A 45,581-nucleotide genomic window follows, 5' to 3' on the forward strand; every position below is an offset into this window, starting at 1 on the left:
TCCTGTAGATTTTTTAATCAGAGTAGCAGCTTTTAGTATATCAAAAAAGTCAATATAATGCTAGTTCTGTGCAAGATATGCTCTTCTAAAATCGAAAAAGATCAGGTAGAATATCAACTATTATGAGAAAGATATGACATCAGAGCGATAAAATCAGGAAAGGATGAAATTTTTATGAAAAAAGCATTGATTACAGGCATTACCGGACAGGACGGCTCTTATCTGGCAGAGTTTCTGTTGGAAAAAGGCTATGAGGTGCACGGCATTACCAGACGCGCTTCCATTTCGAATACAGCAAGAATTGACCATCTGATCGCAAAGAATGCGATTACCTTACATGACGGGGATCTTTCCGATTCCTCTTCCCTGATCCGTATCATCAGCATTGTACAGCCGGATGAAATCTATAACCTGGCTGCACAGTCCCATGTACAGGTTTCTTTTGACGTACCGGAGTATTCCGGCGACGTGGACGCGATCGGCGTGCTGCGGATTCTGGAGGCAGTCCGCATTCTCGGGCTGACCAAAAAGACGAAGGTTTATCAGGCTTCCACTTCCGAGCTGTACGGCAAGGTAGAAGAGGTTCCCCAGAGAGAGACAACACCATTCCATCCCTACAGCCCCTATGCAGTTGCAAAGCAGTACGGCTTCTGGATCACCAAGGAATATAGAGAAGCTTACGACATGTTTGCAGTAAACGGTATCCTGTTTAACCATGAGTCTGAGCGTCGCGGCGAAAATTTCGTAACCCGTAAGATTACGCTGGCAGCGGGCAGAATCGCAGAGGGTCTGCAGGATCATTTGGAGCTGGGCAATCTGGATTCCAAGCGTGACTGGGGCTATGCAAAAGACTATGTAGAGTGCATGTGGATGATCTTACAGCACGATACACCCGAAGATTTTGTTATTGCAACCGGTGAGCAGCACACCGTCCGGGACTTTACCGAAAAAGCGTTTGCAGCAAACGGTATTGAACTGCGCTGGGAAGGTGAAGGTCTGAACGAAAAGGGATATGACAAGGCGACCGGCAAGATGCTTGTCTGCGTCAACCCTGCATGGTTCCGTCCGACCGATGTAGACAACCTCTGGGGCGACCCGACAAAGGCGAAGACTGTTCTTGGCTGGAACCCGCAGAAGACCAGCTATGCAGAGCTTGTCCGCATTATGGCAGAGCATGACAGAATGCTGGCAAAACGCGAAAAGGCAGTGAAAGAAGCAGGCACGCAGGCGTAAGCCTCGGGAAAAAGCACGCATAGGTGCAAAAAAAGGCGTGCATGCATGGCATATGTTATGTACGGCAGTTACATAAGGAAAGAAGGATAACATCATGATGGAAAAAGACGCCAAAATTTATGTGGCAGGACATCGCGGCATGGTTGGCTCCGCAATCGTGCGCGCACTGGAAAAAGCCGGATATCACAATATTGTAACAAGAACTCATAAGGAACTGAATCTTTGCAGACAGCAGGATGTGGAAGATTTTTTTGCAGCAGAGAAGCCGGATTATGTTTTTCTGGCAGCAGCAAAGGTCGGGGGCATCGTCGCAAACCAGGAAGCGCTGGCGGATTTTATGTATGACAACATGACGCTGGAAATGAATGTCATACATTCCGCATGGCAGAATCAGTGCAAGAAGCTGCTGTTTTTAGGCTCTTCCTGCATTTATCCGAGAATGGCTCCGCAGCCGATGCCGGAGAGCTGCCTGCTCACTTCCGAGCTGGAAAAGACGAACGAAGCCTATGCGCTTGCAAAAATTTCCGGTCTGAAATACTGCGAGTTCTTAAACCGCCAGTACGGAACGGATTATATTTCTGCAATGCCGACCAATCTTTACGGACCGAACGATAACTATCATCCGACCCACAGCCATGTGCTTCCGGCGCTGATCCGCCGTTTCCATGAGGCGAAGGTTTCCGGCGCGACAGAGGTAACCTGTTGGGGAACCGGCACGCCGCTGCGCGAGTTCTTATATGTGGATGATCTTGCGGATGCCTGCGTATTTCTGATGAACAATTATTCCGGAAATGAAACCGTTAATGTCGGAACCGGAAAAGAGCTGACCATCAAGGAGCTGACGGAGCTGACCGCGAAGGTGATCGGCTACACCGGCGAGATCAAGTGGGATTCCACAAAGCCCGACGGCACACCCAGAAAACTTCTGGATGTTTCCAAATTGAAGAATCTGGGCTGGACTTACCAAACCGAGCTGGAAGATGGAATCCGTCTTGCATATGAAGATTTCTTAAACAATCCGATGCGTGCAGAGCGGTAAAAAAATTCCTGTTGTATTTTCGGGATGAATTGGATATAATGAAAACAACCTGAAATGTACGAGAACTCCTGTTGTTTTGAACCTACATTTACTTTAAACGGGATTCCTATATTGCCGGGTAGATGTCAGGCCCTCATTGCGCAGGGGAAGGCAGAAGCGCCGGTTGCGGTTACCCACCTGGCCTTGGCTAGGAGTCAGAAGATGGGAGGCGGCATTTTGGGGGATACAAAAGATAAAGAGACGATCCGGAAGGGTTGTCTCTTTATCTTTTGTAAGAAAACTTTATGGGAGTGATAAAATCAAATGGAAAGACGGGAGTCGTTTCAGGAACGCAGGAAGAGACAACAGGCGCGCAGGCGTCTTTTGGGGAAACTGGCGGCGGTTCTGATCGGTGCCGTTTTTTTATTTGGGCTGTGCAAAAAGACGGCAGATCAGTTTTTGCTGACGGGTGAAAAAAAACAGGACAGCTATATCGGGATCGAGGACGCAGGCCATATGGTCTGGCTTCTTGCAGACTGTAGGCAGGAGCAGCCGACACAGGCGGTCGCAGAGACAACCGATGCTGCGCAGGAGTTTGACGGGGATAATACACAGGCGGCTGTAGTATCTGCGCATGCTGCCGGCAGTCGGTCAACCCCCGACCAGGTACTGGATTTGATGAAAAAATTTCAGGCGGAATCTGACGACGGCTATTTGACGTGGACCCAGGCAAAACAGTATTTTTCCTGCCTGCCGGGCAGCCGGGAGTTATTTTTAGGCGGTGCGTATACGGGGACTGAGCGGGTGGAGGAAGCGGACTGGTACGACTGGTTCGACCGGGCAAAAAGAAAGTATGATGCTGCCGGAAGGATTCGGGAGGAGACGGTCGTAGTGTTGGGCATTTTGAAGGGGGATGAAAATGGACCGGGAGATGCGCAAGAAAGCGCGCAAGCTGCTCTGATGCGCGAAATGGGGACTGCTTCCGGTGGCAAAAAGGATGCGCAGAGCCAGAAAACAGAGCTGCGCATCCTGACGCAGAACGGTGTCCGGATGGCTGCGTCGGCAACGTTTTTGACAGAATCCATGCAGTTTTGTCCAGTGCGTGCGATCGTAAGGGAGGATTGCCTGTATGCAGTTCGAAATAGATTAACGGAACCGGTCATATTAAAAAATGTCTGGATGATCGAGACGACCGGACAGAGCATACACGGGTTCTGGAAAGACTGTGAATTTTCCGGCGCGGCGGCAGTTGAAGTAAAAACAGATTCTGCGGAGGGACAGAGGACAGAAGAAAACAGAGAATCGGATTGGAAAAGGGACAGAAAAAGTACGACGGTGGTTTCAGATACAGCACAACTTTCCGAAGCAGTCTGTGATCTGACGTTTGAAACAGGAAAGCCTGTCATTGTGTGTCAAAAGCCAGACAAGATTTCCGGACGGCTGCTCGGCGTGTCGCGAAACGGCGCAGAAATCGAAGGTCACGGGACGATTCCTTTTTCGGAGGATCTGCAGTGTTATCGGTTGTATGGGCGGCTTTCACAGATGGACATCGGAGAATTGAAAATCGGCTATGGGTTTACGGATTTTGTAGTGGAGGACGGAACGATTGAGGCAGCGCTGGCGGTGCGGGAAGAAAAGATGGAAACCATTCGCGTGCTGATTAAGACGTCTGGCTATGCAAACAGCGTACATCAGGCCGTGGAGCTTTTCGCGGACTGTGATTGTAGGATTTGGAACGTCGAGAACGAGCTTACCACGCTCGAAAAAGGTCAGCGTCTTGTCATTACGCGGGATTCTCCGTTGCTTGATCAGACCGGGCGGATTACAATCGAACCGAAAATCCTGACCGGGCATCTGATGTTATCCGGCGTGGAGCGGGCACAGGGGCAGGCAAACTACCGCGGCAGGCTCGAACTGGTGCGCCGGGAGGATGGAATTGTTGTAATCAACGAGCTGCCGCTGGAAGAATACCTTTATGGGGTCGTGCCGGGCGAAATGCCGGCGTCTTATCCACTGGAAGCGTTAAAGAGCCAGGCGATCTGTGCCAGAACCTATGCATATGAAAGGCTGCAGCGCGCCGGATTACCGGAGTATGGGGCGCATGTGGATGACAGCACGGCGTTTCAGGTGTATCAGAATCTTGCAGAGCAGGGGCAGACGACACAGGCGGTCAAGGAGACGTCCGGACAGGTATTATTTTACGGGGAGGAGCCGGCGCAGACCTATTATTATTCCACGTCCTGCGGCTATGGCACGGATTTGTCGGTCTGGAGAGGGACCCGGGCAGAAGCATATCCGTATCTGTGTGCGCAGGCGATCGACGAAAGAAACATGGAGCTGACGAGACAGCTTGGCGGACAGGAAAGCGTTGCTGCGATGGCACCGATTTTGCAGCAGGCGCAGCTGCTGGAGCAGTCGGATGTAATGGAAGCGTTTTTGGGGCAGAGGGACGGCGATTTTTATGAGAAAGAAGAGCCGTGGTACCGTTGGAGCTATAGGGCAGAAACCGTTGATGAAAAGGCACTCTGGGAAAGGGTATGGATACGGGCACAAGCGGATGGACAGTGTGTGTTCGTGCCTGGGGAAGCTGGAGAATGGAATGCAGTAAAGGAGCGCACGAAACTGTCTGAAAACACAGGGAAAATCCGGGAAATCCGTGTTACAAAACGCAGCAGCGGCGGCGCGGCGCAGGAGCTTTTGATCGAAAGCGAAAACGGACAGGTACGGATACAGTCGGAATACAGCATCCGGTATGTGCTGTGCGACGGAAAAACACAGGCGGTCAGACAGGATGGGAGCGCGGCAGCGGTAACATCGCTTTTACCAAGCAGCTTTTTTCAAGTCAGCACTTTTAAAACGGACGGCTTTATGATAGGATATACTTTAATTGGCGGTGGTTACGGGCACGGAATCGGCATGTCCCAGAATGGGGCGAAGCATATGGCGGAGGCGTCTGTCAGCGCAGAAGAAATTTTGACGTTCTTTTATAAAGGATGTCAGTTAAAAATGATTTCCTGAAAAGTCCACGCAGCGACGCACCGCAAAATGAAAACCGGAAAGGAAAAGATCTGTTTATGAAAAAGAAAATCCGGCTGATTACAGGGTTTGGCAGGCATATGTCAAAATCAAATGTCAATGCATTTGCATCAAGCTCTGCATACTTTATGTTTTTGTCGATCATTCCGATTATTATTTTATTGTGTTCCCTGCTGCCCTTGACGACGCTGCAGAAATCCGACCTGTTAAAGGCGGTGTCAGAGGTCATGCCATCGCCGATTGTGCCGATGATGAGCAGCCTGATCGAGTCGCTCTATAACAGCACCGTTGGCGTTACGAGCGTCGCAGCGATCGTAACTGTATGGTCGGCAAGCAAAGGCATGCTGTCCATCATGCGCGGCTTAAATGCGATGAACGGCGTTGTGGAGGATCGTAACTATTTTGTGCAGCGGATTTTGGCATCTTTTTATACGATTCTGTTGTTGATCGTCCTTTTGCTCTCTCTCGTTTTCATGGTCTTTGGAACAACGCTGGTACGTCTTTTAAACGACAGGATCCCGATACTGGATCATCTGATGTCCATAGCGATGCATTTTAAACCGCTGTTTTCCTGGGGCATCCTGACGCTGGTGTTTATGGTGATCTATGCCTATGTGCCAAATGTGAAGCTGAAACTGACGAAGCAGTTTCCCGGTGCATTGTTTACGGCGATAAGCTGGAACCTGTTTTCCTGGGGCTTTTCGGCATACATAGAGCGGTTCAATGATTTCGGCGTATACGGAAGCCTTTCTACAATCATCGTCGTGATGATGTGGTTGTATTTTTGTATGTATCTGCTGTTAGTCGGGGCACACATCAACCGGTTTGCTGTTCCGTTTCGAAGAGAGATTCTCGAGAAATAGTATTGACTTTTCGGGATGGATTTTTTACAATAAGGCGTAAAGGCGATGAAGGTGTCAGTAGTATTTCCTGTACCGGCAGAGAGGAGAAGCCAGTGGCTGAGAGCTTTTCCAGCAGGATCGGATACGAATTTCCCACCGGAGCTGTTCGGCTGAAGAGAGCCTGCTGTCAGTGCTTTTGGGTAGGTCGGAACGCACAGGACACGTTACGTCTGCAATGAGTGCCTGCCGATGGCGGGAACAAGGGTGGTACCGCGGAATTTTTTCGTCCCTGGTTTAATAAACCAGGGGCTTTCTTTTTATTCAGCTAATAGAAAGGATTCTATTGGGCATGACAGTAAAAATTGCAGGGCAGTTTTGCTGTTTACAATAATCAAAGGAAGGTCCCGGGAAAGTAGAAGGCCGCACAGAAGAAAAACGGCTATCTGACAGAAAGGAGTTTGCTGTGAAAGAGAAACTGGCAAAAATCAGAGAAGAGATTTTGAAACAGATCGACGCCTCCGAGAACCTGGATAAGCTCAACGAGGTAAGAGTCAGCGCACTGGGTAAAAAGGGCGCCCTGACCGAGCTGTTAAAGAGCATGAAGGAGGTTGCGCCACAAGACCGTCCGAAGGTTGGACAGATGGTCAATGAAGTGCGCGCTGAAATTGAAACAGCGCTGGAAACTGAAAAAGCAAAGCTGGAAGACCGTGTAATGGAAGCTCGTTTAAAGAATGAGGTTATTGACGTTACCCTGCCTGCAAAGAAAAATTCCGTTGGACATCGTCATCCCAATACGATTGCTCTGGAAGAGGTAGAGAGAATTTTCGTTGGCATGGGCTACGAAGTGGTTCGCGGTCCCGAAGTCGAGAAGGATTACTACAACTTCGAAGCGCTGAATATCCCGAAGGACCATCCGGCAAGAGACGAGCAGGATACCTTCTATATCAATGAGGAAATCGTCCTGCGTACCCAGACCTCTCCGGTTCAGGTTCGTACCATGGAACAGGGAAAGCTGCCGATCCGTATGATCGCGCCCGGCAGAGTATTCCGTTCCGACGAAGTGGATGCAACCCATTCTCCGTCCTTCCATCAGATCGAAGGTCTGGTTATCGATAAGAATATTACATTTTCCGATTTAAAGGGCACGCTTGCAGAGTTTGCAAAAGAGCTGTTCGGTGAAGATACCAAAGTAAAATTCCGTCCCCATCATTTCCCGTTTACAGAGCCCAGTGCAGAAGTAGATGTCAGCTGCTTTAAGTGCGGCGGTAAGGGCTGCAGGTTCTGTAAGGGCTCCGGCTGGATTGAAATCCTGGGCTGCGGTATGGTACATCCCAAGGTACTCAAGATGTGCAATATCGATCCGGAAGAATACTCCGGCTTTGCATTCGGCGTAGGTCTGGAGCGTATCGCCCTTCTGAAATACGAAATCGACGATATGCGTCTGCTTTATGAAAATGACATCAGATTCTTAAAGCAGTTTTAACGGGAAGGAGAAAGAGGAAGATGAATACAGCATTATCATGGATTAAAGCATATGTGCCCGACCTTTCCTGCACCGATCAGGAGTATTTTGACGCCATGACGCTGACCGGCACCAAGGTAGAAGGCTATGAGCGCATGGATAAAAACCTGGAAAAGATCGTAATCGGACAGATTGAGAAGATCGAAAAGCATCCCGATGCAGACAAACTGATTATCTGCCAGGTTAACGTAGGCGACCGTACGATTCAGATCGTAACCGGCGCACCTAATGTAAAAGAAGGCGACAAGGTTCCGGTCGTTTTAGACGGCGGTAAGGTTGCAGGCGGTCATGACGGCAGTCCGTTGCCGGAGGATGGCATTAAGATTAAGGCCGGCAAGTTAAGAGGCATTGAGTCCGACGGTATGATGTGCTCCATCGAGGAGCTGGGCAGCAGCCGCGACATGTATCCGGAAGCACCGGAGAACGGTATTTACATTTTCGACGACGATGTAGAAGTCGGTACAGACGCAGTAGAGGCGCTCGGTCTGCATGACACCGTATTTGAATATGAAATCACCAGCAACCGTGTAGACTGCTACAGCATTTTAGGCATCGCAAGAGAGGCGGCTGCAACCTTCAGAAAGCCGTTCATTCCCCCGGTTGTGGAAGTACACGAAAACGGCGAAAATGTACACGATTATGTGGACGTAGAAGTACAGGATACCGATCTGTGCACCCGTTACTGCGCAAGGGTCTGCAAAAATATCAAAATCGCTCCGAGCCCGAAGTGGATGCAGAGACGTCTGGCTGCAGCAGGTATCCGGCCAATCAATAACCTGGTAGACATCACGAACTACGTTATGGCAGAGTACGGACAGCCGATGCATGCATATGATCTGGACACGATCGCAGGACATAAGATCATCGTCCGCCGTGCAAAGGACGGAGATGAGTTCGAGACGCTGGATGGTCAGATCCGCAAGCTGGACAATCAGGTTCTGATGATCTGCGACGCGGAAAAAGAAGTCGGCATCGCTGGTATCATGGGCGGCGAAAACAGCAAGATCACAGACGATGTGCACACCGTTTTATTCGAGGCTGCAACATTCAACGGTCCCAACATCCGGAAATCCGCAAAGAGAATCGGTATGCGTACCGAGGCTTCCGGTATTTTCGAAAAAGGTCTGGATCCGGTCAATGCAGAAGCAGCAATCGACAGAGCGTGCCAGCTGATCGAAGAGCTGGGCTGCGGCGAGGTAGTAGGCGGCATGGTAGATGTATGCGAGCCGATCAAGCCCCTGCGCAGAATCCCGTTTGAGCCCGAAAAGATCAACCGTTTCCTCGGAACAGATATCACAAAAGAGCAGATGCTGGAGTACTTCGGACGCATCGAGCTTGCATATGACGAAGCTGCCAACGAAATTGTTGTTCCCTCGTTCCGTCAGGATCTGGAAGGCTTTGCCGATATCGCAGAAGAAGTAGCACGTTTCTACGGCTATGACAAGATCCCGACCACCCTGCCCTCCGGCGAAGCGACAACCGGTAAGCTTTCCTTCGAAGAAAGAATTGAACAGAAGGCAAGGGATATCGCAGAATACTGCGGCTTCTCCCAGGGTATGTCTTATTCGTTCGAAAGCCCGAAAGTGTTCGATAAGCTGCTGATCCCGGCAGACAGTAAGCTGCGCAAGACTGTAACGATCTTAAACCCTCTGGGCGAGGATTATTCCATCATGCGTACCACTTCGTTAAACGGCATGCTGACAAGCCTTGCAACCAACTATAACCGCAGAAACAAGGACGTCCGCTTATATGAGATGGGCAACATTTATCTGCCCAAGGCGCTGCCTCTGACAGAGCTTCCGGACGAGCGCATGCAGTTTACGCTCGGTTTTTACGGAGAAGGCGACTTCTTCACGATGAAGGGTGTTATCGAAGAGTTTCTGGAGCACATCGGTATGAAGAAGAAAGCGGAGTACGATCCGAACGCACAGAAGCCGTGGCTGCATCCCGGCCGTCAGGCAAACGTTGTTTATGATGGAACCGTAATCGGCTATCTCGGTGAAGTACATCCGAAGGTAATGGCAAACTACGGCATCGGACAGAGAACCTATGTGGCAGTTTTGGATATGCCTGCAGTGGACGGCTTTGCATCCTTCGACCGCAAGTACGAGGGCATCGCAAAATATCCTGCAGTGACCAGAGATATCAGTATGGTTGTACCGAGAACCGTTCTGGTAGGTCAGATTGAAAAGATTCTGGCACAGCGCGGCGGCAAGATTCTGGAAAGCTACTCGTTATTTGATATTTACGAGGGCACACAGATCAAGGAAGGCTATAAGTCCATCGCTTATACCCTGACCTTCCGTGCAAAGGATAAGACGCTGGAGGATGTAGAAATCACAGCGGCAATGAAGAAGATCTTAAATGGTCTGGAACAGCTTGGCATTGAATTAAGACAGTAATAAAAGGACGTAAGCAGAGCCCTGATGCCGTTTTGCAGCAAAAAGGGCTCTGCGTATGGAACATCGGACAGGGAGGAATATATGGAGAAAAAAACGACCGCGCTCGGAACGGTGAATAATGAAGTGGATTTCTGCAAGGTATACGATATGGGGACAAAGGAGCAGATCGAGAGAATTCTTCTGGCAAACCGGATTTCCTATTCCTGCCGTTTCGAAAAGCAGGGATTTTTTTCAAAACTGTTTGGAGTCGGGGAAAAGGCTCTTTGCACCTTCCGGATTCACGATGAGGAAGTGCCGCGTGCCAAGAGGCTGGTAGCCTCGGTGCTCGGTAACAAGAACAAACGTAAGGAGATAAAGAAATAATGGAACGCAAAAATGCTTGGAAAGGCTATGACGAAGCCAAAAGCGCAAAGGTAGATGCGCTGGCAAAAGACTATATGGATTTTCTTGACAACGGTAAAACAGAGCGGGAATGTGTCGATACGATTGTAAACCAGATTGAAGCGGCAGGATACCGCGAGCTGCCCGAATTGATGAAAGAGGGCAAGAAGCTTTCTGCAGGCGACAAGGTATATGCGGTATGGATGAACAAGACGGTTGTGATGTTCCAGATCGGAACAAAGCCGATGACCGAAGGCTTAAACATTCTGGGTGCACATATCGATTCCCCCAGACTGGACATCAAGCAGAACCCTCTGTATGAGGATTCCGATTTTGCCCTCCTGGATACTCATTATTACGGCGGTATCAAGAAATATCAATGGGTAACCCTGCCTCTGGCGCTGCACGGCGTCGTTGCAAAGAAGGACGGCTCCATCGTAGAGATCAATATCGGTGAAAACGAAGACGATCCGGTATTCTTCATTTCTGATCTGCTGATCCACCTGTCTGCAGAGCAGATGGAAAAGAAGGCTTCCAAGGTCATCGAGGGCGAAGCGCTTGACTTAATCTTCGGCAGCAGACCGCTGGCAGGAGAAGAAAAAGAGGCGGTAAAGGCTGGCGTGATGAAGCTTCTGGCGGAGCAGTATGGCATTGAGGAAGAGGATTTCCTGTCCGCAGAGCTGGAAGTTGTACCGGCCGGCAAGGCAAGAGAAGCAGGCCTGGACAGAAGCATGGTGCTTGGTTATGGTCAGGACGACAGAGTATGCGCATTTACTTCTCTGGCAGCGATGCTGGAAATTGGTCAGACGGAGCGCACCGCATGCTGCATCCTGGTAGATAAAGAAGAGATCGGCAGCGTCGGCGCAACCGGCATGCAGTCCCGTTTCTTCGAAAATACCGTGGCAGAGGTGTTAAATCTTGTCGGCGAATACAGTGAATTAAATGTCAGAAGATGTCTGGCAGCCTCTGATATGCTTTCTTCTGATGTAAGCGCAGCATTTGATCCCTCTTATGCGTCTGCTTTTGAAAAGAAAAACGCAGCGTTCTTCGGACGCGGCATGGTGTTCAATAAATTTACAGGTGCCCGCGGAAAATCCGGCTCCAATGATGCAAACGCAGAATATGTTGCACATATCCGTGCGATCATGGAGGAGTCCGGCGTTGCATTCCAGACCGCTGAGCTTGGCAAGATCGATGTCGGCGGCGGCGGAACAATTGCTTACATTCTTGCTTTGTACGGCATGAACGTAATCGACTGCGGTGTTGCAGTTCTTTCCATGCATGCACCGTGGGAAGCTACCAGCAAGGCAGATATTTATGAGACAAAATGCGGCTATGTTGCATTTTTGGAGAAAGCGTGCCTGTAATGGAAATGGAAGGCTTAAAAACTTCGGATTATTATTTTGACCTCCCGAAGGAGCTGATCGCACAGGATCCGCTGGAGGATCGGAGCGCATCCCGCCTGCTTGTTATGGACAGACAGACGGGGGCGACCTCACATCATATTTTTAAAGAGATCTGCTCGTTCTTAAAACCGGGCGACTGTCTGGTTTTAAACAACACGAAGGTTATTCCGGCGCGTCTGCTTGGTGCAAAGGAGGATACGGGAGCCGCTGTAGAGATCCTGCTGTTAAAGCGGATGGAAAACGATGTCTGGGAAACCCTCGTAAAGCCCGGCAAAAAACTGCGTCCCGGTGCAAAGGTCGTCTTTGGCGACGGACGTCTGCGTGCAGAGATTCTGGATGTGGAGGAAGATGGAAATCGTCTGGTGAAGTTCTTTTATGATGGGATCTGGGAAGAGGTGCTGGATTCCCTCGGTGAAATGCCGCTGCCTCCCTATATTACCCATAAGCTTCAGGACAAAAACCGTTATCAGACGGTATATGCAAAATTTGAAGGCTCTGCAGCTGCGCCGACAGCAGGACTGCATTTTACAAAGGAGTTGCTTGCCCAGGTAGAAGCGATGGGTGTGGATATTGCCTATGTCACGCTGCATGTGGGACTTGGCACATTCCGTCCGGTCAAGGTCGACAACGTGCTGGAACACCATATGCACACAGAATTTTATCAGGTGACCCAGGAAGCGGCGGATAAAATCAACTGTGCCAAAGCAGCCGGAAACCGTGTGATTTGTGTCGGTACGACGAGCTGTCGTACTGTAGAGAGCGCTGCGGAAGCGGACGGACATATGAAAGCCTGCAGCGGCAATACGGATATCTTTATCTATCCGGGCTACAAGTTCAAGGTGATGGACGGGCTGATTACAAACTTCCATCTGCCGGAATCGACACTGGTGATGCTCGTATCCGCATTTGCAGGAAGAGACCATGTGTTGAAGGCGTATGAAGAGGCGGTAAAGGAGAAATACAGATTTTTCTCTTTTGGGGATGCCATGTTTATCGCAGATCTGAACAAAGAAGGGGTGCGCGCGGAGTAGGATTTTACGAACGAGGTAAAGAATTCCTATCTATAAAAAGTATTAAAAGCAAGGTCGGGAAATGTCTCACAGACTGTCTGTGGAGCGCATTTCCCGACCTTTTTGTCTGGAATGCCAAACCGTTGCCCGATATCCCTGTAATTTTGTAGGATTTAATGCTTGCATTTTGGGAAAGATTCCATTATGATAATCTACAGCAAACCCTACAAAGTTAGTAGGAGTTAACCAGGAAGACAGTCGCAGGGACGAAAAACAGAGACAAAGACCTGTGAAGAACGGAGGAAGTTATGTCAGAACAGCTGCTGCAGGTAAAGAATTTAGTAGTCAACGTAGAGGACACAGAGATCCTTCACGGCATTGACCTTGAGATAAACAGAGGAGAAACACATGTCCTGATGGGCCCAAACGGTGCCGGTAAATCCACACTGGGTTATGCGCTGATGGGAAGCCCCAGATATCAGCTGACAAACGGTCAGATCTGGTTCAAGGGACAGGATATTACAGAGGAATCCACAGACAAGCGTGCGAAGGCTGGTCTGTTTTTATCGTTCCAGAACCCACTGGAGGTTCCCGGTATTACCCTCGGGAACTTTTTGAGAAATGCGTTGGAACAGCGCACCGGACAGAGAATCCGTCCGTGGGAGTTCCGCAAAGAATTAAAGAAAGCAATGGACGTACTGCAGATGGATCATTCCTATGCAGACCGTGATTTAAATGTTGGCTTCTCCGGTGGTGAAAAGAAAAAGGCGGAGATTTTGCAGCTTCTGATGTTAAAACCGGATCTGGCGATTCTGGATGAAACCGATTCCGGTCTGGACGTCGATGCAGTCCGCACCGTATCCAAGGGAATCGAAGAGTTCCAGAAGAATCAGCAGGGCTCCTTGCTGGTAATTACACACAGCACGAGAATTCTGGAATCCCTGCATGTGGATGTGACGCATGTGCTGGCAGACGGAAAGATGATTCTGTCCGGCGATAGCAGCCTTGTGGAGGATATTAACGAAAACGGTTTTGAAAAATATATCGGACATCAGGAATAAGAAGCGTCCAAGAAGGAGAATCCCATGAAAGAAAAGACTTATGTGGAGGATGTCAACAGAAGCATCTATGACATCCGAAACGAAGAGAAAGATGTATATCGGGTCAAAGAGGGACTGACACCGGAAATCGTGGATCAGATTTCGAAAGAAAAACACGATCCGGACTGGATGCGCGAATTTCGTCAGGAAGCCCTGAAAGTATATAATGAAATGACGATGCCGGATTGGGGCCCGTCTATCGAAGACTTAAATATGGACGAGATTGTTACCTATGTACGCCCCAACACGCAGATGAGTGCGAAATGGTCCGAGGTTCCGACCGATATCAAAAATACGTTTGAGGCACTGGGAATCCCGGATGCAGAGCGTACCTCCCTGGCGGGCGTCGGCGCACAGTATGATTCTGAGCTGGTTTATCACAACGTGCGTGAAGAGGTTGCTGCACAGGGCGTTGTATACACGGATATGGAAAGCGCGCTGACCGGAGAATATGCCGAGCTGGTGCATAGCCATTTCATGAAGCTGGTTCCGCCCAGAGACCATAAGTTTGCGGCACTGCACGGCGCGGTCTGGTCCGGCGGTTCGTTCGTATATGTTCCGGCAGGTGTGCATGTGGAGATTCCACTGCAGTCCTATTTCAGACTGAATGCGCCCGGTGCAGGACAGTTTGAGCATACACTGATCATTGTTGAAGAGGGCGCGTATTTGCACTTTATCGAAGGCTGTTCCGCACCGAAATACAATGTTGCAAACCTTCATGCGGGCTGTGTAGAGCTGTATGTCGGCAAAAATGCGAAGCTGCGTTATTCGACAATCGAGAACTGGTCGAAGAACATGTATAACTTAAATACCAAGCGGGCAAAGGTAGAAGAGGGCGGCACGATTGAATGGGTATCCGGTTCCTTTGGTTCCCATGTTTCCTATCTGTACCCGACGAGCTTATTGGCTGGCGAAGGCGCGAGAAGTGAATTTACCGGCATTACCTTTGCAGGCAAAGGTCAGAACCTGGACACCGGCGCGAAGGTCGTACACAGCGCTCCGAACACTTCTTCCTATATGAATACGAGATCGATTTCCAAGGACGGCGGCGTGAGCACGTTCCGTAGCAGCGTTGTAGTTACAAAGCAGGCAAAGCACAGCAAGAGCTCCGTTTCCTGCGAGTCCCTGATGCTGGATGACCGTTCCAGATCGGATACGATTCCGGCAATGGATATCCGGACAAAGGATGCGGATATCGGACATGAGGCGCAGATCGGCAAGATCAGCGACGAAGCAGTCTTTTATCTGATGTCCAGAGGACTTTCCGAGGAAGATGCCAGAGCGATGATCGTCAGCGGCTTTGCGGATAATGTTTCGAAAGAGCTTCCGCTGGAATATGCGGTCGAGATGAACAATCTGATCCGTCTGGAAATGAAAGGCAGCATCGGGTAAGGCTGCAGGAAAACGAATCTGCAGCGAAATGAGAGGAAGTAGGAATCAACATGGATATGAAAATAAATTTCCTGCCTGCAAAGACCTGGAACTGGCTTCGGATGAATGAAACGGAAGTAAAGCAGGTAAAAGCAGACAGACAGGCTTTGGAAAAAGAAGAAATTCCGGAAACGTTTGCGGTAGAAGCAAGCACACTGGAACCGATCAAAACCGGTATGGGACCGGACATGGACAAGCTGGCAGAGCAGTCAGGCTTTGCAGCAAAAGCTTACCGGATGCCTGCAGGCATAAAAGAGGCAGCTGCGCTGCGTCTTGGCTTTGTCTGTAAGGATCAGACTGCAAGTCTGGATCTGATCGATCTGATTGCAGAAGAAAACAGCGAGATGACCGTTGTGATGGATTATGCATCCGATGCAGATGCAGAGGGACTTTGCAGCGTGAGAACCCGCGCAAAGGTCGGAAAAGGCGCACTGCTGCGTCTCGTTCAGATCGATTGCCTCGGCAAAGGGTTCCGTGTTTTAAATGATGTCGGAAGCATCTGCGAGGATCAGGGACGCATTGAAATGGTGCACATTTTCCTGGGCGGCGGAAAGATTTATCAGGGATGCCGGACAGAGCTTCTCGGAAATGAAAGCTCCCTGCAGTCCGATATCGGTTATCTGTTACAGGACGATCAGCGTCTGGACATGAACTATGTGGCGCTGCATGAGGGAAAACGTACAAACAGCGAGATCAATGCGTCCGGCGTATTGAAGGATGCGTCTTCGAAATTGTTCCGCGGAACGATCGACTTTCAGCACGGCTCAGCAGAATCTGTCGGAGCAGAAAAAGAAGATGTGCTGCTGATGGGCGACGATGTGGTAAATCAGACCATTCCGCTGATTCTCTGTGCGGAAGAGGATGTCAAGGGCAGCCATGGCGCATCGATCGGACAACTGGATGAAGAGACGCTGTTTTATATGCAGGCGCGCGGGATTTCGGAGGAACAGGCATATGCACTGATGGCGGATGCGAGAATCGAAGCGGTATGCCAGAAGATTCCGGATGAAACTGCGCAGAAACTGGTAAGAGCTTATCTGGGAGGAGATGCAGCTGATGAATGTGAAGAAAATTCGTGAAGATTTTCCACTGCTTCTGGCAAATCCGGATCTGACCTATCTGGACAGTGCGGCGACTTCCCAGAAGCCTGCGTGCGTGCTGCGGGCAGAACGGGAGTTTTATGAATGCCATAATGCGAATCCGCTGCGCGGCCTATATGAACTGAGTGAGAATGCGACGAAATGTTATGAAGATGCCCGCAAAACGGTACAGCACTTTATTGGTGCAGCCCGTCCGGAAGAGATCGTTTTTACGAGAAATGCAACGGAAAGCCTGAATCTGGTCGCTTACAGCCTGGGAAGCCTGCTGCTGAAACCCGGAGATGAAGTGGTAGTCAGCATTATGGAGCATCACAGCAATCTGCTGCCCTGGCAGCATGCGGCAAAACGTGCCGGAGCACAGTTAAAGTTCGTGGAATGCTCCAAAGACGGCAAAATCACGCTGGAAGACGTGGCAGCTGTCCTGACGGAAAAGACGAGAATTATGGCAATTACCCAGATGTCCAACGTGTTAGGCTGTGTCAACGATATCAAAGGCATAGCCAGCCTCTGTCACGAAAAGGGCATCGTACTGGTAGCGGATGGCGCGCAGAGTGTGCCGCATATGCCGGTCAATGTGGCGGAGCTGGATGTGGATTTTTTGTCCTTTTCCGGACATAAGATGCTGGCTCCGATGGGAATTGGTGCGCTGTACGGCAAGATGGAGTGGCTGGAAAAAATGCCTCCTTTCCTGACCGGCGGCGAAATGATTGAATATGTGACCCGCATCGGTGCAACCTATGCTGAGGTGCCGCATAAATTCGAGGCGGGAACCGTCAACGCTGCAGGCGCGTATGCGCTGGGCGAAGCGATCCGTTATATCGAAGGAATCGGTTTTGAGGAGATCACAAAGCGTGAGGATGAGCTGACAGCGCTGGCAATGGAAGAGATGAAGAAGAATCCGTATGTGCATATCATCGGCTCCGACCGCCCCGAAGATCATCATGGTATTTTGGCGTTTACGGTTCAGGATGTGCATCCCCATGATGTGGCTGCGATTCTGGATTCCGATAAAATCGCTGTCCGCGCGGGACATCACTGTGCACAGCCGCTGCTGGCGTATTTAAAAACACCGTCCACGACACGTGCGAGCCTCGCTTTTTATAATACGGAAGAAGAAGTTCTGCGCTTTACGCAGAGCCTCAAAACACTGAGAAGGAGAATGGGGTATGGAGAGTAAGACCTTTTACAATGAGAGTCTGACAGAGCATAATGTACACCCTTATCATAAGCACACCCTGGAGGGTGCAAACATGGCGCTGGAGGGTGTAAATCCCAGCTGTGGGGATGACATCGTCCTGCTGTTAAAGGTAGAAGATGACAAGATCGTAGACGGCGCATTTCAGGGAGACGGCTGTGCGGTGTCGCAGGCATCTGCAGATATGATGCTCGATCTGATTATCGGCAAATCCAAGGATGAAGCACTGCGCCTGGCAGATATTTTCCTGCGCATGATTCAGGGCAAGGCTTCGGAGGAGGAAATGGACGAGCTGGAGGAATCCTCGATCCTGGCGGATGTGGCGCATATGCCTGCGCGTGTAAAATGTGCCTGTCTCGGATGGCATACCGCAAAGGAAATGCTCGAAAAAGGCCCCGGCTGCAAATGTGAGGCATGTCATGAATAATCGCTTCCGGTTTGATGCTCCGTCCGTTGCAGACGAAGAAGAATTAGACGATCAGCTGGTTGCATATAATTTACGGAAGGTTCCCTGCAGACAAGGGGAGCCTTTTGTTAAATTCTGCCGCTGCGCCTATAATGAAAAAAATGAACTGGTCGGCGGTGTGCTGGCATGCAGTATCCTCTGGAACATACTGTCGATTGAGTCTGTATGGGTGGCGGAGAATTACCGGGGACAGGGCATTGCTGCCAGACTGTTAAAAGAAGTAGAAGAAGAAGCGAAAGCAGCAGGCTGTTATATGGCACAGCTGGATACGTTTGATTTTCAGGCACCGGGCTTTTATGAAAAGCAGGGCTATGAAATATTCGGTACGCTTACCAATGCACCAAAGGGACATACACATTATTACATGAAGAAGACGCTTTGAGATTGCTTTTTTTCGGTGGTCTGTATATAATAGAAAAAAACTGCAACCCATCGCGGACAGGAGGAATCTGTTATGAAAATGATATTTGCCATGCTGCATTCGGAAGATGTGGATGAAACCGTAGAAGAGCTGAACAAGGAAAAATACTGGGTAACCAAGCTCTCTACCACCGGTGGCTTTTTGAAAAACAAGAACGTCACGCTGGTCATCGGTACGGAGGATGAACAGGTTCCCGGCGCACTCAAGATTTTAAAGGAATGCGCAGGTGCGCGTCAGTCCGTCAAATATACGATGCCCTCCATGTCGACCGGAAGTCTTGGCCCTGGCGCAAACTCGATGATCCCGATCGATATGCAGGTCGGCGGATGTACCGTCTTTGTAGTGGATGTGGATCAGTACGAGAAATTCTGAGGCTGGACGCTGGCAGGTGTGGGCGTTCGGAATGCCCAACGCTGGCAGCAGAAAGCTGTGAACCGATGCTGTATGCAATAAGGATGAGATAAAAAATAGAAAACCGCTGTAGTTTCTACATGCTTTCCGGGTCGGAGTTTAAAACTGACTCTGAAAGATGTAAAAACTACAGCGGCTTTTTGTTGTGGCGAAAAACCGATCTTGCGTTCGCTGTGTCGCAGGCGTCACAAGGTAGCTGGGATCGCAGAGCCGAACTGGACGTTCGTCTCGCGATTCCTTTGGCGCAAAGCGCCTGCGGAATGGAGGTTTTTATGGGAAAACACGACCGCTCACTCTGCCGTTCCGTCGCTGGTATCCGGCAAATCTCCGCCCGTCCAGTCGGTTGTTTCGTGAATGATGGTAATCTCTTCATCGTCCGGCGTCCTGCCCTGCAGCATGATGCCGATGTAATGGATTCGTTTCATTGCGCGCTGATAATGTTCCTGTGCGGCGCTGGCGCGTTCCTGGTCGAAAGTCTCTGCACTGCAGGCTTCGTGGTACAGGCTGTCCGCTTCCTGCATGTGTTCCGCCGCCTGGGCAGCCAACTCGTCGATTCCGGCGTCGGCATAGCGCTTCGGAACGGAGATGTCCGCGAGGCTGTCCGTCAGGGCGGTCAGTTCATCCAGACCGGAAAGCAGCTCCTCCTGTGCAGTTTCGGAAGACGGATCGATCTGCTCGAGTGCCAGCGTTCCGGAAGAAAACGCATCATAAAATGTATTCATCTGGCTGGTGTAATCGGTCAGGGCAGAATCGCTTCCGCAGCCGGAAAGGGAAAGGGCAAGCAGCAGGGACAAAGAAGCCAGCGCTGTTTTTGCGCGCATCATCTCGTACAAGACGCCAGAATGCGGTCTTTGAGGGCGCATAAGGCGGCAAGGGAATCTTCCTTGACAGAGGATTTTACGGTAACGACAGGCTCCAGGACGTTCATTTGCTTCATTTCAGAAAACAGCTGCTGCATCTGCTTTGCGCTGACAGGACCCCAGGTTCCGTTTTCAATCAGTCCGATGGTGCGGTTCTGCAGGCTCAGTGCGCCCATATCGTGAAGGAAGTTGTACATAGCAGGGTAAACGCCATTGTTGTAGGTGGGCGCTGCAAAAACAAGATGGCTGCAGCGGAACGCTTCCGCGATCAGGACAGAGACGTCGGTGACGGAAACATCGTAGAGCGCGATATTTTTTATGCCGCCCTCTGCAAGTCCGGCTGCGAGGATGTTGGCTGCATTTTCGGTGTCACCGTACATGGAGGCATAGAAAATTGCAACAGCGTTGTCTTCGGGAACATATCTGCTCCAGAGGTCATATTTGCTCAGCAGGTATTCCAGGTTTTCTCTCCATACGGGACCGTGCAGCGGGCAGATCGTGCGGATGGAAAGGGCAGAGAGCTTTTTGAGTGCTGCCTGTACCTGTATTCCGTATTTGCCGACGATATTGCAGTAGTAACGTCTGGCATCATCGAGCCAGTCGCGGTCGAAGTTTACTTCATCTGCAAACAGATGGCCGTTTAATGCGCCGAAGCTGCCGAACGCATCTGCGGAAAACAGGATCTGTTCGGTCTCTTCATAAGTAACCATGACTTCCGGCCAGTGCACCATCGGTGCGAGGAAGAAGTGCAGGGTATGGGAGCCGAGGCAAAGGGTGTCACCCTCTTTGACAGTCAGGGTGCGTCCGGTTAAGTCGAGGTCGTAGAACTGGCTGACAAAGGCGAAGGTTTTGGCGTTGCCCACAAGCGTCAGGTGCGGATAACGCAGCAGAAGCTCTGCGATATTGGCGCAGTGATCGGGCTCCATATGGTTGATGATCAGATAATCTAACGGTTTGCCGTTTAAGCTGTGGCTGACATTTTCCAGATACTGTCTGGTGACGGAAGCATCCGTTGTGTCCAGCAGGGCGGTTTTTTCATCAAGGATCAGATAAGAGTTATAGGAAACACCGCGCGGAATAGGAAAAAGGTTTTCAAATAAAGCAAGGCGACGGTCGCTTGCGCCGACCCATACGACAGAGTCGGATACGTTTCTTGTACAATACATAAGCGCTCCTTTTCATTTTTTGAAGTAAGAATGCCGCAGCAATCGCGCATTCTGCGTCCTGTCTGCAGGCTGTTTTGACCTCTATAGGATACCGCATTTTGGATTTTGTGACAAGTGAAAACAGTTCGTCTTTTCTTTTCCGGAAAATCGTGCTAGAATAGTATAAACTTTTTCAATGCACAGAGGAAAAGTGCAGAAATGAGGAGCAATGACAAAAGAAGAATTTCGCAGGCTGGCACAAAGTGGTCTGCTTTTTCTGGACGGGGCAACCGGCTCGAATCTTCAGAAGCAGGGAATGCCTGTCGGGGTGTGCCCGGAGCTATGGATTACAGAGCATGAAGAGATTATGAGCGGACTTCAGAAAGCATATCTGGAAGCAGGGACGAATATTCTGTATGCCCCGACCTTTACGGCAAACCGGATCAAATTAAAGGAATTCGATCTGGAGGACCGGATAGAAGAACTGAATCATAAATTAGTCGAAATCTCCAAAAGGGCTGCCGATGGGAAGGCGCTGGTAGCAGGCGATCTGACGATGACAGGGCAGCAGCTAAAGCCGATGGGCCCGCTGGATTTTGAAGAACTGATCGACGTTTATAAAGAACAGATCCGGTATCTTACAGAAGCAGGAGCAGACCTGCTCGTGGTGGAAACGATGATGAGCCTGCAGGAATCGAGGGCGGCGCTCATTGCGGCAAAAGAGACGTGTCCGGACATTCCGGTCATGGTGACGATGACGTTTGAATCGGACGGAAGAAGCCTGTTCGGGACAGATGCGGCGACGGCGGCGATCGTTTTGTCGAGCCTGGGCGCAGACGCGGTCGGCGCAAACTGTTCAACCGGACCGGATCAGATGGCAGAGGTCATCCGCAGGATGGCGAAGGTGACGGATATCCCCATTATCGCAAAGCCAAACGCAGGACTTCCGTCTTTGGATGAAAAAGGGCAAACCGTTTATGATATGGGACCGGAGGAATTCGGCGCAGATATGGAGCTTTTGCTGGACGCAGGGGCGCAGATTTTGGGCGGCTGCTGCGGCACGACGCCGGAGCATATCCGCAAAATGACCCACAGGCTGGCAGGAAGACCGGTTCCGGTGCATGGAAACCTGACGCAGAGAGCACTGACTTCGGAACGCGCGTCCCTGACCTTTGACCTGGACGGACCGTTTCTGATCGTTGGAGAACGAATCAATCCTACCGGTAAAAAGAAGCTGCAGCAGGAGCTGCGCGAGGGCAGCTTTGAACTTGTAACGCAGTTCGCACAGGAGCAGGAAGAACGCGGTGCGTCGATTCTGGATGTCAACATGGGCATGAGCGGAATCGACGAAAAGGCGATGATGCTGCAGGCGCTGGAAGAGGTAGCGGGTGTGACGAAGCTGCCGCTGTCCATCGATTCCAGCCATGTGGACGTGCAGGAGGAAGCGCTTCGGCGTTATCCGGGACGCGCACTGATCAATTCGATTTCGTTGGAATCCGAAAAGTTCGAAAAGCTGCTGCCGTTGGCAAAAAAATACGGCGCGATGTTTGTCCTTTTGCCGCTATCGGACGAGGGACTGCCCAAAAATTTGAATGAGAAGATTTCCATCATCGAAAAAATTGTGGCGCGCGCGCTGGAATTGGGCATGAAAAAGACGGATATTATTGTGGACGGTCTGGTGGCGACGGTCGGCGCGAACAAACAGGCGGCGTTGGAAACGTTGGAAACGATCCGGTATTGCCATAGAAACGGTCTGGCAACGACTTGCGGACTTTCGAATATTTCGTTCGGCCTGCCGGAAAGAAGCTGCGTTAACAGTGCGTTTCTGACGATGGCGATCGCGTCCGGACTGACGATGGCGATTGCAAATCCGAGCCAGGATATTTTGGTCGGCGCTGCATTTGCGTCGGATCTTTTGTTAAATAAAGAAGACAGTGATATCCGTTATATCGAATTTTCCGGTCAGGCAAAGGAACGTCGGGAAGAGGCGGATGCCAAAAAGGAAGCGCTGCTTCGGCAAAGCCTGCAGGCATCTGAAGGCAGCACTGTGACGGCAAACCAGCCGGGAAATACGGAAGTCCAGGACGGCGCGACCCGGCAGAAAGCAGCGGGTACAAAAACACCACAGCAGCAGGCGGCAGAGCGGGTGCGAGAGGCGGTGCTAAAGGGAAAACGCAAAATCGCAGAGGATTTGACGAAAAAAGCGCTGGAGGCTGGCAATTCCCCACAGGAGCTTTTGCACGGACAGCTGCTTCCGGCGATCAACGAGGTCGGTGAGCTGTTCGATAAGGGAAAATATTTCCTACCGCAGCTGATTGCGAGTGCGGAGACGATGAAGCTGTGCATCGGCATTTTGGAGCCGCTGCTTTTGCAGGATCAGACTTCGGAAAAGATGCCGGTAGTCGTCATTGCGACGGTTGCGGGGGATATCCACGATATCGGCAAGAACCTCGTCGCGCTGATGCTGAAAAACTACGGCTTCCAGGTCATCGACCTCGGAAAGGACGTTCCGAAAGAGAAAATCATAGAAGCTACAATCGAGCACAACGCACAGATTATCGCACTTTCTGCCCTGATGACGACGACGATGCAGGAAATGAGAAATGTCGTTGAATATGCGAAAGAAAAGGGTGTAACGGCAAAAATCATGATCGGCGGTGCAGTAATTACGCAGGATTATGCAGATGAAATCCATGCAGATGGCTATTCTCGGGATGCGGCGGACGCCGTCCGGCTGGCAAAGCGCCTGGTCGGAATGCAGGAGTGAGATCAGCGCTGCTTTGAAAAATTTCCAACAGGGGGAAGATCAGATGGAAGAAAGATCCAGGGATGTGATCAGTTTGCTGGAAGAGCTGACAGAGCAGAACAGACAGCAGACGGCTTCGTTAAAAAAGCAGCTTTTCGTGACGAGAATTTTGGCTGCGGCAGGCTGTGTTCTGGCAGCGGCGGTCATCGCAGTTTTTCTGCTTATCGTCCCGCCGATGCTGCAGATTATCAGTCAGGGACAGGAGACGCTGGTGGAAGCGACAGACACGCTGCAGACGGCGCAGGAGACACTGACGGATATTCAGACGCTGTTTGATGAAAACGGTCTGGTTTGGCAGAGCAGCGAGGCGTTAAGCCAGGCGACGGAGAAGTTAAACCGGATGGACATCGAAAGCTTAAACAGCGCGATCCGTGATCTGGGAGCAGTCGTGGAGCCGTTGGCGGAGTTTTTCGGGAAGTTCAAACGGTAAAACGATAGTTTAAGATGATAGAATTAAGATGAACATACAGAGGTGTGATGAATCGCACAAAACGCTGACAGGGTGGCAGCAAGGAGGAGATGCAGCATGAATGGTGCACAGGCAATGGTAAAATGCCTTGAAAATGAAGGCGTAGAAATGGTATTTGGATATCCGGGGGTTGCGATCTGTCCGTTTTATGACAGCCTGTTGGATACGGATATCAAATCTGTTCTGATCCGGACGGAGCAGAATGCGGCGCATGCAGCCAGCGGTCTGGCTCGCGTGACCGGCAAGGTGGGCGTATGCGCGGTAACGAGCGGTCCCGGTGCGACAAACCTGATTACTGGTATCGCAACAGCTTTTGCAGACAGCATTCCGCTTGTGTGCATTACCGGACAGGTCAACAGCGAGTTGATCGGCAGCGACGTGTTCCAGGAGGCGGATATCACTGGAGCGGCGGAATCCTTTGTCAAATACAGCTATCTGGTCAAAAATGCAGAGGACATTCCGCAAATTTTTAAAGAAGCGTTTTATATTGCAAATACCGGCAGAAAAGGTCCTGTCCTGATCGACGTTCCGATCGATGTGCAGAATGCGCCGGTACGCAAATTCAAATATCCGGACAGCGTGAGCATGCGCACCTATAAACCGACTGTAAAAGGACATATTGTGCAGATCAAAAAGGTAATTGCCGAGCTGGAAAAGGCAAAGCGTCCGGTCATCTGCGCAGGCGGCGGCGTGCTGCTTGGCGATGCGCAGAAGCTTTTACGGGAATTTTCCCACCGTCACAAAATTCCGGTTGTAACAACTATGATGGGCATCGGCGCGATGCAGACAGAAGACCCGCTGTATTTCGGTATGGTCGGCAACAACGGCGCACCGTGCGCAAACCGCGCAATGAACGAGGCGGACATGATAATTATGGTCGGCGCGAGAGTGGCGGATCGTGCGGTCAACCAGCCGGAAATCATCACGAAAAATAAGGTGCTCGTCCATATGGATGTCGATCCTGCGGAAATCGGAAAAAACGCAGGCCCGACGATTCCGCTGGTCGGCGATGCAAAACACATTTTTTCCGATATGCTTGAACAGGAGTTAGACGGGGATTACAGCGAATGGGTAGTCTGGCTGCAGGAATATGAAAAGACGATGACAGATACGAGAAAGCCCGATCCTGCCTTTGTCGATCCGGCGGAGTTCGTGCGCAGGCTTTCCGATAAAATGGAGCAAGACGCAGTTTATGTGGCAGACGTGGGACAGAACCAGATCTGGTCATGCAGAAACTGCAAGATCCGTGAAGGCAGCTTTTTGACCTCTGGCGGTATGGGAACGATGGGCTATTCCATTCCTGCGGCGATGGGCGCAAAGCTGGGCGCACCGGGCAGACAGGTCGTTGCAGTCTGCGGTGACGGTTCGTTCCAGATGTCCATGATGGAATTTGCGACGATGCGTCAGTATCAGGTTCCGGTGAAAATTGTGGTAATTGCAAATCATTATCTTGGTATGGTAAGGGAGTACCAGCAGAATACTTACAAGGGACGTTACTCTGTCGTAGAGCTCGGCGGCGGTCCTGATCTGGAAAAGCTGGCACAGGCCTACGGCATGGACTTTATCCGTCTGGAGGCTCCGGACAAGATGGACGAGGCGATCGACGCCTTTTTAAAGGATGAGGACGCTGTTTTGATGGAATGCGTCATCAATCCGATGGATACGGTAAAATAACGGAGGGAGGAACAAACCGATGAAGAAGATATATTCTGTACTGGTGGAAAACCGCTCCGGTGTTCTCTGCAAGGTTGCGGGGCTGTTTTCCAGAAGAGCGTTTAACATTGACAGTCTGGTGGTTGGAGAGACAGACGATCCGAGTGTTTCCTGCATGACGATCGTATCCAGCGGCGATAACCACACGTTAGAACAAATCGAAAAGCAGTTAAATAAGAAACTGGATATCATTAAAGTAAAGACCTTCGACGAGCCGGCCAGCATCAGCAGGGAGCTGATGCTGGTGAAGGTAAAATATAACCGGAACAATCGCAGGGATATTATGGAAATCTGCAACATTTTAAAGGCGCAGATCGTAGATATGAGCAAATATCAGATGATGATCCAAATCTGCGACGTGCCGGACCGCGTGCAGTTATTCTTAAAGATGCTCAATTCAATCAGCATCGTGGAAGTTGCCCGCACCGGAACTGTGGCGCTGCAGAAATGCCACGATCAGGAAAACTGAATGGGGAAGCTGTTGCAGGTGCAGTGAGGACATTACATTCTGTAGACAGTTTGGCGGGATTTTGATATCAGCGATCCTGCGTTATAACACAGATTTTGCGTAAAATAAAAAGTCATAACTTCCGGTTATGAATGACATGCCGGAAACTCATACGTTGACATGCTATGCGAACATTGCTAAAATAAAGCGCATAGGGTGATCAGGCAGCCCGGCAGAAGAACCGGGTGCTGTACAGGGAGGAAACGAAGCGATGCATAAGAAGGCATTTCAGCTAATTGTTGACAATACCTCCGGCGTATTAAGTCGGATTTCCGGGCTGTTTTCCAGACGGGGTTACAATATTGAAAGCATTACTGCAGGCGTAACGGCTGATCCGCGTTTTACCCGGATTACCATTGTAGCCAGCGGAGATGATGAAATCCTCGATCAGATAGAAAAGCAGGTCGGTAAGCTTGTGGATGTCCGGTATATCCGTGAGCTGGAGCCGGATTCCAGCGTATTCCGCGAACTGGCGCTGATCAAGGTAAGGGCCAATGCCAAGGAACGGGAAGGCATTATCGCAGTTGCAAACGTGTTCCGTGCCAAGATCGTGGACGTCGGGGCAGAGAGCCTGGTCATTGAAGTAACCGGCTCCCAGAGCAAGCTGGAAGCATTTTTAAATCTATTGTCCGGCTATGAGATCCTGGAGCTTGCAAGAACCGGTATTGCGGGACTTACAAGAGGTGTAGACCGTGTGGTTTACATCGATGAAGAGGACAACAAAAATCTTTAATGTACAATGTTACTGATAGGAGGCTGACCTCCTTTTCAGAGATAGAAGCAGATACCAAAATATGGAGGATACCAAGATGGCAAAGATTTATTATCAGGAAGACTGCAACCTTTCTTTATTGGAAGGTAAAACAATTGCAGTGATCGGTTATGGCAGCCAGGGACATGCACATGCATTAAATGCAAAGGAGTCCGGATGTGATGTCATTATCGGCCTGTATGAAGGTTCCAAGTCCTGGGCAAAGGCTGAGGCACAGGGCTTTACCGTATACACTGCTGCAGAAGCTGCAAAGAGAGCAGATATCATCATGATCCTGATCAACGATGAGCTGCAGGCAGACATGTACAAGAAAGACATCGAGCCCAACCTGGAGCCCGGCAACATGCTGATGTTCGCACACGGCTTCAATATCCACTTCGGCTGCATCAAGCCTCCGAAGGATGTAGACGTAACCATGATCGCTCCCAAGGGACCTGGTCATACCGTTCGTTCTGAGTATCAGGCAGGCAAGGGCGTTCCGTGTCTGGTTGCTGTTGAGCAGGATGCTACCGGCAAGGCATTGGATCTGGCTCTGGCATATGCACTGGCAATCGGCGGCGCAAGAGCAGGCGTTTTAGAGACTACCTTCCGTACCGAGACAGAGACAGACCTGTTCGGCGAGCAGGCAGTTCTGTGCGGCGGCGTATGCGCACTGATGCAGGCTGGTTTCGAAACTCTGGTAGAAGCTGGCTATGATCCGAGAAACGCATACTTCGAGTGCATCCATGAGATGAAGCTGATTGTTGACCTGATCTATCAGTCCGGTTTCGCAGGCATGAGATATTCTATTTCCAACACTGCTGAATACGGCGATTACATCACCGGTCCTAAGATCATTACCGAAGATACCAAGAAAGCAATGAAGAAGATCCTGTCCGATATCCAGGATGGTACTTTTGCAAAAGAGTTCCTGCTTGACATGAGCCCCGCAGGCCGTCAGGTACACTTCAAAGCGATGAGAAAGCTCGCAGCTGAGCATCCTTCTGAAAAGGTTGGCGAAGAAATCCGCAAACTCTACAGCTGGAACGGCGAAGACAAACTGATCAACAACTAAGCAAAAAAGAGAGCCGCAAGGCTCTCTTTTTTGCGCTACTTCTAAATTCCGCAAGGAATTTAGAAGGTTCCAAGTGTAAGGGAACCGTAAGGTTCCCTTTTTTGCGCTACTTCTAAATTCCGCAAGGAATTTAGAAGGTTCCAAGTGTAAGGGAACCGCAAGGTTCCCTTTTTTGCTTAAAGTTCTCTTTGACAATCCCCACAACTGTGTTATCATAGTTTTAAAGCATATTTTCTACCAGCAGATTAGCGCTTTTAGCGCATCTTTATGAAATCTTATTCTATTCCGGAAGTCTATGCTTTTGAACCAATTTCTATCAGTTTCATTTATTGAAAAAGCGGGGGATTTTACAGATGACGTGGGGAACCTGCAACCGGGAAATCGTATCTCCTGCAAAACAGGAGGTGTGAAACGTAGCGAGAAAAAACAAGATAAAGCCGGATGTCGTATTAAAAAACTTCTGGAAAAACAACGCGCATTTTGCGGATTTATTCAATGCAGCGGTGTTTCAGGGAGAACAGGTGCTGAAACCTGAAGATCTTAAGGAAGCTGATACGGATGTTTCGTCTGTATTGAAATTTAATGGGCATGCGGAGACAGTACAAAAAGTCTGGGACGTCGTAAAGAAAACGGCTTACGGAGTGGATTTTGTACTCTGGGGGTTGGAAAATCAGGAGAGGATTCATTATGCGATGCCGCTTCGGCATATGATTGGTGACTGTTTTTCGTATTTAAAAGAGTACCATGAAATTGCGGCTAAGAACAGACAGGAGAAAGATTTTGTTTCATCCGATGAATTTCTTTCGAATTTTAAGAAAACAGACCGGCTGCATCCGGTAATCAGCCTGTGCGTTTATTATGGAGAAGAAAAATGGGATGGTCCGGGATGCTTAAAAGACATGTTGAAAATTCCGGAAAAATTACAGTCACTGGTATCGGATTACAGCATGAACCTGCTCCAAGTAAGAACGAGTAAACCGATGCAATTTCGTAATCCTGATGTAAATACGGTGTTTGAGGCAAGCCGTTTTATTTACGAGAAGGATTATGAAAATTTAAATGCAATTTATGAGAACAAAGAAATTACATCAGAGCTTGGGCTTGTCATTGGGACGATTACTAACTCCCAAAGTCTAATTGATCGGGCGTTGGAAGCAGAAGAAAAAGAAGGAGGACAAATGCTTATGTGTAAAGCACTGGAAGAGCTGAGAATGGAAGGTGTTCTGCAGGGGCGAACAGAGGGAATTCGGGCAACTGTCAAAACCTGTAAAAGGTTTCAGATCAGCAAGGAGGCAATCATTGAGACGATCGGAAAAGAGTTTTCTATGCCAGAAAAAGAGGTCGCAGAATATGTAGAAAAATACTGGTAACGCAGAAAAAGACTGCCGGAGTTACTGCATCCTCCGGTAGTCTTTCCAGAATGAGATCGTTTCCTGCAGATCTGCCTCATCCTGAAATAAATTCATCTTTTTTGCAACTTCGATTGCAAAATCGACATATCCATTCGCACGGGAGGTGATGACCTGATCGGTAACCGCAACGTCGAGATCAGAAGAATGTGTAGACACAACCCCGTCCAGAATTCCGGCATGATCAAGTACATCAACCCCGGCACAGATGGCGGCGAGAATACCGCCCCTTGATTTGATGTCCTTTAAGCAGTTCCATACAATCGGATTGTCAATTGCCTTGATATTTCCGCCTGGAACGATCGCAAGTTCTATTTCATCCGGAGCAATATCGGTCAGTTTACCGGAAACATTGATTGAATAACCCTCCATCGCTGTAATGGGAGTTCCATCCGGAGATACAAACAAAACTTCCTTGCCGGCAAAGTGCAGGAAATAATTTAAAATGACAATTTCATAAATACAGCTTGTTGGATATAAAAGAACAACAGTTTTCATGAGAAACCCTCCTTACAGCAGATGATAGCTGCGGCTTATACATGCTTTTTTTAAAGCATATTTTTTTGTAAACACGAAATATGCGCTCGAAAGAGATAAGTGTGAACGATAATGATATAACTGAATTGTAACAGAGTGCGAAGAAAGAGAAAAGGAAAAATTGTTTTTTAATGCGCAGTATTGTATGATAGGTATTAAAAGTTCACCTGTGTCTTTCAACAGGCAGGCTTCGCATGGAAAGGCGCGAGGAATAGTGTGAAAAATAAGCGTGATCGCTTATTTTTCACACAGCTATTTGTGCCGCAGGCGTCACAAAGTAGCTATGATCGCAGAACAGAACTGGAAGTTCTGTTCGCGATTCCTTCGGCGCAAAGCGCCTGCGAAATGGAGATTAGGATGAAAACGGGAAAGGAGAAAACAGAATGGAGCTGGAAGCGTTATCGAAACGTTTTTTTGTGAGAGCATTGGAAACAGAAGATGTGGACATCATTTATGATCTTTGTTCTAAAAACAAACTGTTTTATGAATTTCATCAACCATTTGTAACCAGAGAAAGTATCCTAGATGATAGAAATGCGCTGCCGCCTGGAAAGAGCAAAGAGGATAAAGCGTATATCGGATTGTTTGACGGGGATATGCTGGTTGCTGTGATGGATCTGATTTATGGATATCCGACGGAAGAGATCGTATGGATCGGATTTTTTATGATGGATACGGCATATCAGAACCAGGGAATCGGGACACAGATCATCCAGGAAGCAGTGGAAGCAATGAAAAACGCAGGCTATCGGGAAATCCGCCTGGGCGTAGACTATGGGAATCCGCAAAGCTTCGCGTTCTGGAGCAAAAATAAATTTGTGGTAATACAGGAAAAAGAATACATTGTGATGCAACGAGTTTTATCCTAAGACAGAGGAAATCCATATGAATGATCTGATGAATTTGTTAAAAGAAAGACGAACTTACCGGAGATTTTGCCAAAAGCCCATTTCGGAGGAAATTCTGGCAGAGATCCTGACGGCGGCGCGGTACGCGTCCAGCGCGGCGAATAAACAGCCGTTGAGCTATGTCGTTGTGAAAACGCCCCAAAAGGTGCAGGAGGTTTTTGCAGAGACGAAGTGGGCGGCATATCTTCCGAAGGAACAGGGACAGCCGAAGGCTGGAGAAGAGCCGGTGCTGTTTATCGGCGTGGTGCAGAATTTGAAATTCAACCCGAACTGCGATACGGACGCCGGGCTGGCGATTTCGAATATGACGCTGGCAGCGTGGAATCATGGGGTCGGAAGCTGTATCATAGGCGCGTGCAACCGGCAAAAGCTTTCGGAGCTGTTTGGATTGACGGAGGATCAGAAGCTGCATACGGTGGTGGCATTTGGTTATCCATCCCATATCAGCAGGATTGAGAATGTCGAAAAGGATGGCGATATCCGCTACCATCTGGATGAAGACGGAAATTATGTCGTTCCGAAACGGAACCTTGAAGATGTCGTAACCTGCATTTGAAAGCTATGAGGACGAAAGATTGAAAAACAATAGAATACACGCTCTGCGAGCATTCTATTGTCATGAATAAAATTTTCAATCACGAGATTTGTATCTGCGTGCACTTGATACAAACTCGACATGCGTAAAAAGCGTGCGCAGAAATGAGAGGAAAGAATGGTAAAAAACATCGCAATCGTAAGCCTGTCCTCCGGTACGATCGGAGAAGCCTTTGCGGCACATGAAGTGGAAATCGGAATCCGGAGACTGAAAGAATATGGCTTAAACGTCATTATGATGCCGCATGCGCAAAAAGGCATCGAATACGTCAAAAATCATCCAGAAGATCGGGCAAAGGATCTTTTACAGGCATTTTTGGACGATTCCATCGAGATGATCCTGTGCGCGATCGGTGGGGACGACACCTATCGGCTGCTGCCGTATCTGTTTGAACATAAGGAATTGCAAAAAGCGCTGAACAAAAAAATCTTTCTGGGGTTTTCCGATACGACAGTCAACCACCTGATGCTGCATAAGCTGGGGCTGAATACCTTTTACGGGCAGTCGTTTCTGGCGGATATCTGTGAGATGGATCATGAAATGCTTCCATATACGGCAACCTATTTTGAAGAGCTGATTCGGACCGGGAAAATTGCAAAAATCGAGCCGAGCGACGTCTGGTATGAGGAACGGACGGACTGGTCGCCTGCTGCAGTCGGCACGGCGAGAATCGCGCATCCAAACGAAGGCTTTTTGCTGCTGCAGGGAAGTCCTGTTTTTCGGGGAAAAATTCTCGGCGGCTGTCTGGAAGTGCTGTATGATATTTTCGATAACAACCGCTACGCAGACTCAGTTTCGATGTGTGAAAAGTATGAGCTGTTTCCGCCAAAGGAGGACTGGGCAGGAAAAATTTTGCTTCTGGAAACCTGCGAAGAGCAGCCAGTGCCGCAGCTGTACCGAAAAATGGTTCAGACGTTGAAAAAGACCGGGATTTTCGAGGTGATTTCCGGAATCATTTGCGGCAAGCCGATGGATGAACTGTATTTTGAAGAATATAAAAAAATACTCGTAGAAGAAGTGGCTGATCCGACGCTTCCCATTGTGGCAAACGTCAATATCGGACATGCGACGCCAAGATGTATCATTCCGTTCGGGGTGAACGCTGTGGTGGATGCGAACCGGCAGCAGATTACTTTTTCCTATGAGGACAAATAAAGGGGAACCATATGGAAAAAAACATATTACAGATCAGGGTAGCGACTAAGGAAGATGCCGAAGCACTTCTGGCAATTTATGCGCCCTATGTAGAAAAAACAGCAATCACATTCGAATATGAGGTTCCCTCTATAGAAGAATTTCGCTGCAGAATCCAGGAAACGCTGAAAAAATATCCCTATCTGGTCGCAGAAAAAAACGGGAAAATTGTCGGTTATGCTTATGCGGGGGCCTTTCATGCCCGTCCGGCCTATGACTGGGCGGTGGAGACCTCCATCTACGTCTCAGAGCTTCAGAAAGGAGAAGGAATCGGGAAAGCTCTGTATAAAGCGTTGGAAGAACAGCTTTCCCGGCAGCATATCCTGAATTTAAACGCCTGCATCGCCTATCCGGAAACAGAGGACGAGCATCTGAACAAAGACAGCGTACGCTTCCATACACACCTTGGCTACCGGATGGTTGGGGAGTTTTACCAGTGCGGGTATAAGTTCGACCGCTGGTATAACATGGTATGGATGGAAAAGCATATCGGGGCACATCCGTCGAATCCAGCGAAGGTGATCTGGTTTTCCGAACTCTGAGGCATGTACTTCCCTATTGACAAGGTAGGAATAGTGGGGTACATTTAAAAATGCTGTCAGGAGTTTTCAAGAACGGGAGAAATACATGTTAAATCAGTTTTCAAGAACGGAATTATTGTTGGGGAAAGACGGAATGGAACGTCTGAAAAATGCAAGAGTTGCTGTGTTTGGCATTGGCGGCGTCGGCGGGTATACGGTAGAAGCGCTTGCCAGAAGCGGCGTTGGAACCCTTGACCTGATCGACGACGATAAAGTTTGTCTGACGAATTTGAACAGACAGATCATTGCAACTCGCAAAACCATCGGAAAATATAAAGTAGACGTGGCAAAAGAGCGGATTTTGGAGATCAACCCGGATGCCGTGGTCCATACCTACAAAATGTTTTACATGCCGGATACGGCGGATCAGTTCGATTTTTCCCAGTATGACTATGTTGTGGACGCAATCGATACCGTGACCGGTAAAATCGAGCTGGTGATGCAGGCACAAAAGAGCAATACGCCGATCATCAGCTGCATGGGAGCGGGCAACAAGATGGATGCGTCCGCGTTTGAGGTGGCGGATATTTATAAGACGTCCGGCTGTCCGCTGGCGCGCGTCATGCGGCGGGAGCTCAAAAAAAGAAGAGTGCGCCATTTAAAGGTTGTATATTCCAAAGAGCCAGCTATGACGCCGGTGGACGAAATGGCGATCAGCTGTAAGACAAACTGCATTTGCCCGCCCGGAACAGCGCGGAAATGTACTCAGAGGAGACAGGTCCCCGGAAGCAATGCGTTCGTGCCTGCGGTTGCTGGGCTGATCGTGGCAGGTGAGATTGTGAGAGATTTAACAGGCGTGCGGGGAGAACAGGCATAATGATCTATCTGGATTATTCGGCAAATACGCCGGTTTCGGAGGATGTGCTCCGGTGTTTTTGTGAGACGGAGCGGGAGTTTTTTGGAAACCCGAATTCCACGCACGATGCCGGAAAAGCCGCCAAGGAGCGGATGGATGAGATTACGGTATCGATTGCCGGACTGATGGGGGCTGCGCCGGAGGAGATAATATATACTTCCTGTGCAAGCGAATCCAACAATACGGCGTTAAAAGGAATCGCTGCGCTGGCGCGTTCGAGAGGCATGCATATTATTTCCACTGCGCTGGAGCATTCTTCGGTGGGCGGGTGTCTGACTGCGCTGCAGGAGCAGGGCTTTGAGGTGGATCTGGTCGACATTGACCGAAACGGAAAAATCGATTTAGAGCATCTGCGGGAGCTTCTGCGCCGGGACACGATTCTAGTATCTGTCTGTCTGGTGGACAGTGAGTTGGGGACAATTCAGCCGGTTTCAGAGATTGCAGAGATATTAAGAGACTTCCCGGGCTGCCGTCTGCATGTGGATGCGACGCAGGCGATGGGGAAAATTCCGGTCTGTCTGGACGGAATCGATATGTTGAGTTTTACACCGCATAAATTTTACGGTTTAAACGGAAGCGGCATTTTATATAAGAAAAAGGACCTGATTTTGGAGCCGCTGATCCACGGCGGGCACAGCACGACGATTTATCGCAGCGGGACGCCTGCCCTCAGCCTTGCGGCGGCAGCTAAATGTGCGCTGTCAGATGCAATCAGCCATCAGAAGGAACGATATGAAACGGTGTCCGGATATAACCGGTTTTTAAGGGAAGAACTGTCCAAAATTCCGGGTGTGTCAATCAACAGCCCGGAGGACGCAGTGCCGCATATTTTGAACGTGAGTGTAAAGGGAATCCGTGGGACGCGCATGCAGCAGGCATTGAATGAAAAGGGCATCTGCGTGTCAGTCAAGTCTGCCTGCGCGGTAGAAGGCACGCCGTCAAAGGCGGTTTATGCGGTCTGCCGAGATAGAAATCGGGCGATGAATTCTTTCCGGATCAGCTTAAGCCATCTGACGACGAAAAAAGAGCTGGATACCTTTTTGCAGGTGTTTTTGGAGTGTTGTAAAGAAAGAGAGTAAAACTATGGCAAGAGAACTGGAGCCTTACCAGAATATAGAAAGAAGCATTATTAAAAAATTCCGCAAGGAGATCTGGCGACCCTTTATCGAGGCGGTACAGCGGTATGAGCTGGTAAACGAGGGAGATAAGATCGCCGTCTGTATTTCGGGCGGAAAGGATTCGATGCTGATGGCAAAGCTGATGCAGGAGCTGCAGCGTCACAGCAAGGTGAAATTTGAGCTGGTTTTTCTTGTCATGGATCCTGGCTACAACGAGATCAACCGACAGAAAATCGAGAGCAACGCAGAGCTTTTACACATCCCGATCACGGTTTTTGAAACAGATGTCTTTGCGGTTGCCAATACGAGCGAAAAAAATCCGTGCTATCTATGTGCACGCATGCGCCGGGGCTATTTATACAGCAAGGCACAGGAGCTTGGCTGTAACAAAATTGCCCTGGGACATCATTTCAGTGACGTCATCGAGACGCCCGTGATGTCGATGTTTTACGGTGGACAGCTGCAGGCGATGCTTCCGAAGCTGCACAGCAAAAACTTCGAGGGCATGGAGCTGATCCGTCCGATGTATTGCATTCACGAGGACGCGATTCTGGACTGGAAACGTTACAACAACCTGCAGTTTATCCAGTGTGCGTGCCGGTTTACGGAAAACTGCGCGATCTGCGATAACGGAGGCGGCGGTTCCAAGAGACAGGAGATCAAGACGCTGATTCGAAGATTAAAACGGGATAATCCGAATATCGAAAAAAGCATTTTCAACAGCATCCATAACGTCAACATCGATACGATGCCAGGCTACAAAACAGACGGGGATTATCATACCTTCCTGGAAAAATTTGACGCCTGCATGGACGGAGAGCCCGAGGAGTAAACGGATCGCATGGACAGCTCCGGGGCAGCTGCGGCAGAAAAATATCGGGAAAACGGGGTTGTGCTTCTTTCCGGAAAGTGCTATAGTAAACACAGTTTTTAATTCCACGAACCGCGAAAGGAAAAGCAGGGCATGTTGAGAAACGTTTATACAATTGTCATGGCGATGCCGCAGATGATGATGGGACGCATTAACTGTATCTGATATGCGAGAGATCGCAGTGCACAGATACAGGGAAGGGTCTTTTGTTTCTGTGTGCATCGGACGTTTGAAATTCTTTTCGGAGAGAAAGAAGAATCCAAAATACCGGAGCCGGAGGCAAAGAGCCTTCGGCTTTTTTGTTCTGTAGGAAATACTGTGTTGCATAAAAGTGCATTTCATCTGCCAATGCGCATGATTTCCCTTTTGCCGGCATGGAACAAATCTGAGAAGAGGATGGGAAAAGAGCATGAAAACACCGATACTGGAAACCAGTCGGCTTTGGCTGAAACCGTTAAAGGAAGAGGATGCGCCGGGCGCATTTTTGTGGACGGGAGATCCGAAGGTCAGCTGGTACATGCGCTACGAAACGCATGAAAGCCTGGAGGATACGAAGCAGTGGCTGCGGGAGGAAGAAAAACAGCTGGAATCCGATTTGCTGTATGATTTTGGATTTCATAAAAAGGACAGCGACGAGCTGATCGGCAGCGGCGGTTTGACGTTTAATCAGCAGCAGGGCATCTGGGAGCTTGGCTGCAACCTGCGTCGGGATTGCTGGAACCAGGGCTATGGAACCGAGGCGGCAGCGGCAATTCTATCATTTGCGGAAAATACGCTGCACATCCACCGCGTAATGGCGCGTCGGGCAAAGGACAACGCTGCATCCGGGCGGGTGCTGGAAAAGAACGGCTTTTCCTTTGTAAGAGAGTGCTGGGACCAGAAATGGAGCGGTTCGCACCGGTTCGAGTGCCGCGAATATATCTGGAAAAGCGAAAAAGAAGAGGAAAAAAACAGCGCCGCCCGCAATGAGGTCGAGCGCTTCTATGATGACGAATACGAAGAATGGGATCGTCTGGAATGGCACATACCGGAGTTCGAGGTGACGAAGCGCTACATGGAGGAATATATTCCAAACGATACGCCACAGAAGATTCTGGATATCGGCGGCGGTCCGGGCAGATATTCCATTTTTCTGGCGCAGAAGGGACATGACGTGACGTTATTTGACTTGTCCGGCAAAAATATCCGACAGGCGATCGAAAAGGCGCAGGAAGCGGATGTGCTGTTGGACAGCTGTATCCACGGCGACGCGCTCCGGCTTTCGGAATATCTTTACAAGGCGGAACAGTATGACGTTGTGCTTTTGATGGGACCTCTGTATCATCTGATGCGGGAACAGGATCGGGAAAAAGCCCTGCAGGAGGCACTGCGGGTGTTAAAGCCGGGCGGGCTTTTGTTCGCATCCTTTATTTCGACGTATGCGCCAATTCAGGATTATGCCAGTGGACTGTACGATTTCGGAGATATGGACAGACTCCTCGCCGGTCTGGAGGACGGAACTGCACAACCTGGTAAAAATTTCACAAACTCTTATTTCTGTGGGGAAAAAGAGGCGGAAGATATGATGGAAAAAGCAGGGCTTTGCCAACTGGCCTTTGCGGGTGTGGAAAATATCCTTTGCGGGAAAGAAGAGCTGCTGCACAAGCTTGCGTCTCAGCAGCAGGAAAAATGGCTGAACCTCGCATGGAGATTGAGCCAGGACAGAAAGCTGTTCGGTATGAGCGAGCACTTCCTCTACATCGGAAGAAAGCAGTGAACGTGGTGCCTTTTTGGAAAAGCGGTTGCATGAAACCGTCTCTTCGGGGTATAATGGCGATATGCGTCAGCGGGTAGCTTTCTCCGCTGACGGAAATGAAAATACAAAGGAGTTTTACAGCGTATGAAAAATGACCTGTTTTCTATTGGACCGTTTACCGTACACGGCTATGGACTGATGATTGCGATCGGCGTTTTGTCCGCTTATTATATGGTGGAATACCGTGCGAAAAAGAAACAGATGGACTGGGAAAAAGTGTTCCCACTGACGGTCTGGTCGGTGCTGGGCGGTTTTTTAGGCTCGAAGATTCTGTATCTTCTGACAAGACTGCCGGACATTCTTGCAAACCCGGCGCTTCTTGGCAGCAGCATTAAGGACGGCTTTGTCGTATACGGCGGCATTATCGGGGGTATCCTGACTGCGTGGATTTACTGCAAATGTACGAAATGGAACTTTTGGAAAATTTTTGATATCGCGATGCCTGCGGTTGCGATGGCACAGGGCTTCGGGCGGATTGGTTGTTTGCTTGCCGGCTGCTGCTACGGGATAGAGCTGGATCCCGCAAACCCGATAGGGATCGTGTTCCACAATTCCGCCTATGCACCAAATGATGTTGCGCTTTTGCCGACGCAGATTATTTCCAGTGTGCTGGATTTTGCAAACTGCTTCGTGCTGCTTGCACTGTCAAAGAAGCTCAAAACAGACGGACAGGTGGCGAGCTGTTATCTGATCTTTTATAGCATCGGCAGATTTGTCCTGGAATACTTCCGGGGCGACCTGATCCGGGGAAACGTCGGGGAGTTTTCCACGTCGCAGTTTATCTCCCTGTTTATCTGTTTGATCGGTCTTGTATTGCTTTTTGGACTTCCAGTTCTTGCAAAAAAGAAAGGAGCTTGCGCACAGTCGGAGGAATAGTGCCGGATTTTGCATAGGCGAAGCCGATTTTGCGGGTGGGAATGGAAACCGGCATTTTCAGCTGGACAAGCCTTCCCTCTGCGAGCTCGTCGCGGACGAAATTTTTGATGACGCAGGCGATTCCTAAGTCGATTTTTGCAAATTCGATCAGAAGATCCATAGAGGTTACGTCGATAATCCGGGAGGCGCTTAAGTTTTCCTGGGAAAGATAGCGGTCGATGTACCGGCGGGTAATATTTTCTTTATTCAATAACAGGAGCGTAGACGCTGCAAACGCCGTCCGGGAGGAAAGATGGTCGTTTGGGCGGATGCGCTCTTTTAAATTGTCGAGATAGGTGTGCGTGGTGACAAAAATATCCTGAATGTCGGTGAGGGGTTCAAAAACAAACGCAGACATGTCATCCTCTGCGCCGATCAGCCCGATGTCGAGCGTGCCTTGTTCGAGCGCCTGCATCGTTTCGAGGGAGGACTGGCAGGCGATGGAAAGCTGGATATGCGGGTTTTGGCGGATAAAGGGCTGTAGGATCGGGAGCAGGACATATTTGCACAGCGTCGCAGAAACGCCAATGGAAAGATGTCCCATGCCGAGCTTTTGGAAGCGCTGCAGCTGTTCTTCGCCCTGGGTGATCGCCTGAAAAGCGTTTTCTACCTGGATAAACAGGATTTCGCCCGGCTCCGTCAAGGAAACACCGCGGGAGGAGCGGTAAAAAAGCGTCGTGCCAAGACTTTGTTCAAGCTTGGAGATCGCCTTGGAAATGGCGGGCTGGCTGATGTAGAGCTCACGTGCCGCGCCGGAAATGTTGCGGCATTTGGCGACGGTATAAAAAATGTGGTAAAGATTAAAATTCTGTTCCATAAGTTTCCCTTTCCGGCAGTATTTTTTACCATATACGGTCTGTTTTTGTCTGTTACTGGTATAACTGATTTTATATATAGCACAATCCTACCATAACTGATGATTATAGTAAATATAAGAGAAAGGTATTTTTCTTTCTGAATGTACTATGATACACTTAAATACAGAAAAAGACGTCCGGGGCGACGGACATCTGCAAATCCGGCTGTTTTTCAGCCAAAAAGGAGATCGGATCATATGGGAATGACAATGACACAGAAGATTCTGGCCGCGCATGCCGGACTCGACCATGTGGAAGCAGGACAGCTGATTGAAGCGCAGCTGGATCTGGTTCTGGGCAACGACATTACAAGCCCGGTTGCCATCAAAGAGATGGAAAAAATGAAGGTGGACGGTGTGTTCGATAAGGACAAGATCGCGCTGGTACCGGATCATTTTGTACCGAACAAGGATATCAAATCGGCAGAACACTGCAAATGCGTTCGCGAATTCGCACGCCGCAATGAGATCACAAACTATTTCGAGGTCGGCGAGATGGGAATTGAGCATGCTCTGTTGCCGGAAAAAGGACTTACCGTAGCAGGTGATGTCGTAATCGGTGCAGACTCCCATACCTGTACCTACGGTGCGCTTGGCGCATTTTCCACCGGCGTCGGCAGCACAGATATGGCGGCTGGAATGGCGACCGGCAAGGCATGGTTTAAAGTTCCGTCTGCAATCCGGTTTAACCTGATCGGCAAACCGGGCAAGTGGATCAGCGGCAAGGATGTGATTTTACATATCATCGGCAAGATCGGCGTAGACGGCGCACTGTATAAATCCATGGAATTTACCGGTGAGGGTGTTGCCAATTTAAGCATGGACGACCGGTTTACAATTGCCAACATGGCGATTGAGGCAGGCGGCAAGAACGGCATTTTCCCGGTAGACGACAAGGCGATCGCATACATGAAGGAGCATTCCACAAAGCCATACCACATTTACGAAGCGGATGCGGATGCTGTTTATGATGAGGAATACACGATTGATCTTTCTGCACTGCGTCCGACGATCGCATTCCCGCATCTTCCGGAAAACACAAAGACCATCGATGAAATCCAGGAATCTGTTGCCATCGACCAGGTTGTGATCGGTTCCTGTACAAACGGCAGACTGGATGACCTTCGGATCGCTGCAGAGGTGCTGGAGGGCAGACATGTGGCAAAGGGGATCCGTTGTATCGTAATCCCTGCGACTCAGAAGATTTACATGGAAGCGATGGAAGAAGGGCTGTTAAAGACCTTTATCGAGGCGGGAGCAGTGGTCAGCACACCGACCTGCGGACCCTGCCTTGGCGGCTATATGGGCGTTCTGGCAGAGGGCGAGCGCTGTGTATCGACGACGAACCGGAACTTTGTCGGACGTATGGGGCACGTCAAATCAGAGGTTTATCTGGCGAGCCCGGCAGTTGCGGCAGCCAGCGCGGTGGCGGGACAGATCGCATGTCCTGAGCAGCTCGATTGAGGAGGGACAAAACAGCATGAAAAAGGCGAACGGAACAGTTTTCAAATATGGAGATAACGTGGATACGGATGTCATTATCCCCGCACGTTACTTAAATTCCTCCGATCCGGCAGAGCTTGCACAGCACTGCATGGAGGATATTGACAAGGATTTCATCAAAAACGTAAAGCCCGGCGATATCATTGTTGCGGATAAAAACTTCGGCTGCGGTTCTTCCAGAGAGCATGCGCCGATTGCTATCAAGGCGGCTGGCGTCAGCTGTGTTATTGCACAGACCTTTGCCCGGATTTTTTACCGTAATTCGATCAATATCGGACTGCCGATCATCGAATGCCCGGAGGCGGCAGAAGCAATTCAGGCGGGTGATGAGGTCGAAATCGATTTCGATACCGGTATCATCACCGACAAGACGCAGAACAGGCAGTTCAAAGGACAGGCGTTTCCGCCCTTCATGCAGAAGATTATCGCTGCAGGTGGACTGATCAATTACATTAACGAGGATTAAAATAATAGAATGCATGCTCCGCCGCAGGTTTGAAACGCCTGCGGCGGCTTTTTGAAGTTGCGGTTTTGGGTCCGTCCGGCTCCGGCAAAACGACGCTGATGAACATCATTGGCTGTATGGACCGGTCAGAAACAGCGTGTATCGATTATGGATGGACAGCTGTCGCAAAAACAAGCAGAATTGCCAGAAAACCAATATTTGCAAGGGTGAACAGAAGAAAGTACTGCCCTTTCTGTTCGGGAAGCTTCCGGGCGATCTGCCGATAAGAAATCAGGCTTGCCATCGATGCGATCAGGGTTCCGAGCCCACCTAAATTAGTGCCGACGATCAGCGCTGGAACGTTATTGGAAAAGCCGGACAGCAAAAGCGCCGCCGGAACGTTGCTCATGACCTGGGATGCGAGGACGCTGATGAGGATTTCCCGACCGGAGAGCGCTGCAGAAAGCCAGGAGGCAAAGGCGGGAATTCTGCCGAGATTTCCGATGAAAATAAAAAATGCGAGAAACGTGGCGAGCAGGGAATAATCGACCTGTGCCAGCACTTTTTTATCTGCGATCCATGCGCCCAAAAGGACGAGGACAAAGACTGCCGGGTAGGGAAGCACATGCAAAACGGCAAGGAGGCAGAAGAAAAACAAAACGATGTAAAGCCGGATCAGCGCCGGCTTTTTTTGCGCAGCGTTTGTAGTCGGATTCTGGATTGAGGAAGAGACTGTTTGCTGCCGATGCGGATGTCCCAGATAGAAAATGCAGACAGAAAGCAGGATGGCAGACAGCAGCGTATAAGGGAGCATGAGCTGCAAAAAAGCGGAAAAGGACAGTTGGCTTTTGCCATACAGATATAAATTCTGAGGGTTCCCGATGGGAGTCATCATGCTGCCGAGGTTGGCGGCAATAGTCTGCAGGCAAACAACGGGCGTCAGGAGTTTTTTACCGGATGCATCCGGCAACTGTCCCAGTACAGCAAAGGAGAACGGAACGAAGGTCAGGAGCGCAACGTCGTTCGTGATCAGCATACTGCAAAAAAAGCATAAACCGACCAGGACGAATACCAGGGAGGTGATGCTGTTTGTGCGGGACAGCAGGGAATATGCGAACCGTGTAAAAACGCCCTGACGCTGCAGCCCGGCCATGACAGTCATTAGGGAAAACAGGATGGTAAGCGTGCGAAAATCGATATAACCGAAATAGGATGCGTCCGGCAAAACGAAGCAGGCAGAGAGCAGGGCGAGCAAAACGGCAATCGACAGGACAGCCTCCTGGCGGATTTTGTAAAACAGTTTCTGACAGATGGAATATAGCATGGGAAAGCCTCTTTTTCTTTTTATTATGGGATATTTCTTGTAAATACTATAATTTTTACAAATAGGAAAGTCAAGGAACAATGAAAAAGGGATGACTTTTTGGAAAGATTATTGTAATATGGAGAAAGGTCAAAACAACGAATGTAAAGGAGTATTGACTGTATGAGATTTCGGGAAGAGGTTTTAGCAAAAATTTTTACCTATATTACTGTCGCCGTGCTGCTGGGAATCGTTGCATTCGAGGCATGGGGGCTTTCGCGAGAGCGAAGCCGCAGAAAGGATGCAGAGGACAATGCAGCAGTACTTCAGGAAGAAGTAGAGAACATGCGGGATATCAACAGCACCCTGAAAAAAGAAAACGGAGAGCTTTCTGCATTTCGCAACAAATGGAATGTATACGTTTCTTCTTTGACCAGCAGTGAGGTTTTAGAGCTTCAGCACGATTTGTTTATGCGGACAGATTTGATTCCGCAGGAGGCGAAGGAAGAAATCGCGGAACGGGAAGCCGGGCTTCTTGCGGAAGAAACAGACGGGAAAAGTACGTCTGAGCAGAGCTCTTCCAAAAATAAAACGTCGAAAACGGATTCCAAAAGCAAAACGACAGACAACGCCAGAACTGCAAAAATCGTCGTCGGGGAATATTCGTTTGACAATCCGAATGGGGAAAATATTTTTCTGCCGGTCAGCGCCAACACGGGCGACGGGGAGAATTGTCTGATCTACACGGCTGCCTATGAAGAGGAGGGAAGCCATGTGATCGAATTATTATATGAAATTACGCTGGATGAATCGGGTACGATCGCGCGCAGGGATACGACCGGGGAAGTGGAATGGTACTGTGTCGCCTATCAGGCGGGCGGAGGCTGGAAAGCGACAGCAACAAAGGAGGGCGCAGGGCAATGATGACAATTGACCAGATTTTAACAAAGCTGGATCATTATTATAAGGAGGATCAGCTGACAGAGGTAGAGCCGTTTCTCTTATCCTGTCTGGAGGATGCCAAAAAAGAGCAGGAGTATGGCATTTATATTTCCGTCGGCAACGAGCTTCTGGGCTTTTACAGAAGCATCGGACAGTTTGAGGCTGCATTTGCGGTCGGGGAGGACGTTCTTCTTTTGATGGAGGAGCTGCAGCTGGATCATACCGTCCATTTTGCAACGACCCTGTTCAATGTGGCGACTGCGTACCGCACGGCGGGAAAATACGAGGAAGCACTTGCAAATTATCGGCGTGCCCTTGAAATTTATCAAAAAGAGCTTCCCAAAGACGACTATCGTCTGGCAGAGCTATATAGCAGCATCAGTATTTTATTGGAAAAGCTCAACGAAAATGAAAATGCGGCGCTGTTTTTGGAAAAAGCGATTCAGATTATGGAAAAACAGCCTGGAACAAGGGTTGAAGTGGCGACTTCCCGGACGAGTCTTGCACTGATCGAGCTGAAAATGGACAAGCTGGAAGCGGCGGAAAAGCATCTCGAGCTTGCGATTTCCGCGTTTAAAGAGGATGGCGGCAAGACGGATACACACTACAGCGCAGCGCTTGCCGGACTCGGCGAGGTCTGCTACCGTCAGGGCAGTCTGGAACGCGCCCTGGAAAATTATGAGCACGCGCTGTTTGAGGTGGAAAAGCATTTCGGCAGAAAAGAAGGCTACGGTCTGCTCTGCGGCAACTGCGCGGCGATCTGCAGAGAGCTTGGACAGAGCGCAAAAGCTGAAGAGTATGAGGTGCAGCGCAAAAAATACTGCCCGGAAGCCTGACAGGACGGGGAAATAAAACTTGAAACATACGTTCGAAAATGATACAATAAGCAGCGGCGAATACAGGAGGGATTTCCTTTTGATCGCCGCTGTTATACTGGCAGCGGCAGCAGCTGTCTTTTTCTTTCAGGTCAAAAACAGGACTTCCGGTACGGTTTATGCGATCGTGGAGCAGGACAGTAAAGAGCTGATGCGTCTGCCGCTGTCGGAACCCGGGGAATATCGGATTTCCGATGGAGACAGCTATAACGTGATCGAAATTACAGAGGGTGGCGTCCGAATGAAGGAAGCGGACTGCCCGGATCAGATCTGCGTCAGCCGCGGACTGATTCGGAAAAGCGGACAGAGTATCGTCTGCCTGCCGCACCGGCTTGTCATCCGTCTGGAACAGCTGGGAGATCAGGAACTGGATGCGGTAGCAGAATGAAACGACTGAGCTGGTCAACGAAATAGATCAAACTGGTCAATGACAGATTGGATCCGCCAGAAAGGAGCAAACTTTAAGTAATCAAAATCATTGTCAATAGTAATTAAATGTGTTGAAATATACCCACGGAGGATATTGTTATGAACACATCTAATATCACTAATTACAAACCAAAAGATTTTGCTGAAT

At 49.6% G+C, this 45,581-nt stretch carries 43 protein-coding genes, 1 other RNA gene and 1 other annotated feature; of the genes, 39 read left to right on the forward strand and 5 right to left on the reverse strand.

Annotation, left to right across the window (positions count from 1 at the left end):
• Positions 1 to 174 precede the first annotated feature (174 nt).
• The 17 genes from gmd (at position 175) to ACLTOQ_RS13220 (ending at position 18,935) form a co-directional block, all read left to right on the forward strand.
• Positions 175 to 1,233: a GDP-mannose 4,6-dehydratase gene (gene gmd / locus ACLTOQ_RS13140; protein WP_262584614.1), complete on the forward strand. Its 1,059-nt coding sequence runs from the start codon at positions 175 to 177 to the stop codon at positions 1,231 to 1,233.
• A 97-nt stretch (positions 1,234 to 1,330) separates the two neighbouring features.
• Positions 1,331 to 2,272 (forward strand): GDP-L-fucose synthase, encoded by a 942-nt coding sequence (locus ACLTOQ_RS13145; RefSeq protein ID WP_334301787.1) that lies wholly within the window; start codon positions 1,331 to 1,333, stop codon positions 2,270 to 2,272.
• A gap of 43 nt (positions 2,273 to 2,315) precedes the next feature.
• A non-coding RNA gene (gene ssrS / locus ACLTOQ_RS13150) (6S RNA) lies at positions 2,316 to 2,499 on the forward strand.
• A 76-nt stretch (positions 2,500 to 2,575) separates the two neighbouring features.
• Positions 2,576 to 5,269 (forward strand): SpoIID/LytB domain-containing protein, encoded by a 2,694-nt coding sequence (locus ACLTOQ_RS13155; protein ID WP_412319615.1) that lies wholly within the window; start codon positions 2,576 to 2,578, stop codon positions 5,267 to 5,269.
• Positions 5,270 to 5,325: 56 nt separating this feature from the next.
• A complete protein-coding gene (locus ACLTOQ_RS13160; RefSeq protein WP_021915368.1) occupies positions 5,326 to 6,150 on the forward strand; it encodes a YihY/virulence factor BrkB family protein in 825 nt (274 codons plus the stop codon).
• 36 nt (positions 6,151 to 6,186) lie between these two features.
• Positions 6,187 to 6,423: a binding site (T-box leader), on the forward strand.
• 169 nt (positions 6,424 to 6,592) lie between these two features.
• A complete protein-coding gene (pheS, locus tag ACLTOQ_RS13165) occupies positions 6,593 to 7,612 on the forward strand; it encodes a phenylalanine--tRNA ligase subunit alpha (RefSeq protein WP_412319617.1) in 1,020 nt (339 codons plus the stop codon).
• A 20-nt stretch (positions 7,613 to 7,632) separates the two neighbouring features.
• Entirely contained in the window at positions 7,633 to 10,053 is a 2,421-nt protein-coding gene (gene pheT, locus ACLTOQ_RS13170) for a phenylalanine--tRNA ligase subunit beta (RefSeq protein ID WP_412319618.1), read from the forward strand.
• Positions 10,054 to 10,134: 81 nt separating this feature from the next.
• Positions 10,135 to 10,416: a hypothetical protein gene (locus ACLTOQ_RS13175; protein ID WP_021915365.1), complete on the forward strand. Its 282-nt coding sequence runs from the start codon at positions 10,135 to 10,137 to the stop codon at positions 10,414 to 10,416.
• Positions 10,416 to 11,801, forward strand: coding sequence for an aminopeptidase (locus ACLTOQ_RS13180; protein ID WP_021915364.1), 1,386 nt, complete (start codon positions 10,416 to 10,418; stop codon positions 11,799 to 11,801). Before ACLTOQ_RS13175 ends, ACLTOQ_RS13180 begins: the two co-directional genes overlap by 1 nt.
• Positions 11,801 to 12,871 (forward strand): tRNA preQ1(34) S-adenosylmethionine ribosyltransferase-isomerase QueA, encoded by a 1,071-nt coding sequence (queA, locus tag ACLTOQ_RS13185; protein WP_021915363.1) that lies wholly within the window; start codon positions 11,801 to 11,803, stop codon positions 12,869 to 12,871. Before ACLTOQ_RS13180 ends, queA begins: the two co-directional genes overlap by 1 nt.
• Before the next feature lie 287 nt (positions 12,872 to 13,158).
• Positions 13,159 to 13,911 carry a Fe-S cluster assembly ATPase SufC gene (gene sufC / locus ACLTOQ_RS13190; protein WP_021915362.1) on the forward strand — a complete coding sequence of 251 codons (753 nt, stop codon included), beginning with the start codon at positions 13,159 to 13,161 and terminating at the stop codon, positions 13,909 to 13,911.
• Between the two features lie 24 nt (positions 13,912 to 13,935).
• Positions 13,936 to 15,342 (forward strand): Fe-S cluster assembly protein SufB, encoded by a 1,407-nt coding sequence (sufB, locus tag ACLTOQ_RS13195; protein ID WP_412319619.1) that lies wholly within the window; start codon positions 13,936 to 13,938, stop codon positions 15,340 to 15,342.
• Between the two features lie 50 nt (positions 15,343 to 15,392).
• On the forward strand, positions 15,393 to 16,460 hold the full coding sequence (locus ACLTOQ_RS13200; protein WP_412319620.1) for a SufB/SufD family protein: 1,068 nt from the start codon (positions 15,393 to 15,395) through the stop codon (positions 16,458 to 16,460).
• Positions 16,438 to 17,658, forward strand: a complete 1,221-nt coding sequence (locus ACLTOQ_RS13205; protein ID WP_412319621.1) for an aminotransferase class V-fold PLP-dependent enzyme — start codon at positions 16,438 to 16,440, stop codon at positions 17,656 to 17,658. Before ACLTOQ_RS13200 ends, ACLTOQ_RS13205 begins: the two co-directional genes overlap by 23 nt.
• Complete coding sequence (gene sufU / locus ACLTOQ_RS13210) at positions 17,648 to 18,103, forward strand: Fe-S cluster assembly sulfur transfer protein SufU (protein ID WP_021915358.1); 456 nt, start codon at positions 17,648 to 17,650, stop codon at positions 18,101 to 18,103. Before ACLTOQ_RS13205 ends, sufU begins: the two co-directional genes overlap by 11 nt.
• Entirely contained in the window at positions 18,096 to 18,524 is a 429-nt protein-coding gene (locus tag ACLTOQ_RS13215) for a GNAT family N-acetyltransferase (protein WP_021915357.1), read from the forward strand. Before sufU ends, ACLTOQ_RS13215 begins: the two co-directional genes overlap by 8 nt.
• Positions 18,525 to 18,596: 72 nt before the next feature.
• Positions 18,597 to 18,935 carry a cyclic-di-AMP receptor gene (locus ACLTOQ_RS13220; protein WP_021915356.1) on the forward strand — a complete coding sequence of 113 codons (339 nt, stop codon included), beginning with the start codon at positions 18,597 to 18,599 and terminating at the stop codon, positions 18,933 to 18,935.
• A gap of 329 nt (positions 18,936 to 19,264) precedes the next feature.
• Here ACLTOQ_RS13220 and ACLTOQ_RS13225 read toward each other — a convergent pair whose 3' ends face one another.
• Complete coding sequence (locus tag ACLTOQ_RS13225; RefSeq protein WP_412279212.1) at positions 19,265 to 19,798, reverse strand: hypothetical protein; 534 nt, start codon at positions 19,796 to 19,798, stop codon at positions 19,265 to 19,267.
• On the reverse strand, positions 19,795 to 21,000 hold the full coding sequence (locus tag ACLTOQ_RS13230; protein WP_337560840.1) for an FprA family A-type flavoprotein: 1,206 nt from the start codon (positions 20,998 to 21,000) through the stop codon (positions 19,795 to 19,797). The genes ACLTOQ_RS13225 and ACLTOQ_RS13230 overlap by 4 nt, the downstream gene beginning before the upstream one ends.
• A 208-nt stretch (positions 21,001 to 21,208) precedes the next feature.
• Here ACLTOQ_RS13230 and ACLTOQ_RS13235 point away from each other — a divergent pair, with 208 nt between their 5' ends.
• The 8 genes from ACLTOQ_RS13235 (at position 21,209) to ACLTOQ_RS13270 (ending at position 29,671) form a co-directional block, all read left to right on the forward strand.
• A complete protein-coding gene (locus ACLTOQ_RS13235; RefSeq protein ID WP_412319622.1) occupies positions 21,209 to 23,746 on the forward strand; it encodes a homocysteine S-methyltransferase family protein in 2,538 nt (845 codons plus the stop codon).
• Between the two features lie 43 nt (positions 23,747 to 23,789).
• A complete protein-coding gene (locus ACLTOQ_RS13240) occupies positions 23,790 to 24,215 on the forward strand; it encodes a hypothetical protein (RefSeq protein ID WP_412319623.1) in 426 nt (141 codons plus the stop codon).
• Positions 24,216 to 24,311: 96 nt separating this feature from the next.
• Positions 24,312 to 25,928 (forward strand): biosynthetic-type acetolactate synthase large subunit, encoded by a 1,617-nt coding sequence (gene ilvB / locus ACLTOQ_RS13245; protein WP_412319624.1) that lies wholly within the window; start codon positions 24,312 to 24,314, stop codon positions 25,926 to 25,928.
• Between the two features lie 19 nt (positions 25,929 to 25,947).
• Entirely contained in the window at positions 25,948 to 26,436 is a 489-nt protein-coding gene (ilvN, locus tag ACLTOQ_RS13250) for an acetolactate synthase small subunit (RefSeq protein ID WP_021915350.1), read from the forward strand.
• 250 nt (positions 26,437 to 26,686) lie between these two features.
• Complete coding sequence (ilvN, locus tag ACLTOQ_RS13255) at positions 26,687 to 27,208, forward strand: acetolactate synthase small subunit (RefSeq protein ID WP_262584627.1); 522 nt, start codon at positions 26,687 to 26,689, stop codon at positions 27,206 to 27,208.
• Between the two features lie 76 nt (positions 27,209 to 27,284).
• Positions 27,285 to 28,301, forward strand: a complete 1,017-nt coding sequence (ilvC, locus tag ACLTOQ_RS13260) for a ketol-acid reductoisomerase (RefSeq protein WP_021915348.1) — start codon at positions 27,285 to 27,287, stop codon at positions 28,299 to 28,301.
• A 301-nt stretch (positions 28,302 to 28,602) separates the two neighbouring features.
• On the forward strand, positions 28,603 to 28,836 hold the full coding sequence (locus tag ACLTOQ_RS13265) for a hypothetical protein (RefSeq protein ID WP_147365068.1): 234 nt from the start codon (positions 28,603 to 28,605) through the stop codon (positions 28,834 to 28,836).
• The gene (locus tag ACLTOQ_RS13270) at positions 28,823 to 29,671 is read left to right on the forward strand and encodes a hypothetical protein (protein ID WP_412319625.1); all 849 of its coding nucleotides are present in this window, start codon (positions 28,823 to 28,825) and stop codon (positions 29,669 to 29,671) included. Before ACLTOQ_RS13265 ends, ACLTOQ_RS13270 begins: the two co-directional genes overlap by 14 nt.
• 21 nt (positions 29,672 to 29,692) lie before the next feature.
• On the opposite strand, the gene ACLTOQ_RS13275 is transcribed toward ACLTOQ_RS13270, so the two are convergent.
• Entirely contained in the window at positions 29,693 to 30,208 is a 516-nt protein-coding gene (locus tag ACLTOQ_RS13275) for a DJ-1/PfpI family protein (RefSeq protein ID WP_337560845.1), read from the reverse strand.
• A 422-nt stretch (positions 30,209 to 30,630) separates the two neighbouring features.
• On the opposite strand from ACLTOQ_RS13275, the gene ACLTOQ_RS13280 reads away from it, so the two are divergent.
• From ACLTOQ_RS13280 to ACLTOQ_RS13320, 9 genes are all read left to right on the forward strand, one after another.
• Entirely contained in the window at positions 30,631 to 31,116 is a 486-nt protein-coding gene (locus ACLTOQ_RS13280) for a GNAT family N-acetyltransferase (protein WP_021915343.1), read from the forward strand.
• A 16-nt stretch (positions 31,117 to 31,132) separates the two neighbouring features.
• A complete protein-coding gene (locus ACLTOQ_RS13285; protein WP_262584631.1) occupies positions 31,133 to 31,711 on the forward strand; it encodes a nitroreductase family protein in 579 nt (192 codons plus the stop codon).
• A gap of 156 nt (positions 31,712 to 31,867) precedes the next feature.
• A complete protein-coding gene (locus tag ACLTOQ_RS13290) occupies positions 31,868 to 32,905 on the forward strand; it encodes a S66 peptidase family protein (protein ID WP_412319627.1) in 1,038 nt (345 codons plus the stop codon).
• Between the two features lie 11 nt (positions 32,906 to 32,916).
• Positions 32,917 to 33,486, forward strand: coding sequence for an N-acetyltransferase family protein (locus ACLTOQ_RS13295; RefSeq protein WP_412319628.1), 570 nt, complete (start codon positions 32,917 to 32,919; stop codon positions 33,484 to 33,486).
• A gap of 85 nt (positions 33,487 to 33,571) precedes the next feature.
• Complete coding sequence (locus ACLTOQ_RS13300) at positions 33,572 to 34,342, forward strand: ThiF family adenylyltransferase (RefSeq protein WP_412319629.1); 771 nt, start codon at positions 33,572 to 33,574, stop codon at positions 34,340 to 34,342.
• Complete coding sequence (locus ACLTOQ_RS13305) at positions 34,342 to 35,460, forward strand: cysteine desulfurase family protein (protein WP_412319631.1); 1,119 nt, start codon at positions 34,342 to 34,344, stop codon at positions 35,458 to 35,460. Before ACLTOQ_RS13300 ends, ACLTOQ_RS13305 begins: the two co-directional genes overlap by 1 nt.
• Before the next feature lie 4 nt (positions 35,461 to 35,464).
• On the forward strand, positions 35,465 to 36,331 hold the full coding sequence (locus ACLTOQ_RS13310) for a tRNA 2-thiocytidine biosynthesis TtcA family protein (RefSeq protein ID WP_021915337.1): 867 nt from the start codon (positions 35,465 to 35,467) through the stop codon (positions 36,329 to 36,331).
• 448 nt (positions 36,332 to 36,779) lie between these two features.
• The gene (locus ACLTOQ_RS13315) at positions 36,780 to 38,126 is read left to right on the forward strand and encodes a GNAT family N-acetyltransferase (RefSeq protein ID WP_412319633.1); all 1,347 of its coding nucleotides are present in this window, start codon (positions 36,780 to 36,782) and stop codon (positions 38,124 to 38,126) included.
• A gap of 123 nt (positions 38,127 to 38,249) precedes the next feature.
• Positions 38,250 to 39,041 carry a prolipoprotein diacylglyceryl transferase gene (locus ACLTOQ_RS13320; RefSeq protein ID WP_337426696.1) on the forward strand — a complete coding sequence of 264 codons (792 nt, stop codon included), beginning with the start codon at positions 38,250 to 38,252 and terminating at the stop codon, positions 39,039 to 39,041.
• Here the strand turns inward: ACLTOQ_RS13320 and ACLTOQ_RS13325 are convergent.
• A complete protein-coding gene (locus tag ACLTOQ_RS13325) occupies positions 38,956 to 39,897 on the reverse strand; it encodes a LysR family transcriptional regulator (protein WP_412319634.1) in 942 nt (313 codons plus the stop codon). The two genes, ACLTOQ_RS13320 and ACLTOQ_RS13325, sit on opposite strands and share 86 nt — an antisense overlap.
• Before the next feature lie 237 nt (positions 39,898 to 40,134).
• Here ACLTOQ_RS13325 and leuC point away from each other — a divergent pair, with 237 nt between their 5' ends.
• Positions 40,135 to 41,400, forward strand: a complete 1,266-nt coding sequence (gene leuC / locus ACLTOQ_RS13330) for a 3-isopropylmalate dehydratase large subunit (protein WP_337672933.1) — start codon at positions 40,135 to 40,137, stop codon at positions 41,398 to 41,400.
• 16 nt (positions 41,401 to 41,416) lie between these two features.
• Positions 41,417 to 41,905, forward strand: coding sequence for a 3-isopropylmalate dehydratase small subunit (gene leuD / locus ACLTOQ_RS13335; protein WP_021915332.1), 489 nt, complete (start codon positions 41,417 to 41,419; stop codon positions 41,903 to 41,905).
• A gap of 145 nt (positions 41,906 to 42,050) precedes the next feature.
• Here the strand turns inward: leuD and ACLTOQ_RS13340 are convergent, their stop codons facing one another.
• Positions 42,051 to 43,208, reverse strand: a complete 1,158-nt coding sequence (locus ACLTOQ_RS13340; RefSeq protein ID WP_412319635.1) for an SLC13 family permease — start codon at positions 43,206 to 43,208, stop codon at positions 42,051 to 42,053.
• 162 nt (positions 43,209 to 43,370) lie between these two features.
• Here ACLTOQ_RS13340 and ACLTOQ_RS13345 point away from each other — a divergent pair, with 162 nt between their 5' ends.
• The 3 genes from ACLTOQ_RS13345 to ACLTOQ_RS13355 all read left to right on the forward strand — a co-directional run bounded on the left by ACLTOQ_RS13345 (position 43,371) and on the right by ACLTOQ_RS13355 (position 45,392).
• The gene (locus ACLTOQ_RS13345; protein WP_412319636.1) at positions 43,371 to 44,111 is read left to right on the forward strand and encodes a hypothetical protein; all 741 of its coding nucleotides are present in this window, start codon (positions 43,371 to 43,373) and stop codon (positions 44,109 to 44,111) included.
• The gene (locus ACLTOQ_RS13350) at positions 44,108 to 44,965 is read left to right on the forward strand and encodes a tetratricopeptide repeat protein (RefSeq protein WP_021915329.1); all 858 of its coding nucleotides are present in this window, start codon (positions 44,108 to 44,110) and stop codon (positions 44,963 to 44,965) included. Before ACLTOQ_RS13345 ends, ACLTOQ_RS13350 begins: the two co-directional genes overlap by 4 nt.
• A 79-nt stretch (positions 44,966 to 45,044) precedes the next feature.
• The gene (locus ACLTOQ_RS13355) at positions 45,045 to 45,392 is read left to right on the forward strand and encodes a NusG domain II-containing protein (protein WP_262584645.1); all 348 of its coding nucleotides are present in this window, start codon (positions 45,045 to 45,047) and stop codon (positions 45,390 to 45,392) included.
• Positions 45,393 to 45,581 lie beyond the last annotated feature (189 nt).

Source organism: Gallintestinimicrobium sp., from assembly GCF_046968865.1.
Taxonomy (GTDB): domain Bacteria; phylum Bacillota; class Clostridia; order Lachnospirales; family Lachnospiraceae; genus Gallintestinimicrobium; species Gallintestinimicrobium propionicum.

Excerpts from the sequence above, each read along its gene's own strand:
- ACLTOQ_RS13180 (WP_021915364.1), top strand. The coding sequence starts at position 10,416 with ATGGAACGCAAAAATGCTTGGAAAGGCTATGACGAAGCCAAAAGCGCA.
- ACLTOQ_RS13200 (WP_412319620.1), top strand. The coding sequence starts at position 15,393 with ATGGATATGAAAATAAATTTCCTGCCTGCAAAGACCTGGAACTGGCTT.
- gmd (WP_262584614.1), top strand. The coding sequence starts at position 175 with ATGAAAAAAGCATTGATTACAGGCATTACCGGACAGGACGGCTCTTAT.
- ACLTOQ_RS13205 (WP_412319621.1), top strand. The coding sequence starts at position 16,438 with ATGAATGTGAAGAAAATTCGTGAAGATTTTCCACTGCTTCTGGCAAAT.
- ilvN (WP_021915350.1), top strand. The coding sequence starts at position 25,948 with ATGAAGAAGATATATTCTGTACTGGTGGAAAACCGCTCCGGTGTTCTC.
- ACLTOQ_RS13290 (WP_412319627.1), top strand. The coding sequence starts at position 31,868 with ATGGTAAAAAACATCGCAATCGTAAGCCTGTCCTCCGGTACGATCGGA.
- ACLTOQ_RS13285 (WP_262584631.1), top strand. The coding sequence starts at position 31,133 with ATGAATGATCTGATGAATTTGTTAAAAGAAAGACGAACTTACCGGAGA.
- ACLTOQ_RS13320 (WP_337426696.1), top strand. The coding sequence starts at position 38,250 with ATGAAAAATGACCTGTTTTCTATTGGACCGTTTACCGTACACGGCTAT.
- ACLTOQ_RS13225 (WP_412279212.1), bottom strand. The coding sequence starts at position 19,798 with ATGATGCGCGCAAAAACAGCGCTGGCTTCTTTGTCCCTGCTGCTTGCC.
- ACLTOQ_RS13145 (WP_334301787.1), top strand. The coding sequence starts at position 1,331 with ATGGAAAAAGACGCCAAAATTTATGTGGCAGGACATCGCGGCATGGTT.
- ACLTOQ_RS13340 (WP_412319635.1), bottom strand. The coding sequence starts at position 43,208 with ATGCTATATTCCATCTGTCAGAAACTGTTTTACAAAATCCGCCAGGAG.
- ACLTOQ_RS13310 (WP_021915337.1), top strand. The coding sequence starts at position 35,465 with ATGGCAAGAGAACTGGAGCCTTACCAGAATATAGAAAGAAGCATTATT.
- ACLTOQ_RS13280 (WP_021915343.1), top strand. The coding sequence starts at position 30,631 with ATGGAGCTGGAAGCGTTATCGAAACGTTTTTTTGTGAGAGCATTGGAA.
- ACLTOQ_RS13325 (WP_412319634.1), bottom strand. The coding sequence starts at position 39,897 with ATGGAACAGAATTTTAATCTTTACCACATTTTTTATACCGTCGCCAAA.
- ACLTOQ_RS13160 (WP_021915368.1), top strand. The coding sequence starts at position 5,326 with ATGAAAAAGAAAATCCGGCTGATTACAGGGTTTGGCAGGCATATGTCA.
- ACLTOQ_RS13300 (WP_412319629.1), top strand. The coding sequence starts at position 33,572 with ATGTTAAATCAGTTTTCAAGAACGGAATTATTGTTGGGGAAAGACGGA.
- ACLTOQ_RS13240 (WP_412319623.1), top strand. The coding sequence starts at position 23,790 with ATGGAAGAAAGATCCAGGGATGTGATCAGTTTGCTGGAAGAGCTGACA.
- sufU (WP_021915358.1), top strand. The coding sequence starts at position 17,648 with ATGGAGAGTAAGACCTTTTACAATGAGAGTCTGACAGAGCATAATGTA.
- sufB (WP_412319619.1), top strand. The coding sequence starts at position 13,936 with ATGAAAGAAAAGACTTATGTGGAGGATGTCAACAGAAGCATCTATGAC.
- ACLTOQ_RS13295 (WP_412319628.1), top strand. The coding sequence starts at position 32,917 with ATGGAAAAAAACATATTACAGATCAGGGTAGCGACTAAGGAAGATGCC.
- ACLTOQ_RS13175 (WP_021915365.1), top strand. The coding sequence starts at position 10,135 with ATGGAGAAAAAAACGACCGCGCTCGGAACGGTGAATAATGAAGTGGAT.
- pheT (WP_412319618.1), top strand. The coding sequence starts at position 7,633 with ATGAATACAGCATTATCATGGATTAAAGCATATGTGCCCGACCTTTCC.
- ilvN (WP_262584627.1), top strand. The coding sequence starts at position 26,687 with ATGCATAAGAAGGCATTTCAGCTAATTGTTGACAATACCTCCGGCGTA.
- sufC (WP_021915362.1), top strand. The coding sequence starts at position 13,159 with ATGTCAGAACAGCTGCTGCAGGTAAAGAATTTAGTAGTCAACGTAGAG.
- leuC (WP_337672933.1), top strand. The coding sequence starts at position 40,135 with ATGGGAATGACAATGACACAGAAGATTCTGGCCGCGCATGCCGGACTC.
- ACLTOQ_RS13235 (WP_412319622.1), top strand. The coding sequence starts at position 21,209 with ATGACAAAAGAAGAATTTCGCAGGCTGGCACAAAGTGGTCTGCTTTTT.
- ACLTOQ_RS13275 (WP_337560845.1), bottom strand. The coding sequence starts at position 30,208 with ATGAAAACTGTTGTTCTTTTATATCCAACAAGCTGTATTTATGAAATT.
- ACLTOQ_RS13215 (WP_021915357.1), top strand. The coding sequence starts at position 18,096 with ATGAATAATCGCTTCCGGTTTGATGCTCCGTCCGTTGCAGACGAAGAA.
- ACLTOQ_RS13345 (WP_412319636.1), top strand. The coding sequence starts at position 43,371 with ATGAGATTTCGGGAAGAGGTTTTAGCAAAAATTTTTACCTATATTACT.
- ilvB (WP_412319624.1), top strand. The coding sequence starts at position 24,312 with ATGAATGGTGCACAGGCAATGGTAAAATGCCTTGAAAATGAAGGCGTA.
- queA (WP_021915363.1), top strand. The coding sequence starts at position 11,801 with ATGGAAATGGAAGGCTTAAAAACTTCGGATTATTATTTTGACCTCCCG.
- ACLTOQ_RS13305 (WP_412319631.1), top strand. The coding sequence starts at position 34,342 with ATGATCTATCTGGATTATTCGGCAAATACGCCGGTTTCGGAGGATGTG.
- ACLTOQ_RS13155 (WP_412319615.1), top strand. The coding sequence starts at position 2,576 with ATGGAAAGACGGGAGTCGTTTCAGGAACGCAGGAAGAGACAACAGGCG.
- ACLTOQ_RS13220 (WP_021915356.1), top strand. The coding sequence starts at position 18,597 with ATGAAAATGATATTTGCCATGCTGCATTCGGAAGATGTGGATGAAACC.
- ACLTOQ_RS13230 (WP_337560840.1), bottom strand. The coding sequence starts at position 21,000 with ATGTATTGTACAAGAAACGTATCCGACTCTGTCGTATGGGTCGGCGCA.
- ACLTOQ_RS13315 (WP_412319633.1), top strand. The coding sequence starts at position 36,780 with ATGAAAACACCGATACTGGAAACCAGTCGGCTTTGGCTGAAACCGTTA.
- ilvC (WP_021915348.1), top strand. The coding sequence starts at position 27,285 with ATGGCAAAGATTTATTATCAGGAAGACTGCAACCTTTCTTTATTGGAA.
- leuD (WP_021915332.1), top strand. The coding sequence starts at position 41,417 with ATGAAAAAGGCGAACGGAACAGTTTTCAAATATGGAGATAACGTGGAT.
- ACLTOQ_RS13350 (WP_021915329.1), top strand. The coding sequence starts at position 44,108 with ATGATGACAATTGACCAGATTTTAACAAAGCTGGATCATTATTATAAG.